Below are 57,671 nucleotides of genomic sequence, written 5' to 3'. Positions count from 1 at the left end.
GAGGTTCGATCACCGGTGCACCGAAATATCGTGCGATGGAAATTATAGATGAGCTTGAACATGGGAAAAGAAACCTGTATACTGGATCTATCGGATATCTTACTCTGGACGGTGACTGCGACTTTAACATTGTGATCCGTACAGCACTTCATAAAGACGGAAAATATTTCTTAGGTGCCGGGGGCGGTATTACGGCAGAATCCGATCTGGAGTTTGAGTATGAAGAGACACTTCAGAAAGCGAAGGCGATTCTGGAAGCATTGAAATAAAATAGGAGGAAGGCGTATGGCGTATGGATATCAAATTGGATGAGGGCTTTCAGTTTGGGCTGGGAGTATTTGAGACAATCGCAGTGGAGGATGGAAGACTGCTCCTGCTGGACCGGCATTTACAGAGAATGGAGAAGGCGGCTCAGTTCTTTGATCTTGGTACTCTTTTGGAGAGAGGAGTCACCAAAAAGAGGATAAATGAATTTCTTGCAGAACAAAAAACAGAAGATATCCGCCATGGAGCAATCAAGATCATTCTCTCCAAAGAGAATCTTATTTTTCAGATGCGGGGAAATCCCTATACGGAAGAAGCTTATCTGCGGGGATTTGGTGCAGATATCAGTAAAGTAAGACGAAATGAAACTTCGCCGATGGTATATCATAAGACATTGAACTATGGAGACTGTATTCTGGAAAAGAGAGCAGCCACAGCGGCCGGTATTCAGGAACGTATTTTTATAAACACCAAAGGACAGCTCTGTGAGGGTACGGTCAGCAATATCTTTTTTGTCCGCAAGAATAAAATCTACACCCCACAGCTTCTCTGCGGACTTCTTCCAGGAATTTTAAGGGAGTATGTCCTTGAAACCTCTGATGTAGAAGAAACTGTGATCTATCCGGAGGAACTGATGTATTATGATGAATGTTTTGTGACAAATTCCCTTATGGGGATTATGCCGGTACGCCAGATTGGAAGTATCTGTTTTCCACGCAGAACCATGGCGGACGAGGTACGAAGTTTATATGAAAGTCAGAAAATGTCCCTGTAGATCGGGGACATTTTTTGTTACTGTGCGGGATATTACCTGTGAACAGTTACCATTTTTTCTGTGTCATGTCGGAAAATAACTTGACATCAAAAAAGTATGTTTGTATAATGACGAAAGTTAGGAAACGAACTAATTTACAATACATCGCAGAAAGGAGGGAGGGTTCAATGAAGGAAGCGGATGAAAAATTAAAAGAGATGCACATGGGCAGAATCATCCATATGTTGTCGCATCAGATGAAGCGGAACTGCAACAATGTGGATTCTGCAATCACCAATGATGATCTGACGGTCATGCAGAAGCATGTGCTGAAGTTTGTTCTTCTGGAATCTCTTCACAGAGATCTTTACCAGAAGGATATAGAAGAAGAGTTTCAGATTAGGAAATCTACGGTGACAGGTATCCTGAAGCTCATGGAGAGTCATGGCTATATCAGGAGAGAAAGCGTAAAGAGGGATGCCAGACTGAAACGAATTGTCCCGACTGCGAAGGCAGAAGAGATACGGCCGAAGATTCTGGAGCAGATTCAGAAGACAGAGGCGAAATTGCTGGAAGGAATCCCACAGGAGAATGTAACAATCTGCAAGCAGATTTTGTGGCAGATGTTTCATAATATTTCAGAAATGAACGAGGAGGAAAACAAAAAAGATGAATAAGACACTTTTTAAATCCATCAGAGAATACAGGAAGCAGTCTCTTCTTGCTCCGATTCTTGTTATTCTTGAAGTATTGATGGAAGTACTTATCCCTCTGGAGATGGCAAAGATCATCGATATCGGTATTGCGAACGGTGATCTGGGCTACATTTTACAGAGGGGGATTGTCCTGGTCGCAATGGCAATGCTGGCGTTGTTTTTTGGTGTACAGGCCGGAAACATGGCGGCAGTTGCAGCGGCAGGATATGCGAAGAATCTTCGCCATGATATTTTTTATAAGGTGCAGGATTTTTCTTTCAAAAACATTGACCATTTTTCAACCTCCGGTCTGGTCACCCGAATGACAACCGACATCACAAACGTACAGATGGCATACATGATGAGTATCCGCCTTCTGGCAAGAGCCCCGATCATGGTGCTTCTGTCCTGGGTCATGACACTTCTTATCAATGTAAAGATCGCTCTGTTGTTCCTGGTTGTAATTCCGGTTCTCGGAGGAACGCTGATCTATATTGCAAAAAAAGCACATCCTCATTTTATCAAGGTATTTGATGAGTATGATGAGCTGAACAATTCTGTCCAGGAAAACGTTAATGCAGCCCGTGTAGTCAAGGCATTTGTAAGGGAAGACTATGAGATCAAAAAATTTCATGGAGTTTCGGAATATGTGTATGCACTGTTTACAAAGGCTGAAAAAATCGTCGCATGGAACTCTCCGGTTATGCAGTTTATGATGTATGCAGTGGTTCTTCTGATCGCAGCGATCGGTGGACGCAGTATTGTACTTGGAAGCATGGAGACAGGAGAACTGACAAGTGTTATTGTTTACGCACTGCAGATTCTGATGTCTCTGTCCATGGTAACTTTTGTATTTGTCATGATCATGATCGCAGAGGCATCCACCGACCGTATTACAGAGGTCCTGAACGAAGTACCTGAAATGCAGGACAAAGCCGATGCCGTAAAAGAGGTCCCAAGTGGAGATATTGTTTTTGACCATGTGAACTTCAGCTATGCCGGAAAGGATGGAAATCTTTCTCTGAAGGATATCAGTCTTCATATCAAGGCAGGACAGACGGTAGGAATCATCGGAGGAACCGGAAGTGCCAAATCTACTCTGGTGCAGATGATCCCGCGACTCTATGATGTGACAGGTGGTTCTGTCAAAGTCGGCGGCATTGATGTAAGAAACTATAATCTTGAAGTGCTTCGTGACCAGGTTTCCATGGTGCTTCAGAAAAATGTCCTGTTTTCCGGATCTATTTATGAAAATATCCGCTGGGGTGATGAACACGCTTCGGACGAAGAGGTGAGAAGAGTCTGCAGGCTCGCACAGGCAGATGGCTTTATCAGTGAATTTCCATCCGGATACAATACCATGATCGTTCAGGGCGGAAACAATGTCTCCGGTGGCCAGAAGCAGCGTCTGTGTATTGCACGTGCCCTTCTGAAAAAACCGAAGATCCTGATCCTGGATGACTCTACCAGTGCAGTGGATACCAGGACAGATGCTCTGATCCGTAAGGCTTTCCGGGAGGAAATCCCGGATACCACAAAGATTATCATTGCACAGCGAGTTTCATCTATTGAAGATGCAGACCAGATCATTGTTCTTGACGGCGGAAGGATCTCCGGAGTGGGAACCTCAGAAGAACTGCTTAAGACCAATGATATTTACAGAGAAGTATATGAATCCCAGGTGAAAGGAGGAGAAGAGGATGAGTGAGCAGAAAAAACCGGATATAAATCAGAAAGGCAAGCCGAAATTTAACAAAAAAACAGCAAAACGTCTTCTGAAGTATGTGACAGAAACATACAAGATTCAGTTTGTCGTTGTTTTTGTCTGTATTCTTTTAAGTGCGATTGCAACCACAGCAGTTTCTCTCTCTCTGAGATATCTGCTGGATGACTTTATCCTTCCGCTGATCGGACAGAAGGAACCGAATTTTGCCGAACTATATCAGGCACTTGCAGTTTTGGGGTGTATTTTCCTGGTTGGTGTCATTGCGACCTTTATTTATACCCGAATGATGGTATTTATCGGTCAGGGTGTGTTAAAGAGAGTAAGAGATGATATGTTTGAGCATATGCAGACTCTGCCGATCCGCTATTTTGACCAGAACACCAATGGTTCTGTTATGAGTCTGTATACAAATGATACGGATACCTTAAGACAGATGATCAGTCAGGCAATCCCACAGGCGTTGATGTCACTGTTTACCATCATTGTGACTTTTATCTCCATGCTGATCTTAAGCCCGCTTCTTACGGTTCTGGCGGTTCTGATCATTTTTCTGATGCTGTTTGTGACAGGAAAAATCGGTGCCAGAAGTGGAAAGTACTTCGTGCGTCAGCAGATGTCACTGGCAGAGGTGACAGGCTTTGTGGAAGAGCGTATGAATGGACAGCGTGTTGTCAAGGTTTTTAACCATGAGAAGAAATCCGAAGAGGAATTTGACAAACTGAACGAAGCTCTCTTTGAAAGTGCGGCACAGGCAAATAAATATGGTAACATGATGGGACCGGTTATCGGAAACATCGGAAATCTGCAGTTTGTTCTGACCGCAGTGCTTGGCGGAATCCTTTCTGTCACAGGAGTCGGCGGAATCACACTTGGAGTGATGGCTTCCTATCTTCAGTTCACCAAGAGCTTTACTCAGCCGTTCATGCAGGTCGCACAGCAGTTTAACTCCATCGTCATGGCTCTTGCAGGTGCAGAGCGTATCTTCAATCTGATCGATGAGAAGCCGGAAGACGATGAGGGCTATGTAACTCTTGTCAATGCAAAGAAGGATGCAGATGGAAACATTACAGAGTGCAGAGAGAGAACCGGTATGTGGGCATGGAAGCATCCGCATTCGGCAGATGGCTCTGTATCTTATACAGAGCTTAAGGGTGATGTGAGATTCGAAGATGTGACCTTTGGTTATAACGAGGACAAAACAATCCTTCATGACATCAGTCTTTATGCAAAGCCGGGCCAGAAGCTTGCTTTTGTAGGTTCTACCGGAGCAGGAAAAACAACGATCACCAATCTGATCAACCGGTTTTACGATATACAGGACGGTAAGATCCGTTACGATGGAATTAATATCACAAAGATCAAAAAGGATGATTTAAGACATTCTCTGGGTATCGTTCTTCAGGATACGCATCTGTTTACGGGAACGATCAGGGATAACATCCGTTATGGAAAGCTTGATGCAACGGATGAGGAGATTTATGCGGCGGCAAAGCTCGCACATGCGGATCAGTTTATCCAGATGCTTCCAAAGGGATATGATACGATGTTAAGTGGTGATGGTGAAGAACTGTCGCAGGGTCAGAGACAGCTTCTTTCTATTGCAAGAGCAGCTGTTGCCGATCCGCCGGTGCTGATCCTGGATGAGGCAACATCAAGTATCGATACCCGTACGGAGAGTATTGTCCAGAAGGGTATGGATAACCTGATGAAAGGCCGTACGGTATTTGTGATCGCACACAGACTCTCTACGATTCGAAACAGCGATGCGATCATTGTACTGGATCACGGCAGGATCATCGAGAGAGGTGATCATAAGGATCTGATCAGACAGAAGGGCACCTATTATCAGCTTTACACAGGTAAACTGGAACTTTCATAAGAGGAAACGAAGAAATGGCAGATGTTCTGGCAGCAGGGCGTAAGCCATTTCTTTTTTTGCTTTATAGTACTCTATTAAGAAAAAAACTGCTTTCCATTGTGTTGACATTTGCGGGAAATATAATAAAATGAATGAAAACAATTACGTACAGGGGCGGAATGTAAAAACAGAGGGAAAGAGGGTGTGACTATGGCAGCAGACTACGCAAAGTGTGCGAAAGAAATCCTTGACACCGTGGGCGGCAGAGCCAATCTTGTAAGTGCAGCACACTGTGCAACAAGACTTCGTCTGGTGACAGTAGATAACAGCAGGATCGATATGAAGAAGCTGGAGAATATTGATGGAGTAAAGGGTGTTTTCAGCAACAACGGACAGCTGCAGCTCATCATCGGAACCGGAACGGTAAATAAGGTATATGATGAGTTTATTGCTATCAGCGGGATGAGTGCAGCGACCAGGGAAGAAGTGAAGGCAGCAGTGGCAGCGAAGCAGCCGGTATTCAAGCGGATGTTCAAGGCACTTGGAGATGTCTTTGTACCGATCCTTCCGGCAATCGTAGCCTCCGGTCTTATGATGGGGCTGGTAGAGGCACTTGGCAGAGCAATGCCTGCTTTTGCGGGAAGTGACTGGTATGGGATCCTGGATTTGTTTTCAAACACAGCCTTTACTTTCCTTCCGATTCTGATCGCGGTATCAGCGGCAAGAGTATTCGGCGGAAATATTTTTCTGGGTGCGGTCATCGGTATGATCATGATCCATCCGAATCTTATCAATGCATGGTCTGTAGCATCTATGGACGCAGCGGATATTCCGGTATGGCATCTGCTTGGTCTTCCGATCAGGCAGGTTGGATATCAGGGACATGTGATTCCTGTTATCATTGCAGTCTGGATCATGTGTAAGCTGGAAAACTGGCTGCACAGGCATGTTCCGGAGATGATCGATCTTTTTGTGACGCCGCTGTGCACGGTATTGCTCACCGGTTTTCTTACCATCGGACTGATCGGACCGGTATTTTCTGCGGCAGAAACTTATGTGCTTGCGTTTGCATCCTGGATCATCACCGTAGGGCATGGAATCGGGGCCATGATCATGGGTGCAGTTTATCCGTTCACAGTAGTATGCGGTATCCATCATATGTACAATGTCATAGAAGCAGGTCTGCTTGCCTCTGACGGACTGAATATCTGGATGCCGATCGCATCCGCAGCAAACTTTGCACAGGGAGCAGCGTGCCTTGCAGTCGGCCTTAAAGCAAGAAATGCCAGGACAAAATCTGTTGCGGTTCCCTCTACATTATCGGCAGCACTTGGAATTACAGAGCCGGCAATCTTTGGCGTGAATCTTCGTTTCATGAAACCGTTTGTATGCGGTATGATCGGCGGTGCGGCAGGAGCTTTGACAGGGGTCATTTTCCATATCGGAGCAACTTCCTACGGAGTTACCGGAATCCCCGGATTCCTTACGACACTGGACTATTCCGTACAGTATGCACTCATGCTGGCAATTTCCTTTGCAGTTGCATTTGTACTGACCTGGCTTTGCTGGAAGGAATCCCCGGAGGATTCCAAGGAAACAACACAGAAAATTAATGGTAACAACAGATGAATTGTGGTATACTACAGCAAAGGGGAAAAGCATGAATATAAGTGAAATAGCAAAGTTAGCAGGTGTATCCAGCGCGGCAGTTTCCCGTTATTTTAATAACGGATATATTTCGGAAGAAAAGAAAGAAGCAATTCGCAAGGTTGTAGAACAGACAGGTTACCGGCCGTCGGTTCAGGCACAGACACTCCGCACAAAAAAAACCAAAATGATCGGAGTGATCGTACCGAAGGTTGCTTCCACAAGCATAGGAAAAATTGTCGAGGGAATACTTTCTGTATTGAATGAAAGTGGTTATCAGATGCTTCTTGCGGTGACGCAGAATAATCCAAAGAAAGAACTGGAGTATCTGGCTGCTTTTAATGACAAGCAGGTAGATGGTGTGATCTTTGCGGCGACAATCCTGACAACAGAGCATAAGCGTGCTCTTAAGAAGCTCTCGGTTCCCGTGATCCTGGTCGGGCAGCAGTATCCCGGTCATTGTTGCATATATCATGATGATTATCATGCTACCAGAGACCTGACAGGGGCAGTGGTTGCCATGGGCAGGAGAAATCCAGGATATATCGGTGCGATCATACAGGATAAGGCAGTCGGTACGGAGCGTTTTCGCGGTTATGAGGATGCGGTCAGTGAAGCCGGTATACCAGACTGTGCACAGCAGATGGTTATTGCTGCCTTTACTTCTGATTCCGGATACGAGAAGACGGGAGAATTGCTGGAGAAATATCCGGATCTGGATGCTGTTATCTGTGCGACGGATACTATGGCAGCAGGAGCGATACGCTATCTGAAAGAACATGGAAAGAGAGTGCCGGAGGATATTCTGGTTGCCGGACATGGGGATTCTGAAATTACAAGAGTGATGATACCGCCGATCCCTACCGTTCATTTTTTCTATGAGAAGAGCGGAGAGATGGCAGTGGAGATGCTTATAGAAATGATGGGGCAGGGTGAAACCGCAGTGAGGGAAGTGAAGCTTGGCTATCTTCTTGCACATATATAAAAGAAATGGGGTGTGTTTTTTGCTGAAGACATGGATTCCGGGAGAAACTCCCGAGAAAGAAGAACTGAAACAGCAGCTGGATGTGGCAAAAAAGAAACTGTATGATCTCCAGATGAAGATCAAGGAGCACAAGATACCGGTACTGGTGCTTTTTGAGGGCTGGAGTGCAGCAGGTAAGGGCAGTATGATCGGCAAGGTCATCAAGAATATTGATCCCAGATTCTTTAAGGTGGCAACAATGTCAGTGCCATCTGAGGAGGAATTACGCAGACCATTTCTGTACCGCTATATGCGCCAGATCCCGGAACAGGGCAAATTTACTTTTCTGGATGCAGGCTGGATGGAGCAGACTACGCAGGAGGTTCTGAATAAGAAGCTGGAGGGCGAGGACTATGAGAAACGGATCGAAAGTATCCGCCGGTTTGAACGTCAGCTTACGGACAACGGATATCTGGTGCTGAAATTCTTTATGCATATTGATAAAGAGGAACAGAAAGAGCGTATGGACAGGCTGTGCGCAAGTAAGGATACCCGGTGGAGAGTGTCAGATTTTGATAAATGGCAGCAGGAACATTATCACAAATGTGAAAAGGTTTATGACCGTTATCTTAAGGACACCAATGCATCAACTTCTCCATGGTATATCATAGATGCGAAGGACAAGAAATGGGCGGAGCTGCAGGTGATGGATACGCTGGTCAGCAGTATTGAAGTTGCACTGCAGAACCAGAGCCATTCGGTTCCGATCCTCCAGAATGTTTTTCCGCTGGTGAAGATGCCGAAGCTAAAAGATATCGAGCTTACCGGCAAGACAATCGATGACGAAGAATATGAGAAAGAACTTAAGAAGCTTCAGGATAAGCTGAGTGAACTTCATAATCGTCTGTATCGTGCGAGAATCCCGGTGATCATTACTTATGAAGGCTGGGATGCAGCGGGCAAGGGTGGAAATATCAAAAGAATCACAGGTGCACTTGATCCGAGAGGTTACGAGGTGCATCCGATCGCCAGTCCGGAACCGCATGAGAAAGCCCGTCATTATCTGTGGCGCTTCTGGACGAGACTTCCGAAGAATGGTCATATTGCAATTTTTGACCGTACCTGGTATGGACGTGTCATGGTGGAACGTCTGGAGGGATTCTGCAGTGAGAATGACTGGAAACGTGCCTATAATGAAATGAATGAATTTGAGAAAGAACTGTCAGACTGGGGTGCGGTGATCATTAAATTCTGGGTTCAGATCGACAAGGATACACAGCTTGAGAGATTTAATGACCGTCAGAATAATCCGGAGAAACGCTGGAAGATCACAGACGAGGACTGGAGAAACCGTGAGAAATGGGATCAGTACGAGGACGCGGTCAATGAAATGCTAAAAAAAACAAGTACTGCCTACGCTCCATGGCATATCCTGGAATCAGTGGACAAAAAATATGCACGTATCAAAGCACTCAAGATCGTGATCAAAGAAATAGAAAAGGCCCTGAAATAAGGGCCTTTTCTTTATGGTTCCATAAACTTCTTCAGTTCATCCATAAAGGTGCTTACATCCTTAAATTCACGATATACGGATGCAAAGCGGACATATGCAACAGCATCGAGATCTTTGAGATGCTCCATGACAATCTCACCGATACGGGTGCTGGAGATTTCTTTATCTGCATTCTCAAAAATAGAACCCTCAATAGAGTCGATCATGGACTCGATCGTTTCAATAGGAATTGGACGTTTATAGCACGCACGAAGAACACCGTCCTGGATCTTGGAGCGGTGATAAGCTTCTCTTGTCTGATCCTTCTTAATGACACTTAAGGGAATGGTTTCAACCTTCTCGTAGGTGGTAAATCTCTTGCCGCAGGATTCACACATTCTTCTCCTGCGGATCGCATTCGTATCTTCTACAGGCCGGGAATCAACGACCTTGGTATTATCCTGATTACAAAATGGACATCTCACGTAAGTATCCCTCTTTTCCATTTAATGGACTAATTATACTGTATTTTTTCTGTCGATGTCAATAAAAGACGGCACATATTTCACATATTTTCTGCATATATTTTGAAAAAAACGTAATTGTGAGGGCACTGAGCAGTTACGGAAAAAGGTATATTTATGCGTCTTTGTGAATTGAAACAGAAAGAAATCATAAATACCTGCACCTGCAAAAGCCTTGGCTGTCCGGTGGATCTGGAATTCGATGAAAAAAGCGGGAAGATCACAGCACTGATCGTGCCGGGACCGGGCAAGTTCTGCTGCCTGTGGGGAAGAGACAGTGAATATATCATTCCCTGGAATAGTGTCTGTCAGATCGGGGAAGATATTATCCTGGTAGAGATACGAGAAGAAAAAGCATTTCGAAAAGACCGCCTTTTGTAAAAATGTCAAGGACTTATATTTTTTATATTTTCTGCAAAAAAGTATAATTCATATCCTCCCTGCGAATCATTTTAGTACCAAATGAAATAAGGAGGATATTTCGATGGCACTAAATAAAGTTGAGATCTGTGGAGTAAATACATCCAGTCTTCCGGTTCTGACCTCTGAGGAAAAAGAGGAGCTTTTTGAGAAGATAAAAGCAGGAGACAAGGAAGCCAGGGAGCGTTACATCAAAGGAAACCTGCGGCTTGTTTTAAGTGTGATCAAGCGCTTTGGAAACAGCAGCGAAAATGCAGATGATCTTTTTCAGATCGGATGCATCGGACTTATGAAGGCCATTGATAATTTTGATACGACCTTAATGGTCAGATTTTCTACTTATGCAGTGCCGATGATCATGGGTGAGATCAGACGTTATCTCAGGGATAACAGCAGTATCCGTGTCAGCCGTTCTCTCCGCGACATTGCGTACAAGGCGATTTATGCAAAAGAAAATTATATAAAAAAGAATCTGAAGGAACCGACGATCGCAGAGATTGCAGAAGAGATCGGGGTGGAAAAGAAAATGATCGTGTATGCCCTCGATGCGATCCAGAATCCGGTCAGTCTTTTTGAACCGGTGTATGCGGAAGGAGGAGACACCCTGTATGTGATGGATCAGATCAGTGATAAAAAAAACAAAGAAGATTACTGGCTGGAAAATCTGTCTCTTCAGGAAGCAATGAACCGGCTTGGTGAAAGGGAAAGACATATTATAGACATGAGATTCTATGAAGGAAAAACGCAGATGGAAGTAGCACAGGAGATTGGAATCTCCCAGGCACAGGTCAGTCGACTGGAAAAAACAGCACTGCGGAATATGAGAAATTATCTTCGTTCGTAACGGTACAGCATCTTCAGTCAGAAAAAAACGCTCCGGCATAAAGACCGGAGCGTTTTGTGATTCAGTATATAAGTGAGGAGGAAATCAATCAGACAATACCCTGAGCGATCATTGCATCTACCACTTTTTCGAAACCTGCAATGTTAGCGCCGGCAACAAAGTTATCTTTGAGGTCATAACGTTTTGCAGCATCGTCGATTTTAGCGTAGATATCCTTCATGATCTGATGAAGTTTTGCATCAACTTCTTCAGATGTCCAGGAAAGTCTCTGGGAGTTCTGGCTCATTTCCAGTGCGGAAGTAGCAACACCGCCGGCGTTGGCTGCTTTGCCAGGAAGGAAGAAGATTCCGTTAGCCATAGCATAGTCTGTAGCTTCTCTTGTAGTAGGCATGTTTGCACCTTCTACAATGTACTTGCATCCGTTAGCTGCAAGTACTTTTACGCCGTCAACATCAAGTTCGTTCTGAGTTGCACATGGAAGATAAACATCACATTTGATGTTCCAGATTCCAACACCCTCTGTGTAGACAGCACCTTCTACGCGGTCAGCATATTCTTTGATACGTCCACGTTTAACTTCTTTGATGTCTTTGACAACATCAAGCTGGATTCCGTTCGGATCATAGATGTATCCGTTGGAGTCGCACATTGCAACAACCTTTGCACCAAGCTGAGTTGCCTTCTGAACTGCGTAGATTGCAACGTTTCCGGAACCTGTTACGACAACAGTTTTGCCCTCAAGAGAATCATTGCGGGACTGCATCAGTTCGTTAAGAATGTATACAACACCGTATCCAGTTGCTTCTGTACGGATCAGGGAACCGCCATAGGTAAGTCCTTTACCTGTCAGAACACCTTCATAGAGGTCGCGAACGCGTTTGTACTGTCCGAACAGATAACCGATCTCACGTCCGCCTACACCGATATCACCGGCCGGTACATCTGTGTCAGCTCCGATATATTTGGAAAGCTCTGTCATAAAGCTCTGGCAGAATGCCATAACTTCTCTGTCAGATTTGCCCTTCGGATCGAAGTTGGAACCACCTTTACCACCACCGATCGGAAGACCTGTAAGAGAGTTCTTGAATACCTGCTCGAAACCAAGGAATTTAAGAATGCTCTGGTTTACTGTCGGATGGAAACGAAGACCGCCCTTGTAAGGTCCGATCGCACTGTTGAACTGTACACGATATCCTTTGTTAATCTGTACTTTGCCGTTATCATCTACCCACGGAACACGGAAAGAAATGATTCTCTCTGGCTCTACCAGACGTTCCAGAATGGAAAGGCTGCGATATTTCTCTTCGTTACGGTCAATAACAACCTTCAGGGAATCCAGAACTTCTTTTACTGCCTGGTGAAACTCCGGTTCGCCAGGATTCTGTGCAACGACTCTTTCATAAACTTCTTCTGTGTAAGACATGTTGATTTTCCTCCTCGTCTGTTTGCGTATATTAAACTACGTCTTTGTCAGGCTTACAAATGCCCACGCACTATTATACACGAAAGTGGTAAAGTTGAAAAGATAAATATTAATTTTTTTTATAATCTTACTAAATTTGCATGAATAATAGAGCAAAATGCCATCACCGAAGGTGATTTGGAATGCATTTTGGCTCGTAACTGTGAGGGTACTGAACAGTTACGAAATTTTTACATCTTGCGAAAATGCCCTGAATATGAGATTATAGTAAAAAATATGTAAATTCTCAGAGAGGAGTGAAAAAATTGAGAACATTTGACAAATCAGCCAAACTCGATAATGTACTGTATGATGTAAGAGGCCCGGTGGTGGACGAGGCGGCGAAGATGGAGGAAGAAGGCAAGGAGATTCTGAAACTGAATATCGGAAATCCATATCCTTTTGGTTTTTCTGCTCCTCAGGAAGTAATCCTGGACATGCTGAGCAATATCCGTACATCACAGGGATATTCTGATTCCAAGGGTATCTTTTCAGCGCGTAAGGCGATCATGCAGTATGCACAGCTTCGAGGTATTCCGAATGTGACCATGAATGATATTTATACAGGAAACGGAGTCAGTGAGCTGATCAATCTGTGCATGCAGGCACTTCTGGATAACGGCGATGAGATTCTGATCCCGGCACCGGATTATCCGTTATGGACTGCAACGGCAACTCTGGCAGGAGGAAAGGTTGTACATTATATCTGCGATGAACAGTCTGACTGGTATCCGGATATCGAGGATATCAGAAGTAAGATCACAGACAGGACTAAGGCAATCGTTATCATTAACCCGAACAATCCGACAGGAGCCGTCTATCCGAAAGAAGTTCTGGAGCAGATTGCACAGATTGCCCGAGAAAAAGAGCTGATCATCTTTTCGGATGAGATTTATGACCGTCTGGTCATGGATGATTATAAGCATACATCTATCGCATCTCTTGCACCAGATGTATTCTGCGTGACGTTTTCCGGCCTTTCCAAATCCCACATGATTGCAGGCTTCCGTATCGGATGGATGATCTTAAGCGGTGCGAAGGATCGCGCAAAGGGATATATAGAGGGAATCAAGATGCTTTCATCTATGCGTCTCTGTTCCAATGTACCGGCGCAGGCAATCGTTCAGACAGCTCTTGGCGGTTACCAGAGTGTGACTGAGTATATAAAACCGGGCGGAAGGGTTTATGAACAGAGAGAATGTATCTACAATGCATTGAAGGATATTCCGGGAATCAGTGTTGTGAAGCCGCATGCGGCATTCTATATTTTCCCTAAGCTGGATATTGAGAAATTCAATATTACAGATGATGAGCAGTTTGCACTGGATTTCCTTCATGAGAAGCAGGTGCTTCTTGTGCCGGGAAAAGGCTTCAACTGGGGAGCACCGGATCATTTCCGCGTGGTTTATCTGCCGAATATCAGACAGCTTGAGACAGCATCACAGAAACTTCGGGAGTTTCTCAGTACATATCGTCAGGGAAAATAAGCTCTGAATTTTTGGGATAGACCAAAATCCGTTTTGATGGTATACTATATCTACTGCGTTATATAACTATGGCGGCAATTGGCGCTTGTTGAACTGCAGGAAAGAAAGCAGTAACAACACTTAGGAGGGAGAATGATCGAGAGAAATCAGAGGATTTGAAAGGAGAATATATATGTCAGGATTTAATATGCAAGTAACTCCGGAGATCGAACGGCTCACAGAGGCGTGCAAGGATCATACTACCATGGATATTTCTCTGTATGGCAAGTATGATGTAAAGCGCGGCCTGCGTGATATCAATGGTAAGGGTGTCCTTGCCGGTCTGACGCAGGTTTCTAATGTGCAGGCTGTTAAGGTTGTAGATGGTAAGGAAGTTCCCTGTGCAGGAAGTCTGTATTACAGAGGCTACAATATCAAAGACCTTACGGCCGGTTTTGTAAAAGATAAGCGTTTTGGATTTGAGGAGACAACCTATCTTCTTCTGTTTGGCGCACTGCCGGATGAGAAGCAGCTTGAGGAATTCAAGGAGCTTCTGGCAAATCAGAGGTCACTGCCGCGAAATTTTGTCAGAGATGTTATTATGAAAGCACCGGGACGTGACATTATGAATGCCCTGTCAAGAAGTGTTCTGACTTTGTATTCTTATGATAATAATCCGGATGATATTTCGCTTCCGAATGTACTGCGTCAGTGCCTGAATCTGATCAGTATCTTCCCGCTGTTGTCAGTATATGGTTATCAGGCGTATAATCATTATGTAAGAGGCAAGAGTCTTTATATTCATAATCCGAAGAAAGAACTTTCAACAGCTGAGAATATTCTTCGTATGCTCCGACCGGACAAGAAGTACACAGATCTTGAGGCGAAGATCCTGGATCTTGCGCTGATCCTTCATATGGAGCACGGCGGTGGTAATAACTCTACTTTTACCACACATGTGGTATCATCATCAGGAACGGATACATATTCGGCGATCGCTGCTGCACTGGGATCTCTTAAGGGACCGAAGCACGGTGGTGCCAACATCAAGGTAATCCAGATGTTCCAGGACATGAAGAAGGAAGTTAAGGACTGGGAAGATGAGGATGAGGTAAGAGAATATCTTAAGCGTCTTCTGCACAAAGAGGCCTTTGATAAGAGAGGTCTGATCTATGGTATGGGACATGCGATCTACTCTGTTTCCGACCCGAGAGCGGAAGTCCTGCGAAGCTTTGTAGAAAGTCTTGCCAAAGAAAAGGGACGTATGAAGGATTACAGACTGTACTCTATGGTGGAATGGATGGCGCCGCAGGTCATTGCAGAAGAACGTCGCATCTACAAGGGTGTCAGTGCCAATGTGGACTTTTACAGTGGTTTTGTTTACAGTATGCTGGATCTTCCGCTGGAACTGTATACACCAATGTTTGCAGTAGCCCGTATCGTAGGCTGGAGCGCACATCGTATGGAGGAGCTTATCAATACAGACAAGATCATTCGTCCTGCATACAAGAATGTGCTTCCTGAGGCACAGTATGTGCCGCTCAAAGAAAGATAAGACAGGAGATAAAAATGTTTCGGTGTTTTTTTCCGGATGAATATGTAGATTCTACATACGTGATCGATTTTGACAGGCTGTATCAGGAAGGATACAGAGGTCTGATCTTTGACATTGATAATACACTTGTACCGCACGGGGCACCGGCAGATGCACGCGCGATCGCGTTGTTTGAGCATCTTAAGGAGTTGGGATTTGGCTGCTGCCTTTTATCCAACAACCAGAGAAAGAGAGTTTCTTCCTTTAATGATGCGGTTGGTGTGAATTATATTGAGAACGCACACAAGCCTTCTGTGCGTAACTATAACAAGGCAATGGAGATTCTGGGAACGGACACCGGAAATACCATTTTTATCGGAGATCAGCTTTTTACAGATGTATACGGTGCCAAAAGAGCAGGAATCCGCAACATCCTGGTAAAGCCGATCAATCCAAAAGAAGAAATCCAGATTGTGCTTAAACGCTATCTGGAAAAAATAGTATTACACTTTTATAAGAAAGAGGAGGGGATTTCATGAACCATGTGGTGATCATCGGGTTTATGGGTTCAGGTAAAACAAGAGTAGGAAAACAACTGTCCAAGGATCTGGGATTATCATTTGTTGATCTGGAGAGACTTATCACAAGAAAGATGAATATGTCTGCCAGAGAGATATTTCAGCGGTTTGGTGAACCGTATTACCGTGCACTGGAGACAGTGGCACTCAAACAGTTTATCCAGGACAGTGAGCGCAGGGTTATTTCTCTGGGAGCAGGGCTTCCGCTGCAGGAGCAGAATGAGAAATATCTGAAAGAAGTCGGTACGATCGTTTATCTCAAAGGTTCACTGGCAACTCTTAAGAAGCGTCTGGAAGGCTCCAGCAAGGATCCGATGCTGGATGGAGATGACCGTGATGAGAAGATCAAGAAGCTTCTGAAGCAGAGAGATCCGGTCTATGAGAAGTTTGCAGACATTACGGTTGTTACCGGAGAAAAGCCGTTTGAGGAGCTTATTAAGGAAATCGAAGAGAAATTAGCTGCACAATAAAAAAAGTAGTTGAAAAATCTTCATGTGTATTATAAAATAATTAGCAGTGACAACATAAGAAGGAGGATATTAAAATGATTTCAGCAGGTGATTTCAAAAACGGTATCACACTTGAGATTGAAGGAAATGTATGTCAGATCGTTGAGTTCCAGCATGTAAAACCTGGAAAGGGCGCTGCATTCGTAAGAACCAAATATAAAAATATCATCACAGGAGCAGTTCTGGAAAGATCTTTCCGTCCTACAGAGAAATTCCCACAGGCACGTATCGATCGTGTAGATATGAGCTACCTGTACAATGATGGAGATCTTTACAACTTCATGAACGTTGAGACCTATGATCAGGTTGCACTGACCAAAGATCAGGTAGGCGATTCTCTTAAATTCGTAAAAGAGAATGAAGTAGTTAAGATTTGTTCCTGGAACGGCAATGTATATGCAATCGAGCCGCCTCTGTTCGTAGAACTTGAGGTTATTGATACTGAGCCGGGATTCGCTGGAAACACAGCACAGGGTGCTACCAAACCGGCAACTGTTGAGACAGGTGCACAGGTTCAGGTTCCGCTGTTTGTAAACCAGGGTGACAAACTTAAAATCGATACAAGAACAGGTGAATATCTGTCTCGTGTATAATTTATAAGAAATGATAGGATACCACCGGAGAGATTCGGTGGTATTTTTCACTTTATAAGAAATTACTCCGTAATGTTCCAATAAAGTAAAAAACGCTCCGCGAGGATGCGACCAGATATATCAGGTAAATCAGAGGAGAAAATATGGAATACAGAACACTGGGAAAAACAGGATTAAAGATTTCACGTATGGGATTTGGAGGGATTCCGATCCAGAAGATTGACGAGGAAGGTACAAGAAAGCTGCTTCACGAGATGATGGAGAAGGGAGTCAACTATATTGATTCTGCGAGAGGATATACGGTCAGCGAACAGTATATCGGCTATGGTCTGGAGGGAATCCGTGACAAATTTGTACTTGCAACCAAATCCATGTCCCGGACAAAAGAAGCAATGGCAGCAGATATTGAGACAAGTCTTGGAAACTTCCGCACAGACTATATTGATCTTTATCAGGTACACAATCCAAGTATGGAGCAGCTCGATCAGGTGATGGGAGAAGGCGGTGCACTGGAGGCTCTTATGGAGGCGAGGGCTGCCGGCAAGATCGGACACATCGGACTGACTGCACATTCTACAGAGGTTTTTGAGCGTGCACTGGAACTGGACTGGGTGGAAACGATCATGTTCCCATATAATATCGTTGAGCAGCAGGGAGCAGAACTGATTCACAAATGTGCGGAAAAGAATATCGGTTTTATTGTTATGAAACCGCTGGCGGGGGGCGCGATCGAGGATGCATCCCTGGCTCTTCGTTATGTCTGTTCCAATCCGGATGTGACCGTAGTAATCCCGGGAATGGCAGAGATACACGAACTGGAGCAGAACCTGGACGCATGTTCCAATACAGAGCCGCTTACGCAGGAAGAATTAAAGGAAATGGATAAAGTCCGCGAACAGCTCGGCACTGATTTCTGCCGCCGCTGTAACTACTGTGCCCCGTGTACTGTCGGAATCAATATTCCAAGTGTATTTCTGTTTGCCGGTTATCTTCAGAGATACGACCTGGCTGACTGGGCGAAGGATCGTTACAGTACGCTCAAGGTGAAGGCTTCTGCCTGCATCGGCTGCGGAAAGTGTGAGCCAAGATGCCCGTATCATCTGCCGATCCGTGAAAAACTGAAGAAGTGTGCTAGGGACATGGGAGAATAAAAATATTTGTAATCGTTTACAGTAATAAATATTTTTCACAGATTTTACATAAACCTGTACTGGATTTGACTTTTGTGCAATATAGTAGTCGGGAAAGTGTAAAATATTTGTGGAGGATACAAGACGATGAAACAGGAAGTCTATATGAACCGGGAATTATCCTGGCTGAAGTTTAACGAAAGAGTACTGGAGGAGGCAGAAAACGAGCAGGTTCCGCTTGCGGAGCGTCTTTCTTTTGAGGCAATTTATCAGAGTAATCTGGATGAGTTTTTTATGGTGCGAGTAGGATCTTTGCTGGACCAGATGATCTTATCCGGAGATGTGCGTGAAAATAAAACCAATATGACACCAAAGGAACAGATCCGGCAGATTCTCAAGGTCGTCCGCAAGCTGAATCAGCGCAAAGATGCGGCTTATGACACATTGATGGACAAGCTGGAGGAGACAGGTGTCAGCATGGTAGATTTTCACCGCCTCAGTATAGAGGAGAGCGCGTATCTGGAAGTGTTCTTTGATTCGGAAATCCTGCCTCTTCTTTCGCCTACAATTGTAGGAAAGCGTCAGCCGTTTCCTTTCCTGAAGAACAGGGAGATCTATGCAGTCTGCGTACTGCAGACAAAAAGCGGAAAGGAGAAGCTTGGAATCGTTCCGTGCAGTAAAGAGGTATTCCCGGAACTTGTGGAGCTTCCGACCAGAAATCGTTTCATGTTGGTGGAAGAACTGATCCTTCATTTTCTTCCGAAAGTGTTTACAGGATATAAGATTTTGTCCAAATCTTTGATGAGAATCACACGAAATGCAGATATTGATGCAGATGCACTTTATGATGAGGATCTGGATTACCGTGAATTTATGGTGGAACTGATCAAAAAAAGAAAGAAGCTGGCACCTCTTCGCCTGGAGTTATCCAGAGATATGGACGATACGATCGTCAAAATGCTCTGCAATTATCTGGATATTGATACTAGACAGGTATTTCGAAGCTTTGCACCGCTGGATCTGTCTTTCGTATTCAGGCTTCAGGATTGCCTGCGCACAAAACCGGAACTTTTCTTTGAAAAAAGAATTCCGCAGCCATCACCGGAGTTTGATCTGGATAAACCGATCCTGCCGCAGATCAGAGAGAAGGATAAGCTTCTTTCCTATCCATTTGAGAGTATGAAACCTTTTCTTCGTATGCTCCATGAGGCGGCAAATGACAAATCTGTCATTGCAATCAAGATGACTCTGTATCGTCTGTCACGTCAGAGCAAGGTGGTAGAGGCTCTGATCGAGGCGGCCGAAAACGGCAAGGAAGTTTTTGTTATGATCGAACTAAAGGCCCGTTTCGACGAAGAGAATAATATTGAGTGGTCCAGAAGGCTGGAGGAAGCTGGATGCCGCGTGGTTTACGGGCTGGATGGATATAAAGTACATTCCAAACTGTGTCTGATCACACGAAAGACAGAGGCGGGAGTGGAATATTATACCCAGATCGGAACTGGAAACTATAACGAAAAGACCAGCCGGCTTTATACAGATCTTTCTTATATGACTTCCCGGGTGGAAATCGGACTTGAGGCAGCAGATGTATTCCAGGCACTGGATAAGGGAGAAACGGTAAAGGATACAAGACATCTTCTGGTTGCCCCGAACTGTCTGCAGAATAAGGTGCTTACGATGATCGAAGAAGAGATCCATCATGCAAAAGCAGGTGAAGAGGCTTATATCGGACTCAAAATGAACTCACTCACGGACAAAAAAATCATTGACAAGCTGATCCGTGCATCGGAGGCCGGTGTCAAGATTGATATGGTGATTCGAGGAATCAACTGTCTGATCCCGCAGGTTCCGGGAAAAACCGACAATATTCGTGTGATCAGCATTGTGGGACGTTTCCTTGAACATTCAAGAATCTATATTTTTGGATGCGGGGAAAGAAAGAAGATTTATATTGCATCTGCAGACTTTATGACAAGAAATACTGTCCGCCGTGTCGAAGTAGCCACACCGATCTATGATCCTGAGATCGCACAGCGGCTGGAAGAGATGTTTATCACAATGCTCAGTGACAATCAGAAGGCCAGAGAAGAAGATGAAGAGGGAAATTATCATCTGATATACAGACAGGAAGATACGCCGCTGAATTCTCAGGAATTTTTCTATGAGTCTGCGTACAACAATGCCCTGTAATGAAAGATTGTGACCAAAAATTGACATTATTTAACTGTTACATAAAAAACTGCCATTATAATGGCAGTTTTTTTGTGCTTTTTTTTGACTTGTTATGTCGAAAAAGGATGTGATATAATAATCGGCAGTTGAGTTTTTAGGAGGCGAAAAAAAGTGAAATATCTAAGACAGTTTGGAATCATTCTTGCTGTGACCTGTGCGGGGGAAATTATGAAGTATTTTATCCCGCTTGCGATACCGGGCAGTATTTATGGGCTGATTCTGATGTTTGTGCTTTTGCTTACAAGAGTGATCAAGGTAGAGCACGTGAAAGAAACCGGTGAATTTCTGATTGAGATCATGCCACTTATGTTTATTCCGGCAGGTGCAGGACTTATTACTTCCTGGAGCCAGCTGCAGTCCTTTCTGGTGCCGCTTCTGGTGATCACGATCTTATCTACGTTTATCGTTATGATCGTTACAGGAAAGGTTACAGATTTCCTGATTTCCAGAAGAAGGGAGAAAAAGTAAGATGGACAATTTAGTTATGAGTTCAGCAACAGTAGGAATTGTGATCAGTCTGCTGGCATATGAGATCGGACTGGCAGCACAGCGTAAGTGGAAGCTGGCAGTATTAAATCCGCTCCTGATCTCGATTGTTCTGGTCATAGCATTTTTGCTGGTCTTTCATGTAGACTATGAGAGTTACAATCTGAGTGCCAAGTATTTAAGTTATCTTCTGACACCGGCGACCGTATGTCTGGCAATCCCGCTTTATCTGCAGCTGGATCTGCTGAAAAAAAATATCCTTGCGATCCTGGGAGGAGTTTTTTCGGGAGTGCTTGCAAGCCTTGGTTCCGTACTTGCCATGTCCGTGCTTTTTGGCCTGGATCACGCGGAATATGTGACTATGCTGCCGAAGTCCATCACAACAGCGATCGGTATGGGTGTTTCGGAGGAACTTGGTGGATATGTGACAATTTCTGTGGCAGTGATCATCATCACAGGAGTTCTTGGAAATATGTCAGCGGAATATATCTGCAAGCTGGTTCGTATTAAGAGCCCTATTTCGAGAGGACTTGCAATCGGTACAGCTTCTCATGCTGTAGGAACTGCAAGAGCAATGGAACTTGGAGAAGTAGAAGGTGCCATGAGCAGTCTGGCAATCGTTGTGTGCGGTCTCTGTACAGTTATCGGAGCTTCGATTTTTTCCTACATCTGGTAAATAAAATATAAAAATGACAAAATAACAAAATAACAAAAACCGTGAAATCAGTTGATTGATTTCACGGTTTTTGCTCTTTAGAAGTCGTTAAACAAATGCCGGAAGCTTATTCAGCCATTTTTTTCCGGACCAGATCAAATTCATCTGTGATCTCTGTGGATGGAGCTTTGGTAATAAGGCTTACAAGGATGATCATCACACTGGAGATAAGGAAGGCCGGAAGGAGTTCATAGAAATTAAGGAAGGAAACATTTGGACGAACCAGATATTTCCATACGAACACCATAACACCGCCGGAAACCATACCTGCGAGTGCTCCCTGCCAGTTGGTGCGGCGCCAGAACAGTGCGAAAAGTACGACCGGTCCGAAGACAGCGCCAAAACCAGCCCAGGCAAAGGACACGATATTAAACACAGAACTGTCCGGATTGCGGGCAATGATGACTGCGATCACTGCGATCAGAAGCAGGGTAACACGGTCTGTCAGCATCGTTTCCTGTCTTTTTTTCTTCTTCAGGATACTGCCAAGGAGGTCAGAAGAAACAGCAGAAGAAGCAGCCAGAAGCTGGGAGTCTGCTGTGGACATTGTGGATGCCAGAATTCCTGCAAGGATCGTACCGCCGAGCAGTGCCGGAAGAATACCGTAAGTACTTAAAAGATCGGCGATTTTGACGATAATAGTCTCAGAGTTAGAACCCTGAAGCATCTCAAGACTTCCTGCCTCTGTCATACCGAGACCGATCACACCGATCAGAACAGCAACAGCGAGGGAAATCACAACCCAGGTAGTTGCGACTCTTCTGGACAGAGAAAGCTTCTTTTCATCTTCGATTGCCATAAAGCGAAGGAGAATATGGGGCATACCAAAATAGCCCAGTCCCCATGCCAGCATGGAAACGATGTTGATGAGCGGATAAGCTGCTTCTGTGCCTGTTTCAGGGTTGTAAGTGGTCATCATGGTAAGATAGCCCGGCAGAGATTTTGCGTGGCTGATGACTGCGTCAGGACCACCTGCCACAGAGATACCGAAACAGAAAACAATGATCAGAGCAATGGACATGATAATGCTCTGGATAAAGTCTGTAGTGGACGCTGCAAGAAATCCTCCGAGAGTAGTATATGCTACAATGATCACTGCGCTGATGATCATGGCAGTAAGATAATTTACTCCGAATAAACTTGCAAAAAGCTTTCCGCATGCAGCAAAACCAGAGGCTGTGTATGGAATAAAGAAGATCACTATAAAAATAGCTCCGATCGACTGCAGAATCCTGCGCTTGTCTCTGAAACGATTGCTGAAAAAGGATGGTAAAGTGATAGAGTTTCCTGCCACATGTGTATAGAGGCGAATTTTTTTTGCCACGATTTTCCAGTTAAGGTATGTACCGATTGCGAGTCCGATTGCGGTCCAGCCGGCGTCTGCGATGCCGGAAAGATATGCGAGACCGGGAAGACCCATTAAGAGCCAGCTGCTCATGTCAGAGGCTTCTGCACTCATTGCAGTTACCAGCGGTCCAAGTTTTCGACCACCCAGATAGAAATCTGAAGTATCGTTGTTTTTTTTGGAACACAGATATCCGACAAAGAGCATTGCACCAAGATAGACAATGATTGCAAGCATGATACAGATGTGTGCTGTTGTCATAAGTTCCTCTCCCTTCTGAAGTTAAGATGCATAAATATGCATCTGTTAATATGCACATACATACAATATTATTAGAAAACCTTTTAAAAGTAAAGAAATTTTTGGGTAAAGAAAACTTCTTTTTTAAAAAAAAATAATTGATGAAAAAAGTGCCGAAAAAGCCGCAGAAACAATGGGGAAAGTGAAACAAAATGCCAAAAAATCTGTCGAATTTTTTCATTAATTGTCTGACGAATGTGGTTGACGAAAGAGGAGATTCTTCTTAGAATAAATATGAAACCTATAGTATTGCACAAACGGAGGATGGAAAATTGGAAAAAAAGACAGAAGTTGTAATTGTAAATTACATCGAAAAAATGCTGGGAGAAAGGAGAGAAAAGATAATTGAATCTGATGAATATATCCGGCAGGATATAGAGGATCTTAAGGAACTGGAAGAAAGATACGCCAGTATGAAGATTCCATATATGTTTCGAAGGGTGATAGATGACTATATTGCCTGCATGGAATCAAAGAGTGAAAGATATGCAGATCTTTCTTATATTAAAGGTATGGGAGATGCGATTTCACTTCTCAAAAACATAGGTGCCCTGAATAGTCAGGAGACACTGAGCATGAATGTGGAATAATTAATAAAACAATATCCTTTATGCAATAAAAGAGTATATTTATTTTATATTTCAAAAGGCATAGCCGGGGAAATCCGGTGACGCAAAACTATAGGGTCTAAGCAAAAAACAATGTATGACAGCCAGTTGCAACTACAGGATAATTATAGATCTTTTAAAATCAAGCAAAAGATAAACAATCAGTAATGAAACGACTATAAACAGTTACAGACAATTCACAAATAAATGACGATTATACATAGGTTAAGGGCTCACAGATGATCAGATGAAATGATTATCTGTGAGCCCTTTTAAGATGTTCCATAAATGGACCTGAGGGGAATCGAACCCCTGTCCGAAAGCCTGTCCCTTGCGGTATCTCCCATCACAGTCGCTGATTTAACATTCCCTTGGCAGTACGCCCACCGACAGGCTTACTGCTTTAGTAGCTTCATGATACATCTGCCGGGGCAAAGCTTACCCGACAAGGTTTCTCACATAGTCGACACCAGATTCCTGATGTGTGAGTGCATCAGGGCTGATGAGCAGCGCTTAGGCTGCTAACGCGTACTGTTCGTCTGCGTTTATATTTAGTTTCCCGATTGATACGCAGTTCAGGAGTCTGCGGATGGCTGCCTCAACTTCGAAGCCCCCGTCGAAACCAGTACAAGCCCCAAACGTTTGGTCATAAGATCTGTAAGAATCTTCTGAAAAATACTGGTAAACAGACGATGTTTTGTTTTAACTGTTCTTTATTATATGCAATAAGCATTCTGCTTGTCAAGGAAAACAGCAGTTTTTTCTGAAATAAAAATATGAAGAGTCTGAAAGGTTAGTCTTGACAGAAATGGGTTAGATGGTATAAACTTACAATAGTTTCAATAAACTAACTGAACGGACGGGAGTGAACACAATGGAAGCACTGAGAGAGACCATATTTAATGATACATTGGATTCTGATAGGAATTCCTGCCGTGATCAGCAATACCAGCGGAGTAATATGCAGAGAAGTGCGATTATGAACAAACTTCGTCAGGCCGGCTGCAGAATTACAAAGCAGAGAAAAATCATATTGGACATCATTTTACAGGAAGAATGTACCTGTTGTAAGGAAATTTATTTTCTGGCAGCCAGGAAAGATCCGAATATTGGAATGGCTACGATCTACCGGATGATCAATCTTCTGGAGGAGATGGGAGCACTTAAGAGAAAACGTGCCTATCGCATCTGCGATGAAGAAACTATGGTAAATATCTGCAGTATCAGACTGGATGATCATACCAACGTTCGTCTGGATGGAGAGAAGCTGCGCCAGGTGATTGAAAGAGGAATGGAATCCTGCGGTTACCTGAATAACAGACGGGTAAGGAGCATTTCTGTGGAGCGTGGTGAGTAACCGCTCTTCACAGAAATTTTGAAAGGATACAGTGTAAAAGCTTATATTTTTACACATTAATGAGAAAATTTCTCAGAAAAGTAAATTGTTCTGGACTTTTGAAGAAGGAAGAATATAATGTCATTAATGTCAAAATATGGAAGCGGATTTCAATGTTCTGGCAGATGCAGCAAATGATTGAAACAAAAAATAACTTACAGGAGGTTTAAGATAATGATCAAACTTAACACAAAACACAGCGGACTTTTTGCAGCAGGAGTGGTATTTGGAACAGCGGGTATTAAAGTGCTTTCCAGTAAAGATGCAAAGAAACTTTATACGAATTGTACAGCAGCAGTTCTTCGTGCAAAGGACTGTGTCATGAAGACAGTATCCAAGGTTCAGGAAAATGCAGAGGATATCTATGCTGAAGCTAAGCAGATCAATGAGGACCGTGCTGCCGCAGAAGAAATCTTTGAAGATGCCGCAGAGGAAGAGACCGTAGAAGAGACAGAAGAAACAACAGAAGAAACAGCAGAAGAAACAGCAGAAGAATAAAAAACAGGAATACCTGTGGTGATGAAGATCATTGCGGGAGGAAAGATGATATGAAATTCAAAATAGAACATCAGATCAGAGGCAGGATGAGGATTCATCTCTGCCAAAAAAGAATGACCTGCCGTCAGGCAGATCAGCTGGAGTACTTTCTCAGAGGGCTTGAAGGCGTGACCACGGCAAAAGTGGCAGAACGCAATCAGGATGCCGTGATCTGTTATGATGGAGACAAGACAGAAATTCTGAAAGCTGTGCAGAGGTTTTCTTACAGTCATGCGGAGGCACCGGAAAGCTATCTTCAGAACTCCGGGCGGGAGATGAACAGTGAATACTGGGAAAAAATGGTAAATCATGTTGTGATCCATTATGGAAAGAAGCTTTTTCTTCCGATGCCGATAAGGACAGTGCTTACTACGCTGCGTTCTGTAAAATATATCTGGAAAGGTGTCCGTACACTTGCCAGACGAAAGATAGAAGTTTCGGTTCTTGATGCGACAGCAATTGGAGTATCCATTTTCCGCGGTGATTTTGCAACAGCATCTTCTGTCATGTTCCTGCTTGGATTTGGAGAAATCCTGGAAGACTGGACACATAAGAAATCCGTAGATGATCTTGCAAGAAGTATGTCTTTGAATGTAAGTAAAGTATGGCTTGTGACAGAAGAAGGAGAAGTGCTTGTAAATTCAGATCGTATCAGACCGGGAGACGAGGTCAGGATCCGTATGGGAACAGTGATTCCATTTGACGGCGTTGTCACGGCCGGAGAGGGAATGGTCAATCAGGCATCTCTTACGGGAGAGTCCATGCCGGTTGCAAAACGGGAATCGAGTTATGCATATGCAGGAACAGTTGTCGAGGAAGGCGAGATCACTATCTGTGTCAAAGAAACGACAGGTTCCACCAAGTTTGAAAAGATTGTCACAATGATCGAAGAAACCGAGAAACTGAAATCAGCAGTGGAAAGTAAAGCAGAACATCTTGCAGACAGCCTGGTTCCATACACACTTGCCGGAACAGGACTTACATATCTGCTTACCAGGAATGTGACCAGGGCATTATCCATTCTTATGGTGGATTTCTCCTGTGCACTGAAGCTTGCAATGCCGATTTCTGTTCTTGCGGCAATACGTGAAGCGAACGCACACAAGATCACCGTCAAGGGAGGCAAATTCCTGGAAGCAGTTGCAGAAGCGGATACGATTGTGTTTGATAAGACAGGAACTCTGACAAAGGCACAGCCGACAGTTGTAGATGTTGTCTCCTTTAACGGAGATTCAGGAGATGATCTTCTTCGTCTTGCTGCCTGCATGGAAGAGCATTTTCCGCATTCTATGGCAAAGGCTGTCATGGATGCGGCCAGAAACCGAGGTCTGACTCATGAAGAAATGCATTCGAAGGTAGAATATATTGTGGCACATGGTATTTCTACAACGATAGATGGAAGAAAGGCTGTTATCGGAAGCCATCATTTTGTGTTTGAAGATGAGAAATGCAAAATCCCGGATGGAATGGAAGAAAAATTTGCAGAACTTCCACCTGAATATTCACAGCTGTATCTTGGCATCGAAGGAGAACTGGCGGCTGTTATCTGTATTGAGGATCCGCTTCGTGCGGAGGCACCTGGTGTGATCCGGAAACTGCGTGAAGCAGGATTTAAACAGATTGTCATGATGACGGGTGACAGTGACCGCACAGCCAGGGCTATCGCGTCAAAGGTTGGTGTTGATGAATACTATTCTGAAGTACTTCCGGAAGATAAAGCAAGATTTATTGAAGAAGCCAGAAAAAATGGACATAAAGTGATCATGGTCGGGGATGGAATCAATGATTCTCCTGCACTTTCGGCTGCTGATGTGGGCGTTGCGATCAGTGACGGAGCAGAACTTGCAAGAGAAATCGCAGATATCACGATAGGGGCAGACGATCTCTCTGTAATGGTTACCCTCAAAGAAATCAGTAACGGACTGATGGCAAAGATACACAGAAACTACAGACGCATTGTGGGAATCAACGGAACACTGATCGCACTTGGTGTGACAGGTGTGATCCAGCCAACGACTTCTGCGCTTCTTCATAATACATCTACTTTATTGATTGGCATGGATTCCATGAAATCGGTAATTTGAAAAAAGTTAAACGCAAAAAACTATTGACAGTGCAGGAAAAATATAGTACTATCCTAGTAGTTAGTTAATACTAACGACGGAGTGAAGATTACGCATATGGAGACATATGCGTAACTTTTAAAACACGGGTTAGTTAGAACTAACGATATTCCTGCGTATAAACGGTGAAAGCCGGAAATTTCTTTCTCCTGCAGGATGCATCATGAGCGAAATGGGGGTAACCAAATGTTAGAATCAGATATTGTTGCGCACTGCGCTCCGACGCTTGCAGGGATAAAGACGGCAAATATGTTTAATTATCTGCCGGATGATATGGAAAAACTGCATCAGGAGATACAGGAAGAAAACTGTAAGCTGAATAGTAAAGGTGTCTATGTGGAAATACTTCGGACAGGTGAGAAGAGGGCTTTGATATATGTCTATCGAAAAAACAGACTGGAAGCTGATCTGAACAGGAAAGGAGCAGAGAGTATTCTTCAGACCTGTGGATATGAATGTGGGGAGACAGACTGCTGTCTTCGAAAGCTTCAGGAGCGCTTTTTTCAGTATGAATGTTTTCCGCATGAGGTGGGACTGTTTCTGGGTTATCCGCTGGATGATGTGGCAGGATTTATTGAACAGAAGGGAAAAAATTACAAGTGCTGTGGAATCTGGAAGGTTTATGGAGATGAGCATAAGAGCCGGATGACTTTTCAGAAGCTGAAGAAGTGTTCAGAAATCTATCAGAGATTATTTGCGGATGGCAGAAGCATTCTCCAGCTTACGGTGGCAGCATGATCAAGGACCAAGAAAGGACAAGGTAAAAGAATATGAGTAAAGTAGCAGTTGTATACTGGAGTTCTACAGGAAATACAGAAAGCATGGCCAATGCAGTGGCAGATGGTGCAAAAGCAGCAGGTGCAGAAGTGTCTGTATTCGAGACAGCTGATTTTGATGCAGCAAAAGTGGATGGATTTGATGCGATTGCTTTTGGATGCCCGGCTATGGGTGATGAGGTTCTGGAAGAGGATGAGTTTGAGCCGATGTTCAGTTCCTGTGAGGCAAAGCTTTCCGGCAAAAAGATCGGGCTTTTTGGATCCTATGGCTGGGGAGATGGAGAATGGATGCACAACTGGGAAGATAAATGCAGAGAAGATGGAGCACTTCTTGTCTCAGATGGTGTAATCTGCCAGGAAGAGCCAGACGATGAAGCAGTAGAAAAATGCAAAGAACTGGGAAAAGCTCTGGCATAAATGAAAGAATAAATAAAAGAATAAATGAAAGATGCTGCCGTCAGAAACCATTATCTTTTATGAAGATGGCTGTAACTGTTCACAGGTAATATCCCGCGAGGTGTTTTGTCATGTATATGACAAAATCCCGAGACATACGGGGCAAAATCCCATCACCGAAGGTGATATGGAATGGATTTTGACCAAGTTACTGCGAACGGAGTGAACAGTAACAGATGGTTTTCTGAGGCAGCATTTTTGTTGCTGTTCACATTTGCTTTTATAAAAGGATGAACAGTAAATTTCGTATATTGCAATAAAACAGATCTTATATTATACTGTACAGCAGAATAGTGGTAGCTGTTCACAGGTAATATTCCGCAAGGGATTTTGCCAAAGCTGCTGTGAGCGGAGTGAACAGTAACGATTAATATACAGTATTTTATGAGAAGGAATTTACAGAATGAGCAGAATATATCAGCAGCGTGCCAGAATCCTGGTAATAGACAATTCAGAGATCAACAGAGAAATGTTGAATGATATTTTGGGGGAAATCTATGAGATAAAACTGGCAGGAAGTGGTCGTGAGGCTCTGGAAATCCTTGAAAAAGAACACTGGAATCTGGAACTGGTGCTTCTGAAGCTGGAGATGCCGGACATTGATGGATACGAACTCCTCAGAATCATGGGAGAGAAGAAGTGGCTGGATGAGTTTGCTGTGATCGCTGTGATTGCAAGTCTGACTGCAGATGTTAAGAGAGCATACAGACTTGGAGCCTGTGACTGTTTCAGACTTCCTTTTGTTACAAGTATACTGAATCACCGTATCGAGAATGCAATTGCCACTCATGAGAAGGAATACAGAGATTATCTCACCAGAGCCTACAATCGCCGGGGATTCGTCTATATGGTAGAAAGATTCCTGAATCATTGCGAGGACAGAACCAGATATGGAATCCTGTACTTTAACATTAAGAACTTTAAAGCAACAAATGAGCTTCTTGGTGTAAAGGAGGGAGACTGCATCCTTCAAAGTTTCTGCAAGAGTATAGAGAGGTCTTTTTTGCATCCTGTTTATACAGCAAGGGTAGAAGCAGATCATTTCGTGAGTTTTGTGGAGCGTGACAAGATCTCTCTGAAGAAGCTGGAAGAGTTTTGTAATCAGATTTTTGAAATTTACAATAAGAAGATTCGTGTGCACAGTTGCTGTGGCATTTTTTATCTGAAGGATGAGAATATGCCCGTGGCAGGGATGGTCGACCGGGCTAAGCTCGCAAAGCAGCACATTGTAGATGAATACCTTAAGCCATATGCAGTGTTCGATCAGAAGATGGAGATGGAATATATTGATAAGGCGGAAATCGCAGCTGCATTCGAAGAAGCAATCGTAAATGAAGAACTGGAAGTGTATTATCAGCCGATTGTAGACCCTGTTACAGGCAGGATTATGTCAGCGGAGGCATTGGTTCGTTGGATACATCCAAAGAAGGGATTTATTTCTCCTGGTATATTTGTACTGAAACTGGAGGAGGATGGCTCTGTTTCCAGACTTGACCGTTATGTTTTTCAGAAGGTGCGTTCCTATATCTCGGGCAGATATGAGAAAGGGCTGAAGGTTGTTCCGGTTTCCATGAATCTTTCATGGATGGATTTTTATGATGAGGCACTGATCGATGAAATCGTCGATTTTCTCGAACATCCGGAGTTTCCGTCGGAACTGATCCGGTTTGAGATCACAGAAACTTCCTATGCGGCACTGGAGGAGAATGTCGGTAGGGTTCTGAACAAGATCAAGAAAAAAGGAGCATGGATTCTTCTGGATGATTTCGGAAGTGGATATTCCTCCTTCAACATGCTTCAGAGGTTTTCCTTTGATATCCTCAAGATCGATATGTCTTTTACGAGAGAGATTGAGATGAATTCAAGGACAAGAAGGCTGATTCCACTGATCATAGAGACAGCACATGCACTGGACGCCAAAACCGTGGCAGAGGGTGCAGAAACAAAGGAACAGGTGGAATTCCTCAGAAACCATGGCTGCGATTACATTCAGGGATATTATTTCTACAGACCGTTGAAAAAAGATGAGTTTTCGGAAAAACTGGATCAGAATTCCTGAAAATGTTCACAAAACAAACATAAATCTCTGATAAGATAACAGCATATGAACGACAGAGGAAGCGGTGTAACTGTTTACAGGTAATATCCCGCGAGGTGTTTTGCCATGAATATGGCAAAATCCCGAGACATACGGGGCAAAATGCTATCACCGAAGGTGATTTGGAATGCATTTTGACCAAGTTACTGTGAACGGAGTGAACAGTAACAAAGCGGTCATTGTGAGCAGTGACAAGAAAATTTGATTGGAGGAATCAGAGATGGAAGCCCCGAAAATTCTTATAGTAGATGATGAAAGCCGTATGAGAAAGCTGGTGAGAGACTTTCTCGAAAAAAAGAATTTCCAGGTTCTGGAGGCCGGTGACGGCGAAGAAGCAATGGATATTTTTTATGAAGAAAAGGATATTGCCCTTATACTTCTGGATGTTATGATGCCGAAAATGGATGGTTGGGAAGTATGCAGGGAGATCCGTAAGAATTCCAAGGTGCCGATCATCATGCTGACAGCACGTGGGGATGAGAGGGATGAACTCCTGGGATTTGACCTTGGAGTGGATGAATACATCTCAAAACCGTTCAGCCCGAAGATTCTGGTTGCGAGAGTGGAGGCCATTCTTCGAAGAACAGGACAGGATGCAGGAAATGATGTTCTGTCAGCCGGTGGAATTGTGATCGATAAGGCCGCACATCAGGCGACTGTTGACGGGGAGCCTATGGAACTGAGCTTTAAGGAATTTGAACTCCTGACATACTTCCTTGAGAATCAGGGAATTGCTCTTTCCAGGGAAAAGATTCTGAATTCCGTATGGAATTATGATTATTTTGGAGATGCCAGAACCATTGATACGCATGTCAAGAAACTGAGAAGTAAGATGGGTGCGAAGGGAGAATATATCAAGACAGTCTGGGGAATGGGTTATAAATTTGAGGTGGATGAATCATGAAATGTTTACACGAAGATTCAGCTAAGAAGCACAAGACCAGGAAATTTCATCCGCTTCGCCGACAGATAGCAGTCCTGTTTATCGGACTGCTTCTTCTTTCTATGATCGTCATAACACTGATCAACGGACTGTTTCTGGAACATTATTATATCAGCAGGAAAACAGAAGTTCTGAGAGAGGCGGTGCAAAATCTGGAAAGTCTTGACGTAGTAACGGACTCGGACGGAAACAGCAGTGCAGAAATCTCAGATCAGATATTTAAGGACTGCTCTGAGAATAATCTTACCTGGGTGATGATCACAGCGGATGGTCAGACGATATGTGCTGTCGGAAGCAATGAGGATCTGCTGGAGGCCCGGCTGGTAGGATATATTTACGATCTGGACCGGAAGAAGGGTAAGGAAAAAGTCCTTCAGAAGTATGACAGCTATGTGATCCAGCAGGTAAGTGACCGCTTTGCGGGAATGGAGTATGTAGAAAGCTGGGGAGAACTGGGAAATGGATGCTATTTTCTGATCCGTACCCCGCTGGAGAGTATTCGTGAGAGTGTTGCAATCTCCAACAGTTTTTATTTCTACGTGGGTCTTGTGATCATTGCTCTGAGCGGACTGATGATCTGGGTGGTCACGAAGCGTATCACAAAGCCTATCAGTGAACTGACGCGGCTTTCTACCAAGATGAGTGAACTGGATTTTGATGCAAAGTATCACAGCCAGGCAGGTAATGAGATTGATGAGCTTGGAGAGAACTTCAACAGAATGTCCGAACAGCTGGAAAAGACAATCTCAGAGCTTAAATCAGCGAACAATCAGCTCCTTAAGGACATCGAAAATAAGGAAAAGATTGACAGGATGCGTCAGGAGTTTTTGAATAATGTTTCTCATGAGCTTAAGACGCCGATCGCACTGGTGCAGGGATATGCAGAAGGCCTTAAAGAAAATATCTCTGATGATCCGGAGAGCAGAGAATTTTATTGTGATGTGATCATGGATGAAGCGGCCAAGATGAACAAGCTTGTCAAGAATCTGCTGACACTGAATCAGCTGGAATCCGGCCGGGATGAGGTGACCATGGAGAGATTTGATATTGTAAGTCTGATTCGGGGAGTCCTCCAGTCTATGGATATCATGATCCAGCAAAAAGAGGCAAAAGTGAATTTTGAAGCATTGGATCCGGTATATGTCTGGGCAGATGAGTTCAAGATTGAAGAAGTTGTGACGAATTATACCAGCAATGCACTGAATCACTTGAATGGCGAGAAGGAAATTGAAATCCGTGTGCTGCCTGAGGATGACCGTGTCCGGGTAACGGTATTTAATACAGGAACTCCGATCCCGGAGGAGGATATTCCGAAACTGTGGAACAAATTTTACAAGGTAGATAAGGCAAGAACCAGGGAATATGGTGGAAGCGGAATCGGACTTTCCATCGTAAAAGCGATCATGGAAAGTCTGCATCAGCAGTATGGTGTGCAGAATTATGATAACGGAGTCGAATTCTGGTTCACACTGGACCGCAAAAATGATTAAAAAAGGAGCGGATGGAAAGAAATTACTTTGCATCTGCTTCTTTTTGCTGTATACTTGCTTACATGACAGTTGCTTTTTGGAGAACTGTGTTATATGAAAAAAGACAGGATGTGAGACGCGAATGATAGGTATTATTGATTATGATGCAGGGAATATCAAAAGTGTAGAAAAGGCACTTGCATATCTTGGGGAGGAAACGGTTGTATCTCGTGATCCCGAAGTGCTGACAAAGGCAGACAAGGTGATTCTTCCTGGTGTTGGAAGCTTTGGAGAGGCAATGGAAAACCTGCATAAGTATGGTCTGGTTCCGGTAATAAAGGATATGATAAAGGAAGGAACTCCTTTTCTTGGAATCTGTCTGGGGCTGCAGCTCCTTTTTGAGAGCAGCGAGGAGACACCTGGCGTTGAGGGGCTTGGAATCCTGAAGGGCAGAATCCTCCGAATTCCACCATCTCCGGGACTTAAGATTCCACATATGGGATGGAATTCCCTGCATCTGCAGAATAATGGAAGATTGTTTAAGGGCATTCCGGAAGATACGTATGTTTATTTTGTGCATTCCTATTATCTTCAGGCAGAAGAACCGGAGATTGTAAAAGCAGTGACAGATTACAGCACGACGATTCATGCTTCTGTTGAGAAGGACAATGTATTTGCCTGCCAGTTCCATCCGGAAAAAAGCAGCAGATATGGTCTTAAGATTCTCGAAAACTTTGCAAAACTTGAGAAGGAGGGGAACTGAAATGTTTACAAAAAGAATCATTCCCTGTCTGGATGTAAATAACGGCCGGGTGGTAAAAGGCGTTAATTTTGTGGATCTTAAGGACGCAGGAGATCCGGTGGAGATTGCCAGAGCCTATGATGCAGCAGGCGCAGATGAACTTGTTTTTCTGGATATCACGGCATCCTGCGAGGAACGTGATACCGTTGTGGATATGGTGCGGCAGGTTGCAGCGAATGTTTTTATCCCGTTTACCGTAGGCGGCGGCATTCGTACAGTAGAGGATTTCAGGAAACTTCTCCGTGAGGGTGCAGACAAGATCTCTGTCAATTCTGCGGCGATCGATCGTCCGGAACTGATCACAGAGGCAGCAGAGAAGTTCGGAAGCCAGTGCGTGGTCGTTGCAATCGATGCCAAGAGAAGACAGGATGGCGGCTGGAATATCTATAAACATGGCGGACGACTGGATACAGGCATTGATGCCATTGAGTGGGCCAAGAAGGTTGAGAAGCTCGGTGCGGGTGAAATCCTTCTTACCAGTATGGATTGTGATGGCACCAAGGCAGGATATGACATTGAGCTTACCAGAGCGATCGCGGATGCAGTTTCTGTTCCGGTCATTGCATCCGGAGGTGCGGGAACTCTGGAGCATTTTTATGATGCACTGACAGAAGGCAGTGCGGATGCGGCACTGGCAGCATCTTTATTCCATTACAAAGAACTGGAGATCCGTCAGGTAAAGGACTATCTGGCAGAGAAAGGGATTTCCGTCCGAAGATAAGAGGTGATAGGAAATGGCTCCTTTATCAGGAGAGTGGCTGGAAGCATTAAAGGGAGAATTCCATCAGCCATATTATTCGAAGTTATACAAAACAGTGATGCAGGAATACCAGACACAGAAGATTTTTCCTCCGGCAGAGGATATGTTTAATGCATTTCATTTTACCCCGCTGAGTCAGGTAAAAGTCGTGATTCTCGGACAGGATCCATATCACAATGACGGACAGGCGCATGGACTTTGCTTTTCTGTCAAAAGAGATGTGGAGATTCCGCCGTCACTGGTTAATATTTATCAGGAACTGCATGACGATCTGGGATGCTATATTCCGGATAATGGTTATCTGGAAAAGTGGGCGAAACAGGGAGTGCTGATGTTGAACACAGTGCTGACTGTCCGTGCACATCAGGCAAACTCTCACAGGGGCATCGGCTGGGAGCAGTTTACCGATGCAGCGATCCGAATCCTGAATGAACAGGACCGGCCGATTGTTTTTCTTCTGTGGGGACGTCCGGCACAGACCAAAAAATCCATGCTCAATAATCCGAAGCATCTAATCCTGGAGGCTCCGCATCCAAGTCCGCTGTCTGCGTACAGAGGCTTTTTTGGGTGCCGTCATTTCAGCAAAACCAATGAATTCCTGCTTCGCAACGGGCTGGAGCCGATCGACTGGCAGATCGAGAATAAGACAGAACAGGAAAATAAGGAGTGAACATGAATCAGAAGAACAATTTAGTCAAAAACGCGTCTTTTCTGATGATCGCGGCAATGATTTCAAAGGTTATCGGGTTATTATACAAAAGTCCGCTTTCTTCGATCGTAGGAAATATGGGAATGGGATACATCAGTCTTGCCCAGAATGCCTATATGATCCTTCTGATGATTGCTTCTTTCAGTATTCCTCAGGCAGTCTCCAAGCTGATCTCTGAGAGGATTGCTTTAAAGGATTACAAAAACGCACAGAAAATTTTTCATGGTTCTCTGATCTATGCGGCAATCGTAGGCGGAATTGTGGCACTGGTGTGTTTGCTTGGGGCGAGGTTCATCATTCCGAGTAATCAGCCCAATGCGGTGCTGGCACTGCAGATTTTGTCACCTACGATTTTTCTTTCAGGAATTCTTGGCGTGTACAGGGGATATTTTCAGGCATACAGAAATATGATGCCTACTTCAATTTCGCAGATCCTTGAGCAGATTTTTAATGCGGCAGTCAGTCTGATCGCTGCGTGGATGTTCATCAAGTATTTTGCGGATGGAAGTGATGGCAGCGTTGCAAAATGGGGTGCTGCCGGTTCTACGGTGGGAACGACTGCAGGTGTTGTGATCGCACTTCTGTTTATGCTTCTTGTGTATGGTGTGAATCGCAGAAATATCAAGAGAAGAGTAGCAGGAGATCGTTATCATGAGGCAGAATCTTATGGTGAGATCCTGAAATTGATCATCCTGATCGTATCGCCGATCATCCTGAGTTCTTTTATTTACAATATCAACGGATACTTAAATGGTGTACTGTACTCGGAAATTATGGGAAAACATGGCATGAACGCTGATACGATCAGTATGCTTTATGCAGAATATGCCACTTATTTCATGAGTATCATCAATATTCCACTGACACTCTCCAGTGCGGCACCGACCTCTATGATACCGGAGGTTTCTGCTCTGTATGCGACTGGCGATATCGATGAAACAAGGAGAAGAGTAGACCAGACGGTACAGCTTTCCATGTTTATTTCCATTCCGTGTGCAGTCGGTCTTGCTGTCCTGGCACAGCCGATCGTATCTCTGCTCTTTGGAGGAACAAACGGTGTTGCAGGGAAGCTTCTTATGCTGGGTTCCTTTACGATCCTCCTGAATGGAATGTCCAATATTTCCAACGGTGTGCTTCAGGGAATCGGAAAGCCGAAGATCCCGATGATGACAGCAGCGGTGGCACTTGTGGTTGATGTGATCGCGGTTGTGTTGCTTCTGATGTTTACGGATCTTGGAATTTATGCACTTCTGGTTGCAATGATTATCTATGCGATTGTTGTATGTGTGATGAATGATATCTTTATGAAAAAATATCTGGATTACAGGAATCCATGGAAGACCGCCTATGTAAGCCCGATCATTGCTTCTGTTGTTATGGGAGTAGTGGCAGCAGGGGTATATTATGGATTACATGCCATAGTGCCGTCCAATATTATCTGCCTTGGTGTGTCGATCATCCTGGCAGCGGCAGCGTATTTTCTGGTTTATGTTCTGGTCGATAAGAGCGCTTCCGAGCGGCTCCTTCGAATACCGGGCGGGACGTATCTTGTCAGAATTGCAGATAAATTTCACAGATAATGAACAAAAGAGCATTTTCGGAATCTCTCCGAAAATGCTTTTTCCAAGTATACAATACTACCTGTGAACAGTTATTTTCAATACAGAAGAGTAACAAAATTCTGAAGTTGGTCATTGTCATTTGAAAAAGTTTGTCGTATAATGTTACGGAATTCGATTAAAAAACACTTTTAATAAGAAGTAATACATTTTATTACAAAGAAACACGTTACATTCATAACTGTATGATACGGTTTATGACGAGGAGGTCGATTTATTGAATACATACACATTGGGAATTGACATCGGATCCACGACAGTAAAAATTGCGATTCTTGATGAGCAGGAGAGTCTTTTGTTTGCAGATTACGAGCGTCATTTTGCAAACATTCAGGAAACACTGGCTGATCTTCTGGAGAAAGCTCAGGGGAAACTTGGGGAAATGACACTTTGTCCGGTCATCACAGGTTCCGGTGGTCTGACACTTGCAAACCATCTGGAAATTCCGTTTGTGCAGGAGGTCATCGCAGTTTCAACTTCGCTGCAGAAGCTTGCACCAAAGACGGATGTTGCGATCGAACTTGGCGGCGAGGATGCCAAGATCATTTATTTTGAGGGCGGAAATATTGAACAGAGAATGAATGGTATCTGTGCCGGTGGTACGGGTTCCTTCATTGATCAGATGGCATCTCTGCTTCAGACAGATGCACCTGGACTGAACGAATATGCGAAGAATTACAAGGCTCTTTATCCGATTGCTGCAAGATGTGGTGTGTTTGCAAAGACAGATATCCAGCCGCTGATCAACGATGGTGCAACAAAAGAAGATCTTTCCGCGTCTATTTTCCAGGCGGTAGTCAATCAGACGATTTCCGGACTGGCATGTGGTAAACCAATCCGTGGTCATGTGGCATTCTTGGGAGGACCGCTGCATTTCCTTTCTGAACTGAAAGAAGCGTTTATCAGAACATTGAAACTGGATGAGGAGCATACGATCGTTCCGGACAATTCTCATCTGTTTGCTGCAATTGGTTCTGCATTGAATGCAAAGAAGGATGTGACCGTTTCCCTGACAGAACTCAAAGACAGACTTCGCCATTCGATCAAACTGGATTTTGAAGTAGAGCGTATGGAGCCGTTGTTTGCATCAGAAGAAGATTATGAAGCTTTCAATAAACGTCAGTCCTCCTATAAGGTCAAAAAGGGAGATCTGGCTTCCTATAAGGGAAATTGCTATCTTGGTATCGATGCGGGGTCTACTACGACCAAGACTGCTCTGGTAGGAGAAGACGGAACACTTCTGTATTCTTTTTACAGCAGCAATAATGGAAGCCCACTGAAGACCGCCATCCGTTCTATTCAGGAGATTTATTCCATACTTCCGGATGATGCACAGATCGCCTATGCATGTTCTACAGGATATGGAGAAGCACTGATGAAGGCAGCCTTTCTTCTGGATGAGGGAGAGGTTGAAACAGTGTCCCACTATTATGCGGCAGCGTTCTTTGACCCGGAGGTCGACTGTATTCTGGACATCGGCGGACAGGACATGAAGTGCATCAAGATAAAGAATCAGACCGTAGACAGCGTACAGCTGAATGAGGCGTGTTCTTCTGGATGCGGATCCTTTATTGAAACATTTGCAAAGTCACTGAATTACAGTGTGCAGGATTTTGCAAAGGCTGCTCTTTATGCACAGCATCCGATCGATCTCGGAACCCGCTGTACTGTATTTATGAACTCCAAGGTAAAGCAGGCACAGAAGGAGGGAGCGGAGGTATCGGATATCTCTGCGGGTCTTGCCTATTCTGTTATCAAAAATGCTCTTTACAAGGTTATCAAGGTGTCTGATGCGACAGAGCTTGGCAGACATATTGTGGTGCAGGGCGGTACCTTCTATAATGACGCGGTACTTCGAAGCTTCGAAAAGATTGCCAGCTGTGAAGCAATCCGTCCGGATATCGCTGGAATCATGGGAGCCTTCGGCGCGGCTCTGATCGCAAGAGAGCGTTACGAGACAGGCAAAAAGACAACGATGCTCTCTATCGACAAGATTAATGAGCTGAAATATACCACCTCTATGGCAAACTGCCATGGATGTACGAACAACTGTCGTCTGACGATCAATAAATTTACCGGCGGCCGTCAGTTTGTCAGCGGGAACCGCTGTGAGCGAGGAATTGGTAAAGAGAAGAACAAAGACCATGTTCCGAATCTCTATGAATACAAATATAAACGACTGTTTTCCTATGAACCGCTCAGTGCAGATCAGGCGACAAGAGGACAGGTGGGAATTCCGCGAGTCCTGAATATGTTTGAGAATTATCCGTTCTGGTTTACATTCTTTACAAAACTGAAATATGAAGTGGTGCTCTCACCGACTTCAACCAGAAAGATTTATGAGCTGGGTATTGAGTCTATTCCGAGTGAATCCGAATGTTATCCGGCAAAGCTTGCACATGGACATGTCAGCTGGCTGATCAAAAAGGGCGTGAAATTTATTTTCTATCCGTGCGTGCCTTATGAGCGTAATGAGTTTCCGGATGCAGTCAATCATTATAACTGCCCGATCGTTACTTCCTATGCAGAAAACATCAAGAATAACGTGGATGAACTCAAGAACCCGGATATCCGGTTTATGAATCCGTTTATGGCATTTACAACGGAGGCAATTCTGACAGACCGTCTGGTAGAGGTGTTTAAGGATATCCCGGCTGATGAAGTAAAAGCAGCAGCACATGCGGCATGGGAAGAGCTTGCACAGGTGCGTAAGGATGTACAGGCGAAGGGCGAGGAAACTCTTCAGTATCTTAAAGATACCGGCAGAAGAGGAATTGTTCTTGCAGGTCGTCCGTACCATATTGATCCTGAGATCCACCATGGTATCCCGGATCTGATCAATGGTTATGGTATTGCGGTGCTTACGGAGGATTCTGTTTCTCATCTGGCAAAAATTGAACGTCCGATCCGTGTCAATGACCAGTGGATGTACCATTCCCGTCTGTATGCGGCTGCAAACTTTGTCAAGACACAGGACAATCTGGATCTGATCCAGCTGAACTCCTTTGGCTGTGGTCTGGATGCAGTTACGACCGATGAGGTTTATGAAATTCTGGATGGCAGCGGTAAGATTTATACCTGCTTAAAGATTGATGAGGTCAACAATCTCGGTGCAGCAAGAATCCGTGTACGATCTCTTCTTGCAGCACTCCGTGCAAAGGATGCCCAGCATAAAGAACGTGAGATCCGTCCGTCCTCCATAGAGAAGGTTGTATTTACCAAGCAGATGCGAAAGGACTATACAATCCTGTGTCCGCAGATGTCACCGTTCCATTTTGGTATTCTGGAGGCGGCATTTAACAGCTGTGGCTATCATCTGGAAGTACTTCCGAATGACAACAAGCATGCAGTAGATGTCGGACTGAAATATGTCAATAACGATGCCTGCTATCCGTCACTGATGGTTGTCGGTCAGGTCATGGATGCACTTCTTTCCGGGAAATATGACCTGAATAAAACTGCCGTTATCATGTCACAGACAGGTGGTGGATGTCGTGCATCTAACTATATCGCGTTTATCCGCCGTGCACTTAAGAAAGCCGGCATGGAGCAGGTTCCGGTTATTTCTCTCAATTTAAGTGGACTTGAAAGCAATCCGGGCTTCAAGCTGACCCTTCCGCTGATCAAACGTATCTGCTATGGTGCAGTCTTTGGAGACATACTGATGAAATGCGTTTATCGTATGCGTCCGTATGAACTGGAAGAGGGAATTGTCAACCGTAAACATAAGATCTGGGAGCAGAGAGTTATTTCTTTCCTGACAGGAGGCAGTGTCAGCCACAGTCAGTTCAAGAAGATGTGCCATGAGATGGTACATGAGTTTGACCTGATCCCGATCAGCGATGAGAAGAAACCACGTGTTGGTATTGTCGGAGAGATTCTTGTCAAGTTCCTGCCGGCGGCAAATAACCATCTGGCAGAGCTCTTGGAGGCAGAAGGAGCAGAGGCAGTATGCCCGGATCTGATTGATTTTATTAATTACTGTTTCTATAATCAGAACTTTAAATGTGAGTTCCTTGGATTTAAGAAAAATAAAGCAGCTATGGCAAACTGGGGAATCAAGGCAATCGAATGGCTGCGTAAACCTATGAATGAGGCGCTTGCACAGAGCCGTCACTTTGCGCCGTCGGCAGATATCGCAGATCTGGCAAAGATGGCAGAGCCGATCGTATCACCTGGAAACCAGACAGGTGAGGGATGGTTCCTGACCGGAGAGATGATGGAACTGATCCATGGTGGGGTGCCGAATATTGTATGTATCCAGCCATTTGGATGTCTTCCGAACCATATTGTAGGCAAAGGTGTGATCAAGGAGATCCGAAGAGAGCATCCTGAGGCCAATATTGTGGCGATCGACTACGATCCGGGAGCCAGTGAGGTTAACCAGCTGAACCGTATTAAGCTGATGCTTTCCACAGCACAGAAAAACCTTAACAGGGAATTGTCCTGATACCATCCAAACATTCCCCTTTACCATTTTCTTTCCGTCTGGTATACTTGACAGTAAATGTAAAACACATAAGAAAGAGGAACGAATATGGCAAAATATACATTGATGAAAACGGAGGGGCGTGCGAAGCGTGCACAGTTTGAGACTGTCCATGGAACGATCCAGACTCCTGTATTCATGAACGTAGGAACCATCGGTGCGATCAAGGGGGCGGTTTCTACACAGGATCTTTATGACATCGGAACACAGGTGGAGCTTTCCAATACCTATCATCTGCATGTGCGTCCGGGGGACAAAGTAGTCAAACAGCTTGGAGGACTTCATAAGTTTATGAATTGGGAACGTCCGATTCTCACTGATTCCGGTGGATTCCAGGTATTTTCTCTGGCAAAACTCCGTAAGATCAAGGAAGAGGGCGTACACTTCCAGTCACATATTGACGGACATAAAATTTTTATGGGACCGGAGGAGAGTATGCAGATTCAGTCCAATCTTGCGTCCACCATTGCAATGGCATTTGATGAATGTCCGAGCAGTGTGGCAGACAGAGATTATGTACAGAAATCTGTAGAGCGTACCACACGCTGGCTTGCACGATGCAAGACAGAGATGGCACGCCTCAACAGCCTTCCGGATACCATCAACAAAGAACAGCTTCTGTTCGGTATCAATCAGGGGGCAATCTACGAAGATATCCGAATCGAACATGCAAAAGAAATTGCAAAGATGGATCTTGACGGTTATGCGGTAGGCGGTCTTGCTGTTGGTGAGACACACGAAGAAATGTATCGTATTCTCGATGCGGTTGTGCCGTATCTTCCGCAGGATAAGCCAACTTATCTTATGGGTGTCGGAACACCTGCAAACATTCTTGAGGGTGTGGACAGAGGAATAGACTTCTTTGACTGCGTATATCCAAGCCGCAATGGCCGCCATGGACATGTGTACACCAACCATGGCAAGATGAATATGTTTAATGCCAAATACGAGCTGGATACACGTCCGATCGAGGAAGGCTGCGGCTGTCCGGCATGCCGTCATTACAGCCGGGCTTATATCCGTCATCTTCTCAAGGCAAAAGAAATGCTTGGAATGCGTCTTTGTGTCCTGCACAATTTGTATTTCTATAATCATATGATGGAAGAGATCCGTGACGCACTGGATGAGGGCAGATTTGCCGACTATAAGAAAATGCGTCTGGAAGGATTTGCGGCAGGGGAGCAGAAATAATAAAAATACGCAAAAATACTTGAAGTAAAGACTTTTTTTGTGTATGATAGTGTGTAGTGTTCCTGGAAAAGAACAGGAATGTAAGTCAGAAACAGGAGGAACCTCAAATGAACGAAAGTACCGCAAGCATGGGTATGATGATTTTGTGGATGGTTGTTATCTTCGGAGTTATGTATTTCCTGATGATCCGTCCTCAGAAGAAAGAGCAGAAGAGACTTCAGGCAATGCTCAACAGCATGGAAGTCGGTGACAGCATTGTTACCACAAGTGGCTTCTATGGAGTGATCATCGACATGACTGAAGAAGATGTGATTGTAGAATTCGGCAATAACAAGAACTGCCGTATCCCAATGAGAAAACAGGCTATTGCAGAGGTGGAGAAAGCAGAACAGGCATCCGCATAACTGCAAATAAGAAAGTAAGTGCTGCGTCAGATGCGGCACTTCTTTTTTTACTTTATAGGTACGACCACTTCGTCTGGCAACACGTTGTAACTTTTAAGTAGTAAAGGGTTGAAAAGTAACAAAAAGTGCGTTATTATAATAACAATATTCGCAACGAAAGGAATCTGCATGTTTTTCGTGTGATGCAGAGAGAGGAAGAAAAAGATGGAATACAGAATCGCATTGATTCCGGGAGATGGAATCGGACCGGAAATCGTCAGTGAAGCAAAGAAAGTTCTTGATAAGGTATGTGAGAAATATCACCACACCTTCACATATTCAGAGGTACTCCTCGGTGGAGCATCTATTGATGTTCATGGCGTGCCGCTTACAGAGGAGGCAATTGCCACTGCAAAATCCTCTGATGCAGTTCTGATGGGTTCTATCGGCGGAGATGCCAAGACGTCCCCATGGTATAAACTGGAGCCGTCCAAACGTCCGGAGGCAGGCCTTCTTGCTATCCGCAAAGCCTTAAACCTTTTTGCAAACCTTCGTCCGGCGTATCTTTACAAAGAACTGGAAGAAGCCTGCCCGATCAAGAAAGAGGTGATTGGCGAAAACGGATTTGATATGATTATTGTCCGTGAACTGACAGGAGGTCTTTACTTCGGAGAAAGAAAAACTATCGAAGAGGACGGCGTAAAGAAAGCAATCGACACACTTTCTTACAATGAAAACGAAATCCGTCGTATTGCGGTCAAGGCATTTGATATTGCAATGAAGAGAAAGAAAAAGGTTACAAGTGTTGACAAGGCAAACGTTCTTGATTCCTCAAGACTCTGGAGAAAAGTTGTAGAGGAAGTTGCAGCGGACTATCCGGAAGTAACCCTGGAGCATATGCTGGTTGATAACTGTGCAATGCAGCTTGTACATGCTCCGGCACAGTTTGACGTTATCCTCACCGAGAATATGTTCGGAGATATTTTATCCGATGAGGCAAGTATGGTCACAGGATCTATCGGAATGCTTTCTTCTGCAAGCCTCAACGAGACAAAATTCGGTCTGTATGAGCCAAGCCATGGATCAGCACCGGATATTGCAGGACAGAATAAGGCAAATCCGATCGCGACTATTCTTTCAGCAGCAATGATGCTTCGTTATTCTCTGAATCTGGATGAGGAAGCCGATGCGGTAGAAGCAGCCGTACAGAAGGTGCTGACAGACGGATATCGTACAGGTGACATCATGTCAGACGGATGCAAGGCTGTCGGAACGAAAGAAATGGGAGATCTGATCGCAGCAGCAGTATGATAATCCCGCAATATGCGAATGTCGGGCAGGATTGTAGGAGTGCTATGCACGGAACAATCCGTAAGTATCGTATAGATTAAGTAAAGAGGAGTAAATAAAATGAGAAGTGATTCAGTAAAAGCAGGCTCACAGCAGGCACCTCATCGTTCCCTGTTTAATGCCCTTGGATTAACAAAAGAAGAAATGGAACGTCCTTTAGTCGGAATTGTAAGTTCCTATAATGAAATCGTACCTGGCCATATGAATCTGGACAAGATCGTAGCAGCCGTAAAACAGGGTGTTGCAATGGCAGGTGGTACACCGGTTGTATTCCCGGCAATTGCTGTCTGTGACGGTATTGCAATGGGACATGTCGGAATGAAATATTCACTGGTAACTAGAGATCTGATTGCAGATTCCACAGAGGCGATGGCAATGGCTCATCAGTTTGATGCCCTTGTTATGGTTCCGAACTGTGACAAAAACGTACCGGGACTTCTGATGGCAGCAGCACGACTGAATGTTCCGACTGTATTCGTAAGCGGAGGTCCGATGCTGGCAGGTCATATTCACGGACATAAGACCAGCCTCTCCAGCATGTTTGAAGCTGTTGGCTCTTATGCAGCAGGCAAGATCACAGAGGATGAACTGACAGAATTTGAGAACAAAACATGTCCTACATGTGGATCCTGTTCCGGTATGTATACCGCAAACTCCATGAACTGTCTGACAGAGGTTCTTGGTATGGGACTTCGTGGAAACGGAACTATCCCGGCAGTATATTCCGAGCGTATCCGTCTTGCAAAGCATGCAGGTATGCAGGTTATGGAGATGTACCGCAGAAATATCCGTCCGAGAGACATTATGACAAAGGAAGCCATCCTGAATGCGCTGACAGTAGATATGGCACTTGGATGTTCTACCAACAGTATGCTCCATCTTCCGGCAATCGCTCATGAAGTCGGAATGGATTTTGATATCAGCTTTGCAAACGAGATCAGCGCAAAGACACCGAACCTCTGCCATCTGGCACCGGCAGGTCCGACTTATATGGAAGACCTGAATGAGGCTGGCGGTGTTTATGCAGTTATGAATGAACTGAACAAAAAGGGACTTCTCCATACGGAATGTATGACAGTAACAGGAAAAACTGTAGGCGAAAATATCGAAGGCTGTGTTAACCTCAATCCGGAAGTTATCCGCCCAATCGACAACCCGTACAGCCAGACCGGTGGTCTTGCAGTTCTTAAGGGAAATATCGCTCCGGACGGCGGTGTGGTAAAACGTTCCGCAGTCGTAGAAGAGATGATGGTACATGAAGGTCCGGCGAGAGTGTTTGACTGTGAGGAGGATGCGATCGCAGCGATCAAAGGTGGCAAGATCGTGGCAGGTGACGTTGTTGTTATCCGCTATGAGGGACCGAAGGGCGGCCCTGGAATGAGAGAAATGCTGAATCCGACCTCTGCGATCGCAGGTATGGGACTTGGCTCTTCTGTGGCACTTATTACAGACGGACGTTTCAGTGGTGCATCCCGTGGAGCTTCCATCGGACATGTTTCACCGGAAGCAGCAGTAGGCGGACCGATCGCACTGATCGAAGAAGGTGACATCATCAGTATCAATATTCCAGAACTTCGACTGGAAGTTAAGGTTTCTGACGAGGAGATGGCAGCAAGAAAAGCAAAATGGCAGCCGCGTGAGCCAAAAGTCACAACCGGATATCTTGCGAGATATGCTGCAATGGTTACCTCAGGCAACAGAGGTGCAATCCTTGAAGTGCCGAAAGCAAAATAATATATGATGAACACAGGAGGAGATACAATGCAGCTTACAGGTGCAGAGATCATCATCGAATGCCTTAAGGAACAGAAAGTAGATACTGTTTTTGGCTATCCGGGAGGTGCGATCCTCAATGTCTATGATGCTCTCTATAAACACAGTGATGAGATCCATCATGTCCTGACATCTCATGAACAGGGTGCTTCTCATGCAGCAGATGGTTATGCCCGTGCTACGGGAAAAGTCGGAGTATGTCTGGCAACCTCCGGCCCTGGAGCCACAAATCTGGTTACAGGTATTGCGACCGCATACATGGATTCTGTCCCGGTGGTAGCGATCACCGCGAACGTAGGAAAACCACTTCTTGGAAGAGATTCCTTTCAGGAGGTTGATATTGCTGGCATCGTAATGCCGATCACAAAACACAGTTTTATCGTAAAAGACATTTCCATGCTGGCTGATACGATCCGCAAGGCTTTTTATATTGCCAAAAGCGGACGTCCGGGTCCGGTACTGGTTGATGTGACGAAAGACGTAACAGCAGCGACATGTGAATATTCTGTACGCCGTCCGGCTACGATCAACCGAGAAGTCGAGACGATCCGTAAAGAAGATCTTGAAATTGCAGCACAGATAATAGAGGAAGCGAAGAAGCCATATATCTTTGTCGGCGGCGGTTGTGTGATCTCTGGGGCTTCCAAGGAGATCAGCGAACTGGCCCACAAGATCCAGGCACCGGTGTGCGACAGTCTGATGGGCAAGGGAGCTTTCTCAGGAGAGGATCCTCTGTATACAGGAATGCTCGGTATGCATGGAACCAAGACTTCCGATCTTGGCGTTACACAGTGTGACCTTCTGATCGTACTGGGTGCACGTTTCAGTGACCGTGTCACCGGTAATGCAAAGACCTTTGCAAAACAGGCCAAAATCCTTCAGATCGATGTGGATGCGGCCGAAATCAATAAGAATGTTGTGGTAGATGCGTCTGTGATAGGAGATGTAAGAGAGGTACTCCGCAGACTTCTGGAAATGATCCCGGAAGAACAGCATCCGGAGTGGATCGAGCATATTCAGGAGATGAAAGCAAAATATCCTCTGACTTATGATCATTCTCAGCTTACAGGACCATACATTATAGAGAAACTCTATGAGATCACCAACGGTGATGCAATTATCTCAACAGATGTCGGTCAGCACCAGATGTGGGCCGCACAGTACTTCAAGTACAAAGAACCCCGTACTTTCCTGACTTCCGGTGGTCTCGGAACAATGGGATACGGACTTGGAGCTGCGATCGGTGCCAAGATGGGAAGACCGGACAAAACAGTTGTCAACATTGGCGGAGATGGCTGTTTCAGAATGAATATGAATGAGATCGCTACAGCAGTGCGCTGCCATAAACAGCTTTTGCAGATTGTCATGAACAATCATGTACTGGGTATGGTGCGTCAGTGGCAGACCTTGTTCTATGAACACAGATATTCACATACCGTCCTTGACGATGCAGTGGATTTTGTGAAAATATCTGAGGGCATGGGAGCGAAGGCAATCCGTGTCACGAAGATGGAAGAGGTGGAGCCGGCAATCCGAGAGGCGCTGGCGACAGACGGACCTGTGGTACTGGACTGCTGGATCGACCAGGATCTCAGCGTATTCCCAATGGTGCCTGCAGGTGCAAGTCTGAATGAAGTTTTTGACGAGGAGGATATGAAGAACAATGAGCAGAGTATATAATTTTTCCGCAGGACCGGCTGTACTGCCGGAAGCAGTTCTGAAAGAAGTAGCAGATGAGATGATGGATTACCAGGGAAGTGGTATGTCTGTAATGGAAATGAGCCACAGAAGCCCGGAATTCCAGAAAATCATTGATGATGCAGAGAAAGATCTCAGAGATCTTATGAATATTCCGGATAATTACAAGGTATTATTCCTTCAGGGCGGTGCTTCCCAGCAGTTTGCCATGATTCCGATGAACCTGATGAAGAACGGAGTTGCTGACTATATTGTTACCGGTCAGTGGGCAAAGAAAGCATACCAGGAAGCACAGAAGTACGGAAAGGTAAATAAGATTGCATCTTCCGAGGATAAGACCTTCTCCTATATCCCGGACTGCAGCGATCTTCCGATCAGCCCGGATGCGGATTATGTATACATTTGTGAAAACAATACAATTTACGGAACAAAATTCAAGACACTTCCGAATACAAAAGGCAAAACTCTGGTAGCAGATGTCTCTTCCTGTTTCTTATCTGAGCCTGTAGATGTAAGCAAATACGGTATCATCTACGGTGGCGTTCAGAAAAACATCGGACCTGCCGGCATGGTGATCGCGATCATTCGTGAAGATCTTATTACAGAAGACGTTCTTCCGGGAACACCAACCATGCTTACATACAAGACACATGCAGATGCAGGATCTCTTTACAATACACCAAACGCATACTGCATCTATGTATGCGGCAAAGTCTTCAAATGGCTCAAGGCTATGGGCGGACTGGAAGAAATGCAGAAGAGAAACATCGAAAAAGCAAAGATCCTCTATGATTATCTGGATCAGAGCAAACTCTTCAAAGGTACAGTAGAACCGGCCTCCCGTTCTCTGATGAATGTTCCTTTTGTCACAGGTGACAAAGACATGGATGCCAAATTTGTCAAAGAGGCAAAAGCAGCAGGTCTTGTAAACCTCAAAGGACACAGAACAGTGGGCGGTATGCGTGCAAGTATCTACAATGCAATGCCAAAAGAAGGCGTAGAAGCCCTCGTTGCATTCATGAAAAAATTTGAGGAGGAGAATGCGTAATGTTCCAGTATAAATGCCTTAATCCAATCTCCCAGACAGGTCTTGGCCTGTTTGGAGATGAGTACAAACAGACGGAAGAATTAAAGGATGCAGATGCAGTTCTGGTAAGAAGTGCCAAGATGCATGATATGGAGATCCCGGAGAATGTCAAAGTTATCGCTCGTGCAGGCGCAGGTGTCAACAACATTCCGGTTGAGCAGTGTGCAGAGAACGGTATCGTAGTATTCAATACACCTGGCGCAAATGCAAATGGTGTTAAGGAGCTTGTTCTTGCAGGAATGCTCCTTGCTTCCCGTGATATCGTCGGAGGTATTGAGTGGGTAGCACATGAAGAAGACAAAGAACACATCGACAAACTGGCTGAGAAACAGAAAAAACAGTTTGCAGGCTGTGAGATCAGTGGCAAGAAGCTTGGTATCATCGGACTTGGTGCGATCGGAGCCATGGTTGCAAACTCTGCAACACATCTTGGAATGGAAGTTTACGGATATGATCCGTTTATCTCCATTGATGCGGCATGGAACCTGTCCAGAACCATCAAACACAGCAAATCTCTGGATGAGATCTACAGCCAGTGCGATTACATCACCATCCATGTACCGCTTACAGACAACACACGCAAGATGATCGATCGTGAGGCTTTCACAAAGATGAAAGATGGAGTTGTTCTTCTGAACTTCGCAAGAGACCTTCTCGTTGACGAGGAAGCCCTTGTAGAAGCTCTTGACAGCGGAAAGGTAAAGAAATATGTTACTGACTTTGCAAATGCAACTGTAGCAGGCAGACCGGGAATCCTTGTAACACCACATCTTGGTGCATCCACAGAGGAATCCGAAGAGAACTGTGCAGTTATGGCAGTCAAAGAAGTCAGAGATTTCCTCGAAAACGGAAATATCAAGAATTCTGTAAACTATCCAAACTGTGATATGGGTACCTGTGTAGCGGTCGGACGTATCACCATCTGCCACAAAAACATCCCGAATATGATCAGCCAGTTTACCAAGATCCTCGGAAGTGAGGGACTGAACATTGCTGACATGACAAATAAGAGCCGCGGAGGCTATGCGTATACCATCATCGATCTTGAAAGTGCAGCATCCAAAGAAGCTCTGGATGAGCTTAGAGCAATTGAAGGTGTATCCAAGGTTCGTGTAATCAAATAAAAAGTTTAAAAGCCTTCTGGCAAAAAAAATCCCGGAAATTCTTCAGCAGAATCGTCCGGGATTTTTGTATGTAAATGATATGAAAAATTATTTACGGCTTGCAATGAAACTTTCAACTTCTTCGCGTGTCGGCATAACACGGAGCGCACCCTTACGTGTGGTAATGAGAGATGCAGCCGCGTTTGCGAAGGTGAGGAGCTCTTTGAGATTTTCCTCTGTGAGATTCTCAAGACCGTGATCGAGAACATAGTTTAATGTGCTTGCACAGAAGGTGTCTCCGGCACCGGTTGTCTCGATGGTGTTTTCCTGAAGGAAAGGAGCTGCCTCTACGATCATGTCCTTGTAGTATGCACGGCTTCCGTCCTTACCCATGGTGATGAGAATAAGCGGGATGTTATATTTCTCCTGGAGCATGGCAGCACCTTTATTGTAATCTGTGGTTCCACACATGAATTCTACTTCATTGTCGGAAATTTTTAATACGTCGCATTTAGACATACCGTATTCGATCTCTGCACGGGCATCTTCGAGAGATTTCCAGAGAGGCGGGCGGAGGTTTGGATCAAAGGTAACGATGCATCCGGCTTCCTTTGCAAGTTCAATGGCATAGCGGGTAGCTTCACGAACGCCCTCATGAGTAGAGGAAAGGGTACCAAAGTGGAAGATACGGGAAGCCTCGATCAGGTCTTTCTGAACTTCTTCCTTAGTAAGCATCATATCTGCACCCGGGTCACGGTAGAAAGAAAAGTCACGGTCACCGTCCGGATAGGTATGTACAAAAGCGAGGGTGGTGTGACAGTTTTCATCCATGATAAGATTGCGGGTGTCAATACCGACTTCTTCAACAGCGGTCTTTAACTGTGTACCGAACATATCCTTACCAACCTTGCCGATAAAGGCTGTTTTCTTGCCGAGTCTTTCAAGCATTGCGAGTACGTTGCAGGGAGCTCCGCCGGGATTGGCCTCCATCACAGGATTTCCCTGGGAACTGGATCCGTTTTCTGTAAAGTCGATCAGTAATTCGCCGAGAGCGGTTACGTCAAATTTTCTGTTTTCCATAATAAAAAAACCTCCTTGGATTTCTGAATTTTGTTTCCTGTGTATCAGAAAAACGTTAATTTCAATTTATCGCACCAGAGCAGTTTTGTCAAACAAATTTCGTTCTATTCTTTATTTTTACCTGAAAAAATGATAAACTATTTTTTAAAGAGATGTATTTTACAGAAAGGTTTTGACAGCGGCATCTCGGAATGGAGGCAGTAAAGATGGAAAGCAAGGCATATGAGTATATGGACTGGCCGAGGATTGAAGCAATCGTATATGGAGAAGAAGCATCCCCGAAGGATGTCATGGCTCCGCGTCTGACCACAGACGGTGTTCTGGTCCAGGGATTTTTTCCGGAGGCAGATAAGGCAGAGGTTCTGGTCGGATCCCGTAAATATGAAATGGAAAAAGAAGATGAGGCGGGATATTTTGCGGCAATGATCCCGGGCAGAAAGATCCCGGAATATGAATATCGCGTTACCAGAGGAGAAGAAGTCCAGGAGTTTTCGGATCCTTACGCATTTGCAGGACAGATCACAGAAGCAGAGGAGAAGGCATTCTGTGCGGGCGTTTATTATCATGCCTATGAGAAGCTGGGTGCACATCCGATGGAGATCAATGGTGTTAAGGGAACAAGCTTTGCCGTATGGGCACCGAATGCAGTGCGCGTCAGTGTGGTCGGTAATTTCAATGAATGGGACGGAAGACGCCATGCGATGCACCGAATGCCAATGTCGGGTATTTTTGAACTTTTTATCCCAGGTGTGAAGGTCGGAGATATCTATAAATATGAACTGAAGCTCAAAGGAAACCGCATAGAGCTGAAATCTGATCCATATGCTGCCTGTACAGAGGTCCCGCCGGCAGGTGCTTCCGTTGTGGCAGATACAGGAGCCTTCCAGTGGGAAGATGAAGAATGGATGGCAGGACGTAAGAAATTCGCTGACCGTAAACAGCCAGTTTCCATCTATGAGACCTCTCTGACAGACTGGAAGGACGGGGAAGAACTTGTTGAGTTTGTGAAGAAACTGAATTACACGCATGTAGAACTTCATCCTGTGATGGAATATCTGGATGATGAGGCCGGGGAGTACAGTACCTTTGCATATTATGCACCGACCAGGAGATTTGGTATGCCGCAGGATTTCCAGAAGACAGTTAACGAGCTTCACAAAGCAGGAATCGGACTGATCCTTGACTGGACACCATCTCATTTCCCGAGGGTCGAGGGCGGTCTGGAGCTTTTTGACGGAACACCTCTTTATGAGAATCCGGATCCGTCTATGGCGATCCATCCGATCTGGGGAACTCTTCTGTATAATTTCGGAAGTCCGATGGTGAGAGATTTTCTCCTTGCAAATGCTTTTTACTGGCTGGAGGTTTATCATGCAGACGGACTGAGACTGGATGATGTGGATTCCATGCTGTATCTTGATTTTGGAAAGGAATACGGACAGTGGAAACCTAATATCTACGGCTCAAATGAAAATCTGGAAGCGGTGGAATTTCTCAAGCATCTGAATTCTATTCTGGATAAAAAACTTCCGGGAACGCTTACGATCGCACAGGAAGATGGCCTCTGGTCTGAACTCACCGGAAGTGTGGAGGATGATAACATCGGCTTTGATTATAAATGGAATAATAACTGGGCAGGAGATTTTCTTGCATATCTTTCCAAAGATCCAATCGAGAGAAAATATGTCCATGATCAGCTTACGCTGTCCATGCTTTATGCGTACTGTGAGCATTATGTACTTCCTCTTGGAAGCCGTGAGGCGGGAACGCTTGCTGAATTTATGGAGAAGCTTCCGGGAGATGATGCACAGAAGCTGAGTCAGATCCGTGAAGCCTATGCCTATATGATGCTGCACCCGGGATGTATGATGATGTCACCGGGCAGGGAAGTTCCGGCAGAAATGGAGAAATATATCCATGATCTCAACGAGCTGTACCGCACCCATCCGGCACTGGTTCAGAAGGATGATGAGTATGATGGCTTTGAGTGGATCCAGCTTATGAAATATGAAGAGAATGTCCTCACCTTTATGCGTAAGACGGATAAGCCGGAAGAAACACTTCTTGCAGTATGTAACTTTGCGGCTGTTCCTTATGAGGACTATCAGGTTGGCGTTCCATTCTATGGCAAATATAAAGAAATCTTTAACAGTGATGCAAAGGAATATGGCGGTCAGGGAATTGTCAATCCAAGAGCAAAAACCTGTAAGCAGGATGAGTGCGATGAGAGAGAATATTCCATTAAGCTTAAGGTTCCTGCACTTGGTGTGACGGTATTTTCCTGTACTCCGACTAAGAAGAAAGAGGCAGTTTCCGCACCGGTCAAAAAAAATGAAAAAAAACCGGCAGCAAAGAAACCGCGTGTTGCCCGGAAATCATCTAAGGCTTCTGTGAAGAAGCCGGCTGCCACAGAGAAGAAAACAAGAAAAACTGCAGCAAAGGAAACAGCGTGAGAGAAAGAATTCCAGCTGTTCGCAGATACAATAATAAAAATTAAAATTAGTTCTTGATTTTTCTGAAAAATCAGGTATAATAATGGTTGTGTTTCAGGCACAGGCTGGAATAGCTCAGTCGGTAGAGCACTTCACTCGTAATGAAGGGGTCGTGAGTTCGAGTCTCATTTCCAGCTTACCATTATTGAATCCGGATACTTTGAACAGAGTATCCGGATTTTTGCGTTATCCGGCGGTTTTTTTGTGATTTTTCAGTGCTTGCATTGCTGAAAATTTATGTTATCATAAGGGGATAAAGGTTTGTTGCTTTTATAACGTATTAACTTATGAAAGTGAAGGCTTTTGATCCATGCTCTATACCTGAGAAAGCCGTACAGATTTTGATGGATATAGAGGATATCAAGAGAGGATGTTAAACAAATGTTAGATAAAACAGAAGAAAAGATTCTTCAGAGAATTGATGCATACAGAGAGCAGATCATAAATTTTGCAGAAGATATCGCGTCACATCCGGAACCGGGATTTGAAGAGATACGGACAGCACAAAAAACAGCAGAGTGTCTCAGACAGCTGGGATATGAGGTGACGGAGCATCTTGCACGGACTGGTGTACGTGGTGACAGTCATCCTGCAGAAGGCCCGCATCTGACGATCATCGGAGAGATGGATGCAATCGGCTGTAAGACACATCCTGTGTCGGATCCTGTCACCGGTGTGGCACATGCCTGTGGGCATCACGCACAGATGGCAGCAATGATAGGCTGTGCAGCGGCACTGGCAGATACAGAAATCCAGAAAGAGCTTGGCGGAAGCCTTTCTTTTCTTGCAGTTCCTGCTGAGGAATATATTGATGCAGATAAACGTGTCCGTCTTCAGAAAGAAGGAACAGAATTCTGCTGCGGCAAGAGCGAAATGATTCGAACGGGTGTTTTTGATGATACGGATATCGTACTCACGACACATGTTCATATGGTTCCTGTTGAGGAGGATTTTTACCTGGGAAATCCGGCGTGCAACGGTTACAGTGCCGAACGTGTTACTGTCCGGGGTAAAGCGGCACATGGAGCCATTGATCCGTGGAATGGAGTGAATGCCCTGAGCATTACGACAAGTGCGATCCAGATGATGGGGCTGATGCGGGAGACTTTTCGCGAGGAAGATCATGTGCGTCTTCACAATGTGATCCGTAAGGCCGGTGATGTCATCAACAGTGTGCCGGATGAGGCTGTGATAGAAACGAAGGTGAGGGCAGCCTCGCTTGGGAAGCTGGAGGAGATCACGGATATGGTCAACCGCGCTTATGACGGAGCAGCCTATGCGTTTGGCGGCAGAATCGAGAGAGAAATCCTTCAGGGGTATATGCCGATCCTTCCGCGAACAGCAGATGCAGCACTTATGGAAGCAGCAGACGATCTGAAGCTTACCTATCGCACGGTGCAGAGGGGCGATTTTAACAATGCCTGTACGGACGTGGGAGATTTAAGTCATCTGTTTCCGGTCGTGAATTTTACCTTTAAGGGATTTGAGGGACGACTTCATGGAGCGGATTTCAGGATCACGGACCCGGAAAAGGCATATATCCTTCCGGCTAAGCTGCTTGCACTGACTGTATATAAGCTTCTCAGAAATGGCGGAGAAGAGGCAGGGAAGATATGTCAGGACTTTACCCCTGTCTTTGACAGAGAAAGCTATACAGACTATATCCGGCAGCAGACAGACAAAAATAAAACATCAGGAGGAAAGACAGAATAAAAATGGCAGATACATGTTTGGAATTAAAAAATATCAGGAAGTCCTTTTCTAAGGATGAAACCGTTCTGAAGGAAATCAGCCTTTCTATTGGAAAGGGAGAATTCGTCACACTTCTGGGTTCTTCCGGATGCGGCAAGACAACAACTCTTCGTATTATTGCAGGGTTGGAAATGCCGGATTCCGGTCAGGTGTTTCTGGATGGCAGGGATGTGACCGCTCTTCCGCCAGAGGCGAGAGATGTAAATACGGTATTTCAGAATTATGCACTGTTTCCGCATATGACAGTTGCAGATAATATCGGCTACGGACTGAAACTCAGGAAAGTCCCGAAAGCAGAAATCAAGAAGCGGGTATCACAGATGCTGGAACTGGTGCAGCTTCCGGGTTATGAGAAGAGGAAACCATCCGAGCTCTCCGGAGGACAGAGGCAGCGAGTAGCAATTGCCAGATCCCTGATCAATAATCCGAAGGTTCTTCTTCTCGATGAACCTCTCGGGGCACTGGATCTCCAGCTTCGCCGCACCATGCAGCTTGAACTTAAGAAACTGCAGAAGAAGCTTGGGATCACCTTTATCTATATCACTCATGATCAGGAAGAAGCGATCAATATGTCTGACCGTATCGCCGTTATGAATCATGGAACCTTTGAGCAGATTGGTTCTCCGGATGAAATCTATAACCATCCCAAAACCAGTTATGTGGCTACCTTTGTGGGAAATGCAAATATCCTTAAGGGAAAGGCTGAAGAGCTGGAAGGGGATAAGGTGCGGGTAAGTCTTGCAGGAGGCAGTGTGCTGGCGGCAGCAGATGGAAATACCCCTGCGAAGGCTGCTCCTGTCACACTGGCAGTCCGCAGTGAGAATATTGTTCTGGATGAGAGCTGTCAGAGGGGACTTTTGGCAGAAGTTGTCGAAAAGAGCTTTGCAGGAGGGCTTCTCCGGGTTGTATTGAAACTTACGGATGGGACAGAAGTGATCGCGAGCAGGTATGGTATTGACGCCAGTGTGCAGCCGGGACAGAATGTGACCTGTTTCTTTGAACCAGAAAATGCAGTCCTGGTAGATGTTGAAAAAGAAAGCGGGGCAGAATCATGAAGAAAAAGAAATCCGGCGCTGTCTGGATGATCCTGCCGCTGTATATTTTTACGATCATCTTTGTGGCAGGTCCGCTGCTTTATATGGTGGCTTTAAGCTTTGCACAGCCAAAGGCCGGACATGGAGTGGAGTGGATCTTTACTCTGGAAAATTATAAAAAGATACTGGATCCTGTTTATATGCAGACATTTACGGGTTCCTTTAAGCTGGCACTGACCAGTACACTGTTCATCTGTCTGATCGGATATCCGTTTGGATATTTTATGGCAAAGCTTTCCGATAAATGGAAAAAACGTGCGATGATCTTTCTGATGCTGCCATTTTGGGTGAATTCCCTGATCCGGCTTTATGGATGGATGATCATCCTTCAGACAAAGGGAC

The 57,671-nt window shown here is 44.8% G+C and carries 48 protein-coding genes, 1 tRNA gene, 1 other RNA gene and 1 riboswitch (2 of these 51 cut by a window edge); of the genes, 45 read left to right on the top strand and 5 right to left on the bottom strand.

The features are described 5' to 3' along the window. From pabB to pap, 8 genes are all read left to right on the top strand, one after another. Positions 1–269, top strand: partial view of an aminodeoxychorismate synthase component I gene (gene pabB / locus LIR34_RS03525; RefSeq protein ID WP_173901874.1) — the 3' portion only. It extends 1,093 nt beyond the left edge of the window; only the last 269 of its 1,362 coding nucleotides appear in the window; the start codon falls outside the window, past its left edge; it ends in the stop codon at positions 267–269. Positions 270–292: 23 nt separating this feature from the next. Beyond that, a complete protein-coding gene (locus tag LIR34_RS03520; RefSeq protein WP_173901875.1) occupies positions 293–1,039 on the top strand; it encodes an aminotransferase class IV in 747 nt (248 codons plus the stop codon). Positions 1,040–1,206: 167 nt separating this feature from the next. Continuing rightward, positions 1,207–1,695 carry a MarR family winged helix-turn-helix transcriptional regulator gene (locus tag LIR34_RS03515; protein ID WP_161285746.1) on the top strand — a complete coding sequence of 163 codons (489 nt, stop codon included), beginning with the start codon at positions 1,207–1,209 and terminating at the stop codon, positions 1,693–1,695. Beyond that, positions 1,688–3,421, top strand: a complete 1,734-nt coding sequence (locus LIR34_RS03510) for an ABC transporter ATP-binding protein (RefSeq protein ID WP_173901876.1) — start codon at positions 1,688–1,690, stop codon at positions 3,419–3,421. The genes LIR34_RS03515 and LIR34_RS03510 overlap by 8 nt, the downstream gene beginning before the upstream one ends. After that, a complete protein-coding gene (locus tag LIR34_RS03505; RefSeq protein WP_173901877.1) occupies positions 3,414–5,318 on the top strand; it encodes an ABC transporter ATP-binding protein in 1,905 nt (634 codons plus the stop codon). The genes LIR34_RS03510 and LIR34_RS03505 overlap by 8 nt, the downstream gene beginning before the upstream one ends. Before the next feature lie 189 nt (positions 5,319–5,507). Next, positions 5,508–6,926 carry a PTS transporter subunit EIIC gene (locus LIR34_RS03500; protein WP_173901878.1) on the top strand — a complete coding sequence of 473 codons (1,419 nt, stop codon included), beginning with the start codon at positions 5,508–5,510 and terminating at the stop codon, positions 6,924–6,926. A 31-nt stretch (positions 6,927–6,957) separates the two neighbouring features. Further along, complete coding sequence (locus LIR34_RS03495) at positions 6,958–7,929, top strand: LacI family DNA-binding transcriptional regulator (protein WP_173901879.1); 972 nt, start codon at positions 6,958–6,960, stop codon at positions 7,927–7,929. 19 nt (positions 7,930–7,948) lie between these two features. After that, positions 7,949–9,421: a polyphosphate:AMP phosphotransferase gene (gene pap, locus LIR34_RS03490; RefSeq protein WP_173901880.1), complete on the top strand. Its 1,473-nt coding sequence runs from the start codon at positions 7,949–7,951 to the stop codon at positions 9,419–9,421. 11 nt (positions 9,422–9,432) lie between these two features. Here the strand turns inward: pap and nrdR are convergent, their stop codons facing one another. After that, on the bottom strand, positions 9,433–9,885 hold the full coding sequence (gene nrdR, locus LIR34_RS03485) for a transcriptional regulator NrdR (RefSeq protein WP_161285751.1): 453 nt from the start codon (positions 9,883–9,885) through the stop codon (positions 9,433–9,435). A gap of 156 nt (positions 9,886–10,041) precedes the next feature. Between nrdR and LIR34_RS03480 the strand changes: the two genes are divergently transcribed. Continuing rightward, on the top strand, positions 10,042–10,305 hold the full coding sequence (locus LIR34_RS03480) for a YlmC/YmxH family sporulation protein (protein WP_161285752.1): 264 nt from the start codon (positions 10,042–10,044) through the stop codon (positions 10,303–10,305). Between the two features lie 103 nt (positions 10,306–10,408). Beyond that, positions 10,409–11,188, top strand: a complete 780-nt coding sequence (gene sigG, locus LIR34_RS03475) for an RNA polymerase sporulation sigma factor SigG (RefSeq protein WP_173901881.1) — start codon at positions 10,409–10,411, stop codon at positions 11,186–11,188. Positions 11,189–11,276: 88 nt separating this feature from the next. Here sigG and gdhA read toward each other — a convergent pair whose 3' ends face one another. Further along, entirely contained in the window at positions 11,277–12,611 is a 1,335-nt protein-coding gene (gene gdhA / locus LIR34_RS03470) for an NADP-specific glutamate dehydrogenase (protein WP_161285754.1), read from the bottom strand. A 305-nt stretch (positions 12,612–12,916) separates the two neighbouring features. Here gdhA and LIR34_RS03465 point away from each other — a divergent pair, with 305 nt between their 5' ends. The 9 genes from LIR34_RS03465 to LIR34_RS03425 all read left to right on the top strand — a co-directional run bounded on the left by LIR34_RS03465 (position 12,917) and on the right by LIR34_RS03425 (position 21,857). After that, the gene (locus LIR34_RS03465; RefSeq protein ID WP_161285755.1) at positions 12,917–14,137 is read left to right on the top strand and encodes an aminotransferase class I/II-fold pyridoxal phosphate-dependent enzyme; all 1,221 of its coding nucleotides are present in this window, start codon (positions 12,917–12,919) and stop codon (positions 14,135–14,137) included. A gap of 172 nt (positions 14,138–14,309) precedes the next feature. Beyond that, positions 14,310–15,671 carry a citrate/2-methylcitrate synthase gene (locus LIR34_RS03460; protein WP_173901882.1) on the top strand — a complete coding sequence of 454 codons (1,362 nt, stop codon included), beginning with the start codon at positions 14,310–14,312 and terminating at the stop codon, positions 15,669–15,671. A 14-nt stretch (positions 15,672–15,685) separates the two neighbouring features. Then, on the top strand, positions 15,686–16,189 hold the full coding sequence (locus tag LIR34_RS03455) for a YqeG family HAD IIIA-type phosphatase (protein WP_161285757.1): 504 nt from the start codon (positions 15,686–15,688) through the stop codon (positions 16,187–16,189). Next, positions 16,186–16,698, top strand: a complete 513-nt coding sequence (locus LIR34_RS03450) for a shikimate kinase (RefSeq protein WP_161285758.1) — start codon at positions 16,186–16,188, stop codon at positions 16,696–16,698. Before LIR34_RS03455 ends, LIR34_RS03450 begins: the two co-directional genes overlap by 4 nt. A gap of 74 nt (positions 16,699–16,772) precedes the next feature. Beyond that, positions 16,773–17,330: an elongation factor P gene (gene efp, locus LIR34_RS03445; protein WP_161285759.1), complete on the top strand. Its 558-nt coding sequence runs from the start codon at positions 16,773–16,775 to the stop codon at positions 17,328–17,330. A gap of 143 nt (positions 17,331–17,473) precedes the next feature. Further along, entirely contained in the window at positions 17,474–18,481 is a 1,008-nt protein-coding gene (locus tag LIR34_RS03440) for an aldo/keto reductase (RefSeq protein ID WP_173901883.1), read from the top strand. Between the two features lie 126 nt (positions 18,482–18,607). Continuing rightward, positions 18,608–20,653 (top strand): polyphosphate kinase 1, encoded by a 2,046-nt coding sequence (gene ppk1, locus LIR34_RS03435; protein WP_173901884.1) that lies wholly within the window; start codon positions 18,608–18,610, stop codon positions 20,651–20,653. 153 nt (positions 20,654–20,806) lie between these two features. After that, on the top strand, positions 20,807–21,163 hold the full coding sequence (locus LIR34_RS03430; protein WP_173901885.1) for a CidA/LrgA family protein: 357 nt from the start codon (positions 20,807–20,809) through the stop codon (positions 21,161–21,163). A 1-nt stretch (position 21,164) separates the two neighbouring features. Further along, complete coding sequence (locus LIR34_RS03425) at positions 21,165–21,857, top strand: LrgB family protein (RefSeq protein ID WP_161285763.1); 693 nt, start codon at positions 21,165–21,167, stop codon at positions 21,855–21,857. Between the two features lie 106 nt (positions 21,858–21,963). Here the strand turns inward: LIR34_RS03425 and putP are convergent, their stop codons facing one another. Beyond that, a complete protein-coding gene (gene putP, locus LIR34_RS03420; RefSeq protein ID WP_173901886.1) occupies positions 21,964–23,502 on the bottom strand; it encodes a sodium/proline symporter PutP in 1,539 nt (512 codons plus the stop codon). A 311-nt stretch (positions 23,503–23,813) separates the two neighbouring features. Between putP and LIR34_RS03415 the strand changes: the two genes are divergently transcribed. After that, positions 23,814–24,131: a hypothetical protein gene (locus LIR34_RS03415; protein WP_161284593.1), complete on the top strand. Its 318-nt coding sequence runs from the start codon at positions 23,814–23,816 to the stop codon at positions 24,129–24,131. Positions 24,132–24,178: 47 nt separating this feature from the next. Beyond that, positions 24,179–24,265, top strand: a riboswitch (cyclic di-GMP riboswitch). Positions 24,266–24,435: 170 nt separating this feature from the next. On the opposite strand, the gene ssrA is transcribed toward LIR34_RS03415, so the two are convergent. Further along, positions 24,436–24,784: a transfer-messenger RNA gene (gene ssrA, locus LIR34_RS03410) on the bottom strand. 239 nt (positions 24,785–25,023) lie between these two features. On the opposite strand from ssrA, the gene LIR34_RS03405 reads away from it, so the two are divergent. The 20 genes from LIR34_RS03405 (at position 25,024) to LIR34_RS03310 (ending at position 50,932) form a co-directional block, all read left to right on the top strand. Continuing rightward, positions 25,024–25,506 (top strand): transcriptional repressor, encoded by a 483-nt coding sequence (locus LIR34_RS03405; RefSeq protein WP_161284592.1) that lies wholly within the window; start codon positions 25,024–25,026, stop codon positions 25,504–25,506. 213 nt (positions 25,507–25,719) lie between these two features. Further along, positions 25,720–26,043 (top strand): DUF6110 family protein, encoded by a 324-nt coding sequence (locus tag LIR34_RS03400; protein WP_173901887.1) that lies wholly within the window; start codon positions 25,720–25,722, stop codon positions 26,041–26,043. Between the two features lie 50 nt (positions 26,044–26,093). After that, the gene (locus tag LIR34_RS03395; RefSeq protein WP_173901888.1) at positions 26,094–28,166 is read left to right on the top strand and encodes a heavy metal translocating P-type ATPase; all 2,073 of its coding nucleotides are present in this window, start codon (positions 26,094–26,096) and stop codon (positions 28,164–28,166) included. A 225-nt stretch (positions 28,167–28,391) separates the two neighbouring features. Further along, entirely contained in the window at positions 28,392–28,943 is a 552-nt protein-coding gene (locus tag LIR34_RS03390; protein ID WP_161284589.1) for a DUF3793 family protein, read from the top strand. Positions 28,944–28,975: 32 nt separating this feature from the next. Then, positions 28,976–29,398, top strand: coding sequence for a flavodoxin (locus tag LIR34_RS03385; protein ID WP_161284588.1), 423 nt, complete (start codon positions 28,976–28,978; stop codon positions 29,396–29,398). A 442-nt stretch (positions 29,399–29,840) separates the two neighbouring features. Then, the gene (locus tag LIR34_RS03380) at positions 29,841–31,496 is read left to right on the top strand and encodes an EAL domain-containing protein (RefSeq protein WP_173901889.1); all 1,656 of its coding nucleotides are present in this window, start codon (positions 29,841–29,843) and stop codon (positions 31,494–31,496) included. 259 nt (positions 31,497–31,755) lie between these two features. Continuing rightward, positions 31,756–32,439, top strand: coding sequence for a response regulator transcription factor (locus LIR34_RS03375; protein WP_173901890.1), 684 nt, complete (start codon positions 31,756–31,758; stop codon positions 32,437–32,439). Beyond that, positions 32,436–33,968 carry a sensor histidine kinase gene (locus tag LIR34_RS03370; protein ID WP_173901891.1) on the top strand — a complete coding sequence of 511 codons (1,533 nt, stop codon included), beginning with the start codon at positions 32,436–32,438 and terminating at the stop codon, positions 33,966–33,968. The genes LIR34_RS03375 and LIR34_RS03370 overlap by 4 nt, the downstream gene beginning before the upstream one ends. Before the next feature lie 121 nt (positions 33,969–34,089). Then, on the top strand, positions 34,090–34,710 hold the full coding sequence (gene hisH, locus LIR34_RS03365; RefSeq protein WP_173901892.1) for an imidazole glycerol phosphate synthase subunit HisH: 621 nt from the start codon (positions 34,090–34,092) through the stop codon (positions 34,708–34,710). 1 nt (position 34,711) lies between these two features. Next, positions 34,712–35,470, top strand: a complete 759-nt coding sequence (gene hisF / locus LIR34_RS03360) for an imidazole glycerol phosphate synthase subunit HisF (protein WP_173901893.1) — start codon at positions 34,712–34,714, stop codon at positions 35,468–35,470. A gap of 13 nt (positions 35,471–35,483) precedes the next feature. After that, positions 35,484–36,179: a uracil-DNA glycosylase gene (ung, locus tag LIR34_RS03355; protein WP_161284570.1), complete on the top strand. Its 696-nt coding sequence runs from the start codon at positions 35,484–35,486 to the stop codon at positions 36,177–36,179. A gap of 2 nt (positions 36,180–36,181) precedes the next feature. Continuing rightward, a complete protein-coding gene (locus LIR34_RS03350) occupies positions 36,182–37,798 on the top strand; it encodes a putative polysaccharide biosynthesis protein (protein WP_173901894.1) in 1,617 nt (538 codons plus the stop codon). A 256-nt stretch (positions 37,799–38,054) separates the two neighbouring features. Further along, positions 38,055–42,287, top strand: coding sequence for a 2-hydroxyacyl-CoA dehydratase (locus tag LIR34_RS03345; RefSeq protein WP_173901895.1), 4,233 nt, complete (start codon positions 38,055–38,057; stop codon positions 42,285–42,287). 87 nt (positions 42,288–42,374) lie between these two features. After that, complete coding sequence (gene tgt, locus LIR34_RS03340) at positions 42,375–43,517, top strand: tRNA guanosine(34) transglycosylase Tgt (RefSeq protein ID WP_173901896.1); 1,143 nt, start codon at positions 42,375–42,377, stop codon at positions 43,515–43,517. Positions 43,518–43,624: 107 nt separating this feature from the next. Then, positions 43,625–43,921 (top strand): preprotein translocase subunit YajC, encoded by a 297-nt coding sequence (gene yajC, locus LIR34_RS03335; protein ID WP_072521354.1) that lies wholly within the window; start codon positions 43,625–43,627, stop codon positions 43,919–43,921. 204 nt (positions 43,922–44,125) lie between these two features. After that, a complete protein-coding gene (leuB, locus tag LIR34_RS03330; protein WP_173901897.1) occupies positions 44,126–45,211 on the top strand; it encodes a 3-isopropylmalate dehydrogenase in 1,086 nt (361 codons plus the stop codon). A gap of 99 nt (positions 45,212–45,310) precedes the next feature. Then, entirely contained in the window at positions 45,311–46,984 is a 1,674-nt protein-coding gene (ilvD, locus tag LIR34_RS03325) for a dihydroxy-acid dehydratase (protein ID WP_173901898.1), read from the top strand. A gap of 27 nt (positions 46,985–47,011) precedes the next feature. Then, entirely contained in the window at positions 47,012–48,703 is a 1,692-nt protein-coding gene (gene ilvB, locus LIR34_RS03320) for a biosynthetic-type acetolactate synthase large subunit (protein ID WP_161284564.1), read from the top strand. Next, positions 48,687–49,769, top strand: a complete 1,083-nt coding sequence (gene serC, locus LIR34_RS03315) for a 3-phosphoserine/phosphohydroxythreonine transaminase (protein ID WP_173901899.1) — start codon at positions 48,687–48,689, stop codon at positions 49,767–49,769. The genes ilvB and serC overlap by 17 nt, the downstream gene beginning before the upstream one ends. Continuing rightward, on the top strand, positions 49,769–50,932 hold the full coding sequence (locus LIR34_RS03310) for a phosphoglycerate dehydrogenase (protein ID WP_173901900.1): 1,164 nt from the start codon (positions 49,769–49,771) through the stop codon (positions 50,930–50,932). Before serC ends, LIR34_RS03310 begins: the two co-directional genes overlap by 1 nt. 87 nt (positions 50,933–51,019) lie before the next feature. Here the strand turns inward: LIR34_RS03310 and LIR34_RS03305 are convergent, their stop codons facing one another. After that, complete coding sequence (locus tag LIR34_RS03305) at positions 51,020–51,991, bottom strand: carbohydrate kinase family protein (protein WP_161284561.1); 972 nt, start codon at positions 51,989–51,991, stop codon at positions 51,020–51,022. Between the two features lie 206 nt (positions 51,992–52,197). Here LIR34_RS03305 and glgB point away from each other — a divergent pair, with 206 nt between their 5' ends. From glgB to LIR34_RS03280, 5 genes are all read left to right on the top strand, one after another. Then, positions 52,198–54,444, top strand: a complete 2,247-nt coding sequence (glgB, locus tag LIR34_RS03300; protein WP_173901936.1) for a 1,4-alpha-glucan branching enzyme — start codon at positions 52,198–52,200, stop codon at positions 54,442–54,444. A gap of 103 nt (positions 54,445–54,547) precedes the next feature. Next, a tRNA-Thr gene (locus tag LIR34_RS03295) sits at positions 54,548–54,620 on the top strand. Between the two features lie 244 nt (positions 54,621–54,864). Next, positions 54,865–56,196, top strand: a complete 1,332-nt coding sequence (locus LIR34_RS03290; protein ID WP_173901901.1) for an amidohydrolase — start codon at positions 54,865–54,867, stop codon at positions 56,194–56,196. 2 nt (positions 56,197–56,198) lie between these two features. Then, positions 56,199–57,290: an ABC transporter ATP-binding protein gene (locus LIR34_RS03285; protein ID WP_173901902.1), complete on the top strand. Its 1,092-nt coding sequence runs from the start codon at positions 56,199–56,201 to the stop codon at positions 57,288–57,290. Continuing rightward, a protein-coding gene (locus LIR34_RS03280; RefSeq protein ID WP_161284557.1) for an ABC transporter permease crosses the window boundary here: on the top strand, positions 57,287–57,671 show its 5' end (the start). Its footprint extends 470 nt past the window's final position; only the first 385 of its 855 coding nucleotides appear in the window; its start codon is at positions 57,287–57,289; its stop codon lies beyond the right edge, outside the window. The genes LIR34_RS03285 and LIR34_RS03280 overlap by 4 nt, the downstream gene beginning before the upstream one ends.

The sequence above is a fragment of the Blautia sp. MSK17_66 genome (assembly GCF_020538025.1).
In the GTDB taxonomy this organism is placed as follows: domain Bacteria; phylum Bacillota; class Clostridia; order Lachnospirales; family Lachnospiraceae; genus Blautia_A.
Note: the sequence above shows the minus strand (reverse complement) of the source record. Positions and strands in the feature narration are given on the sequence as shown.

Bases quoted from the DNA above. Each gene is read 5' to 3' on its own strand.
- LIR34_RS03310 (WP_173901900.1), top strand. From the start codon at position 49,769: ATGTTCCAGTATAAATGCCTTAATCCAATCTCCCAGACAGGTCTTGGC.
- LIR34_RS03285 (WP_173901902.1), top strand. From the start codon at position 56,199: ATGGCAGATACATGTTTGGAATTAAAAAATATCAGGAAGTCCTTTTCT.
- LIR34_RS03500 (WP_173901878.1), top strand. From the start codon at position 5,508: ATGGCAGCAGACTACGCAAAGTGTGCGAAAGAAATCCTTGACACCGTG.
- gdhA (WP_161285754.1), bottom strand. From the start codon at position 12,611: ATGTCTTACACAGAAGAAGTTTATGAAAGAGTCGTTGCACAGAATCCT.
- ilvB (WP_161284564.1), top strand. From the start codon at position 47,012: ATGCAGCTTACAGGTGCAGAGATCATCATCGAATGCCTTAAGGAACAG.
- LIR34_RS03395 (WP_173901888.1), top strand. From the start codon at position 26,094: ATGAAATTCAAAATAGAACATCAGATCAGAGGCAGGATGAGGATTCAT.
- ilvD (WP_173901898.1), top strand. From the start codon at position 45,311: ATGAGAAGTGATTCAGTAAAAGCAGGCTCACAGCAGGCACCTCATCGT.
- ppk1 (WP_173901884.1), top strand. From the start codon at position 18,608: ATGAAACAGGAAGTCTATATGAACCGGGAATTATCCTGGCTGAAGTTT.
- hisH (WP_173901892.1), top strand. From the start codon at position 34,090: ATGATAGGTATTATTGATTATGATGCAGGGAATATCAAAAGTGTAGAA.
- hisF (WP_173901893.1), top strand. From the start codon at position 34,712: ATGTTTACAAAAAGAATCATTCCCTGTCTGGATGTAAATAACGGCCGG.
- LIR34_RS03450 (WP_161285758.1), top strand. From the start codon at position 16,186: ATGAACCATGTGGTGATCATCGGGTTTATGGGTTCAGGTAAAACAAGA.
- LIR34_RS03505 (WP_173901877.1), top strand. From the start codon at position 3,414: ATGAGTGAGCAGAAAAAACCGGATATAAATCAGAAAGGCAAGCCGAAA.
- yajC (WP_072521354.1), top strand. From the start codon at position 43,625: ATGAACGAAAGTACCGCAAGCATGGGTATGATGATTTTGTGGATGGTT.
- LIR34_RS03305 (WP_161284561.1), bottom strand. From the start codon at position 51,991: ATGGAAAACAGAAAATTTGACGTAACCGCTCTCGGCGAATTACTGATC.
- LIR34_RS03440 (WP_173901883.1), top strand. From the start codon at position 17,474: ATGGAATACAGAACACTGGGAAAAACAGGATTAAAGATTTCACGTATG.
- LIR34_RS03480 (WP_161285752.1), top strand. From the start codon at position 10,042: ATGCGTCTTTGTGAATTGAAACAGAAAGAAATCATAAATACCTGCACC.
- putP (WP_173901886.1), bottom strand. From the start codon at position 23,502: ATGACAACAGCACACATCTGTATCATGCTTGCAATCATTGTCTATCTT.
- glgB (WP_173901936.1), top strand. From the start codon at position 52,198: ATGGAAAGCAAGGCATATGAGTATATGGACTGGCCGAGGATTGAAGCA.
- ung (WP_161284570.1), top strand. From the start codon at position 35,484: ATGGCTCCTTTATCAGGAGAGTGGCTGGAAGCATTAAAGGGAGAATTC.
- tgt (WP_173901896.1), top strand. From the start codon at position 42,375: ATGGCAAAATATACATTGATGAAAACGGAGGGGCGTGCGAAGCGTGCA.
- LIR34_RS03455 (WP_161285757.1), top strand. From the start codon at position 15,686: ATGTTTCGGTGTTTTTTTCCGGATGAATATGTAGATTCTACATACGTG.
- LIR34_RS03380 (WP_173901889.1), top strand. From the start codon at position 29,841: ATGAGCAGAATATATCAGCAGCGTGCCAGAATCCTGGTAATAGACAAT.
- serC (WP_173901899.1), top strand. From the start codon at position 48,687: ATGAGCAGAGTATATAATTTTTCCGCAGGACCGGCTGTACTGCCGGAA.
- LIR34_RS03385 (WP_161284588.1), top strand. From the start codon at position 28,976: ATGAGTAAAGTAGCAGTTGTATACTGGAGTTCTACAGGAAATACAGAA.
- LIR34_RS03495 (WP_173901879.1), top strand. From the start codon at position 6,958: ATGAATATAAGTGAAATAGCAAAGTTAGCAGGTGTATCCAGCGCGGCA.
- LIR34_RS03370 (WP_173901891.1), top strand. From the start codon at position 32,436: ATGAAATGTTTACACGAAGATTCAGCTAAGAAGCACAAGACCAGGAAA.
- sigG (WP_173901881.1), top strand. From the start codon at position 10,409: ATGGCACTAAATAAAGTTGAGATCTGTGGAGTAAATACATCCAGTCTT.
- LIR34_RS03460 (WP_173901882.1), top strand. From the start codon at position 14,310: ATGTCAGGATTTAATATGCAAGTAACTCCGGAGATCGAACGGCTCACA.
- LIR34_RS03510 (WP_173901876.1), top strand. From the start codon at position 1,688: ATGAATAAGACACTTTTTAAATCCATCAGAGAATACAGGAAGCAGTCT.
- LIR34_RS03290 (WP_173901901.1), top strand. From the start codon at position 54,865: ATGTTAGATAAAACAGAAGAAAAGATTCTTCAGAGAATTGATGCATAC.
- efp (WP_161285759.1), top strand. From the start codon at position 16,773: ATGATTTCAGCAGGTGATTTCAAAAACGGTATCACACTTGAGATTGAA.
- LIR34_RS03350 (WP_173901894.1), top strand. From the start codon at position 36,182: ATGAATCAGAAGAACAATTTAGTCAAAAACGCGTCTTTTCTGATGATC.
- LIR34_RS03375 (WP_173901890.1), top strand. From the start codon at position 31,756: ATGGAAGCCCCGAAAATTCTTATAGTAGATGATGAAAGCCGTATGAGA.
- LIR34_RS03520 (WP_173901875.1), top strand. From the start codon at position 293: ATGGATATCAAATTGGATGAGGGCTTTCAGTTTGGGCTGGGAGTATTT.
- LIR34_RS03405 (WP_161284592.1), top strand. From the start codon at position 25,024: ATGGAAGCACTGAGAGAGACCATATTTAATGATACATTGGATTCTGAT.
- leuB (WP_173901897.1), top strand. From the start codon at position 44,126: ATGGAATACAGAATCGCATTGATTCCGGGAGATGGAATCGGACCGGAA.
- LIR34_RS03400 (WP_173901887.1), top strand. From the start codon at position 25,720: ATGATCAAACTTAACACAAAACACAGCGGACTTTTTGCAGCAGGAGTG.
- LIR34_RS03515 (WP_161285746.1), top strand. From the start codon at position 1,207: ATGAAGGAAGCGGATGAAAAATTAAAAGAGATGCACATGGGCAGAATC.
- LIR34_RS03425 (WP_161285763.1), top strand. From the start codon at position 21,165: ATGGACAATTTAGTTATGAGTTCAGCAACAGTAGGAATTGTGATCAGT.
- LIR34_RS03390 (WP_161284589.1), top strand. From the start codon at position 28,392: ATGTTAGAATCAGATATTGTTGCGCACTGCGCTCCGACGCTTGCAGGG.